Genomic DNA, 55,335 nt, shown 5'->3' with positions numbered 1-55,335 from the left:
TTCACGATGGACTGTGGGACCGTCCAGGTCGGGTTGAAAACCACGCCCGAAACCTTCTCGGCAAGCTGCGGAGTGGCCGTGCGCCCCGGCTTGCCCACCACCGTGCGATACGTGCTGATGATGTTGTCACCGACAGTCAGCCGGAGCTGGTATTCGGGCACGTTCGTGATTAGGTACTTGCGCCCAAGATCGCGCGCCAGCCAGCGCCAGCGGTCCATATTCGCCCTGATGAGCTTGCGCTTGTCGACCTCGGTATCGGGCGTCGCCGCCAGCTCCGCCTTGAGCCGGGCATAGTCGGGATGGGTCGGATTGAGCTTCGCGAGCGTGCCGGCGACGTCGCCGCTTTCCATCGCTTCGGTCAGCAGATCGCCGGTGCGGAAGAAATCGCGGTCGGGATCGACCACGAACCACTGCTCGCGCGCGTCCATCGGCGTCCGCCCGTCACGCAGATCCTCGACCAGCCAGACGAAATTCTTCGACGCCAGCTCGTTCAGCTCTTCGGAAGGTCCCGACTGCACGGCTACCTGCAGAGCCTGCAAATCGTAATCGCGGGGATCGAGACCCTCTGCACCAATGCCATCGATGACAGCGATCAGTTCATTGGCGGCCTCGACGGTCCACGGCTGCACGATGGGCCCTGGAGGCGCGAGGTCGCCCTGCACCACCTCACCCGAAACCATCCGCGGAAACGCCTCGTCGAATGTCGCATCGGAAGCGGTTTCGGACGCTTCAGCCTGCCCATCGGAAGGCTCGTCCGATGGCGCTTCCGCAGCCTCTTCCATGGCCGCGGCCTGCTCGTCCTGAGCGAAAGCCCCGCTCGAAATCAGAGCCGTGGCCGCGATCCCGCTGGCCAAAGTGCCGATCCATTTGCGCATATCTGTCTCGTTTGTCCCAATTCTCACCGCTTTGCGCGGCTTTGCCCTTATTTTCGCACTATATCCCCGCTTGCATAGCTGTATCAAGCCGCAGCGCTTACCCTGCGATGAATTGTACGCAGTCAGGCACGATCCGGCGTGACGACAGGGCGCCTTGTCCCTATGGATTGCCGCCCATGTCCGCTTCGCAAGGTCCTTTCAGTAGATTGATGCCCTTTGCCGCAGCAGCGGCGGGGGTAGGCTTTCTGTCTTTGATGGACGCGCTTATGAAAGACGCAGCCCTCGCAACCGGGACGTATACCGCGACCGTTCTGAGGTCCCTGTTCGGTGCGGCGATCATCGCACCTTTCTGGCTTCTTCAGCGCACCGGTTGGCCGACGCGGTCGGTGTTCAAGCTTCATATCGAACGCGGCATCATCTCCGCATTCATGGCACTGAGCTTCTTTTTCGCGCTGACGAAGCTTCCGCTTGCCGAGGCCATCGCGATCAGCTTCGTCGCGCCGCTCATCGCCCTCTATTTCGCGCGCGTGCTTTTGGGCGAGGAAATCCAGCCCAAGGCGATTTATGCGAGCATATTGGGCTTTGTCGGTACGCTGGTCATTGTTGGCGGGAAATTCGGGCGCGGGGACATGACGGCGGATGTATGGCTGGGCGTTGCTTCACTCGGATTTTCCGCAGTGCTCTATGCTTACAATTTCGTGGTAATCCGCCGTCAGAGCCAGGTCGCAGGCCCGGTCGAAATCGCCACCTTCCATAGCGGCATCGGAGGGCTCGTTCTTCTGCTTTTCGCGCCGTTCCTGGCTACGGTCCCGCAAACCGGTGCACTGATCATGATTGCAGGCGCAGGCGCACTCACTGCTATCGGCGCGATGGCCATCGCATGGGCCTATGCGCGGTCGGAAGCACAGGCCCTCGTACCGATCGAATATACGGGATTTTTGTGGGCAAGCCTGCTCGGCTGGCTTTTCTTCCGCGAACCGGTCACCCTCCCCACATTGGCGGGAACGGCCCTGATCGTGACAGGCTGCTGGATCGCAACGCGAAAGCCGCGAATTCAGCCCGCCGCAGCGGCAGGCTGAACGGTCAATCGCAAGCGACTCGCAACAGCCTCCAAACCCTTGACGCAAAGGGCTATGTCTAGCAGGTGCATTGCATCGAATTCGCGCCAGAACTCGCCAAGTTCCGGCACCCCCTCTCCGCACAGCCTCCACTGATGCGGGACAGCCAACAAGGATGGGATATCCCGATGACAGCAATCGGCAAAGACTCGCTCAACACCCGCTCGACCTTATCGGTGAACGGCACCGAACACGCCTATTATTCGCTCGCAAAGGCGGCTGAGCAACTGGGCGATGTGTCGAAATTGCCGAATTCGATGAAAGTGCTGCTCGAAAACATGCTACGTTTCGAGGATGACGGTTTCACGGTCGGACGCGAACACGCGCAGGCTATCGTCGACTGGCAGAAGAACCCGGTCACAGGCAATGAAATCCAGTACCGCCCGGCGCGGGTGCTATTGCAGGATTTCACCGGCGTGCCTTGCGTCGTCGACCTTGCCGCGATGCGCGACGCGATCAAGGAGCTTGGCGGTGACACTCAGAAGATCAATCCGCAGGTGCCGGTCAATCTCGTGATCGATCACTCGGTCATGGTCGACGAATTCGGCCATCCCAAGGCGATGGAAGCGAATATGGCGCTCGAATATGAGCGCAACGCCGAACGCTATGACTTCCTGAAATGGGGTTCGAAGAGCTTCGAGAATTTCTCTGCCGTGCCTCCGGGTACCGGCATCTGCCACCAGGTGAACCTTGAGCATATCGCGCAGGGCATCTGGTCGAGCAAGGATCCGAACGGCGAAATGGTCGCTTATCCGGATACCTGTGTCGGCACCGACAGCCACACCACCATGATCAACGGTCTTGGAGTACTGGGCTGGGGCGTTGGCGGGATCGAGGCCGAGGCTGCGATGCTCGGCCAGCCGATCTCGATGCTGATCCCAGAGGTAGTAGGCTTCAAGCTGACCGGCAGGATGGCCGAGGGCGTAACCGCAACCGACCTCGTGCTGACCTGCGTGCAGATGCTGCGCGAAGTCGGCGTGGTGGGCCGCTTCGTCGAATTCTACGGCGAGGGCGTCGCCAACCTGACCCTCGCCGACCGCGCCACGATCGCCAACATGGCGCCCGAATACGGCGCGACCTGCGGTTTCTTCGGCATCGACGACAAGACCATCGAATATATGCGCCTCACCGGTCGCAGCGAAGAAAACCTCGCGCTGGTCGAAGCCTATGCCAAAGAACAGGGCATGTGGTTCGACCCGGCCCACGAGCCGGTGTTCTCGAACACACTTGAACTCGATGTTTCATCCGTCGTGCCAAGCCTTGCCGGACCGAAGCGCCCGCAGGACCGCGTGATCCTTCCCGAAGTGGACGAACTGTTCAACGGCGACCTCAAAAAGGTCTACTCCAAGGATGCGCCCGCTCGCGTGAGCGTTGAGGGTGAGGACCACGATATTGGTGACGGCGACGTCGTGATCGCGGCCATCACCAGCTGCACCAACACCTCGAACCCGGACGTGCTGATCGCCGCCGGTCTCGTCGCCAAGAAGGCGGTGGAGAAAGGTCTGAAGCCAAAGCCCTGGGTTAAGACCTCGCTCGCTCCGGGATCGCAGGTGGTCACCGACTATCTCGTCAAATCGGGTCTTCAGGACGATCTCGACGCGATTGGTTTCGACCTGGTTGGTTACGGCTGCACGACCTGCATCGGAAATTCGGGGCCGCTCGCCCCGCCGATCAGCAACGCCATCAACGGCAACGATATCGTCGCGGCAAGCGTCCTGTCGGGCAACCGCAACTTCGAAGGCCGCGTATCGCAGGATGTGCGCGCAAACTTCCTCGCCTCACCGCCTCTCGTGGTCGCTTACGCGCTGAAAGGCACCGTCACCGAAGACATCACCGAAACGCCGATTGGTCAGGACCAGGACGGGAATGACGTAATGCTGGCCGATCTGTGGCCGACCAATGCCGAAATCGCAGAGCACCGCGCGGCCAATATCGACCGCTCGATGTTCGAATCCCGCTACGCCAATGTCTATGACGGTGACGAACACTGGCAGGCGATCACGGTTGAGCCGTCCGACACATATCAATGGCGCGCAGGTTCGACTTACGTCGCCAACCCTCCGTATTTTGAGGGGATGGAAATGACGCCGGCGCCGATCACCGACATCGTTGATGCCAAGCCGCTCGCCATTCTGGGCGACAGTGTTACGACCGATCACATCTCGCCAGCTGGCGCAATCAAGGAAGACAGCCCAGCGGGTTCTTACCTCAAATCGAACCAGGTCGCGAAGAAGGACTTCAACTCCTACGGCTCGCGCCGCGGGAACCATGACGTGATGATGCGCGGCACCTTCGCCAATATCCGCATCCGCAACGAGATGGTGCCCGGCGTCGAAGGCGGCGAAACAACCTATAATGGCGAGCAGATGCCGATCTACGACGCCGCCATGAAGCACAAGGCCGATGGCACCCCGCTGATCGTAGTCGGCGGCAAGGAGTATGGAACCGGCTCCAGCCGTGACTGGGCTGCGAAGGGCACGATCCTACTGGGCGTTCGCGCGGTCATCGTCGAAAGCTTCGAGCGTATCCACCGCTCGAACCTCGTCGGCATGGGCGTGTTGCCGCTGCAATTCAAAGACGGCGACACCCGCAAGACACTGGGCCTGACATCCGAAGACACCTTCTCGATCAAGGGGCTGGATGGTCTCACGCCGGGCCAGGATGTCACGATCGAAGTCACGCGCGCGGACGGTTCGACGTTCGAGTTCACCGCGCTTTGCCGGATCGATACAGCGAACGAGATGGAGTATTACCGCAATGGCGGGATCCTTCACTACGTGCTGCGCAAGCTGGCGGCCTGACGCTTTGGCGATACGCACTCTCCTCACAGCTTTCTGCGGGCTCGCGCTTACAGCGTGCGGTCCGCAGGAGGCGGTGAACGAGCTTGTGAAAGACGAGATCAACGAATCAGCCACGCGCGGCGAGGTTTCCGGCGCGGTGGTCGATCTCACAGTATCGCAGCTCCGTGCTCGTCTGGATCGCGGTGAAATCCGATTGATCGACGTCCGCACTGATGAAGAGGTATCAGAGGGGATGATACCGGGCGCCGAGCATATCGCGCTCGATTCGTTTGATCCCGCCAGCCTGGACGCTGGCGATGGCCGAGAAATCGTCCTCTATTGCCGGTCTGGCCGCAGATCGACCGTCGCTGCGACGAAGCTTGCCGAGCACCTTGATCGCCCCGTTCCGCATCTGTCCGGCGGAATTCTCGCCTGGCAGGAGGCCGGGCAAGCTGTGATATCTCCGTAAGCGTTTGACGCGTTAGGCAAGGCCGTCGACGAGGTAACTTGCATGAAAGCGTCATGATCCTATGCTCTGATATCTCAAGGGGTATCAGGTCGACAGGAGGATATTCATGGCCATTTCATTGCTCGTAAGCTCCGCTTTGCTGGCGTCGATTCAGGCACAGGCCGCACCGCAGACAGGCGGCGAGGAACCACAAGCTGTCGAGGCGACCGCCGAAGACGATGCCCTGTTAGGCGATGCAAATGACGAGCCTGCCGTGGCTGAAGCCGCTACAGACGAAGACAAGGTCATTTGCCGTCGCACCCGCATTACGGGATCACGTTTCAACAAGAAGCTTTGTGGTACGAAGGCGCAATGGGAAGCGATGTCACGGCGTGGCAAAAATGCGACCGAGGAGTTACGAAACCGAGGTCGGAGCATCGCTCAGCCAGGCAGCTGAAACGCTAGCCATCCTCGAATAGCCCGCCCTGCGGCTTTTGCGGCGGCTGCATCTCCAGGTGCTCCCAGCCCGCATCGTTCAGCACGCGGCCCCGTGCGGTGCGCGCGAGCAATCCCAGCTGGATGAGATAGGGCTCGATCACGTCCTCCACCGTGTCGCGCGGTTCGGCCAGTCCTGCGGCCAGCGTTTCGACGCCGACGGGCCCGCCCTTGTAGGTGGTGGCGATCATTGAGAGATATCGCCGGTCCATCACATCGAGGCCGAGGCTGTCGATCTCCAGCCGGGTCAGTGCATCGTCGGCGGCTGCGCGCGTCACCACCGCCTGCCCCGCCACATGGGCGAAGTCGCGCACCCGCCGCAGCAGCCGCCCCGCAACCCGCGGCGTCCCGCGCGAGCGCCGCGCGATCTCACGCGCGCCATCCTTGTCGATGTCCAGACCCAGCAGCCGCGCTCCGCGCGTCACCACCTGGTCAAGCTCCGCATGGGTGTAGAACTGCAGACGCATCGGAATACCGAACCGGTCACGCAAGGGAGTCGTCAGCAGCCCCTGCCGCGTGGTCGCTCCGATCAGGGTGAACGGCGGCAGGTCGATCCGCACGCTCCGCGCAGAGGGGCCTTCACCGATGATGATGTCGAGCGCGCGGTCCTCCATCGCCGGATAGAGCACTTCCTCGACCACGGGATTGAGCCTGTGGATCTCGTCGATGAACAGCACGTCATGCGGCTCCAGATTGGTGAGCAGCGCGGCGAGGTCGCCCGCCTTGGCGATGACGGGGCCGGAGGTCGCGCGAAAGCCCACGCCCAGTTCGGCAGCGACGATCTGCGCGAGCGTGGTCTTGCCGAGGCCGGGAGGCCCGAAGAACAGCGTGTGATCCATCGCCTCCCCGCGCGACTTAGCGCTTTCGATGAACACCCGCAGATTCTCGCGCGCCGCCTCCTGCCCGATGAACTCGGTCAGGCTCTTGGGCCGAAGCGCTGCGTCGGGATCGCCGGGCTGCCGGTCGGGGCTGTGGAGAGGGACGGGATCGGTCATGGCATGACAGCTTTTTCGGCTTCAGGCTCATCTGCGCTCAGCGACGCGTTCAACATCCCGCTGCCGAGCATATAGAGGGCGACGAAGAACGCCATTGCGGAAAACCAACCGAATGCCTGTGTTGTCCTGCTCAAGGGTCGGATTTTGAGACTTTCTGCAATCAACTCACGTTCTAATACTTCATCGCGAGTGCCGTCCGAAGCGACACGCATCCAGTAGCCAATCTGTTTTTGAATGGGGACGAACGATTTTGCGATTGCGCGCTGACCAACAACCGCGACAATCAAAGCGAAAGCGATCCCCAAGGCGAAGCTGAAACCAGCTGCGATACGGTCGCCAACTAGCACGCCATCGATTTGCGCAGCTGCCAACAGGCCACCGCCGTTGAGGGCCAAGAGAGATGCAGTCAGCCATTTGAATGAGTGAGCATGTTGCTCCCATCCAATGGCTCTTATTTCCTTTAGGCTTTCCAACTCTTCGACCGCACCGTCGCGGTTCCGTTTCGATAAAGCGACGCCCGACGTAGAGATGAGCAAGTCTTCCTCCATAGCTTATCACCTCCTAAAACGGGTTCACCGTGTACCCGCGTTGCTGGAGCAGCGCGTGGGCGGTCATGGCGGACAGTTCCAGTTCGACACCTTCGATCAAGTGTTCGGCCTGCACCCCATAGACGCTGGCGCTTTGGCCGCAGACGACGAAGCGGATGCCGTGGTCGAGCATGGCGCGCACCATGCCGGCGCTCGCATTGGCTTCCATGTCGCGCGCGTCCAGCGCCTCATCGGTGACGAGATCGAGCACCGCCTTGCCGTGGACGACCACCACCAGCTTCATGTTCTGCGCAGGCACCCCGGCGGCGGCGTGCATGTTGGTGAAGCGGGCCGCGCTTTCGAACGTGCGGTTGCGCGTGCCGACGTCCGCCCTGTCCGCAACGTCGAATGCGATGCGGAACTCGGCATTCGGATCGAGAGCATTCGCCCCGGCCACGGGCGCGTGCGGGCCGAACTCTTCAAATATGGGACCGGTCGCGAACGCGCTGAAGTCGGGCTCCTGCGCTAAGGCTGGAGCTGACGCGATCAGAGCTACAGCAGTCACGGTGTTGCGCATTTCAGTTCTCCTCCCCATCACCCGGCCGCCTTCTTCAGCGCGACGCGGATCAGGTCGCCTTCGCTCGCGTCTTCGCCCAGCTCGCTCTGGGCGCGCGCCACCGCCTGCGCTGCCACCGCCGCCTTGAAGCCGAGGTTTTCGAGCGCGCTTACCGCGTCGGCGCTCGCCGAGCCTGCCGGGACAGCCGCGATCCCGCTGCCCGCCATGCCGCCACCGGGCAGCGCGCCTGCCCAAAGAGAAGCTTTGTCCTTAAGCTCGTTGACGATCCGCCCGGCGAGCTTCGGCCCGACGCCTTGGGCCCGCGCCACGGTCGCGGCGTCTCCCGCAGCGCAGGCATCGCGCACTTCGCCGGTCGATAGAGCGGAGAGGATCGCGAGGCCCACCTTGCTCCCCACGCCCTGCACCTGTGTCAGCAGGCGGAACCAGTCGCGCTCGTCGCTTGTCGCAAAGCCGAGGAGGCGCATATCGTTCTCGCTCACCTGCAGGTCGGTATGCACCGTGCATCCCTCGCCCACCTCGCCCAAGGCAGCGAGCGTCTTGGTCGAGCAGTGAACGAGGTAGCCGACCCCCTGCACATCGACGATGGCCCAGTCCTCGCCCGTTTCATCGAGCCTGCCGGATAGCTTTGCAATCATCGCCCAGTTTTGCGGGATGCGCGCGGCAAAGGCCAGAGCGCGGGCCGGGTTATCATCACCGCAGCGGCACACAAGCGGGCGAGACATGGACCGCGCAACCGGGTGCTTTCGAAAAAACGAATGCGGTACCAAGTGCCTGACTTTCCGGGAGAACCCCGCGATTTCCGCCAGTTTCGTGTCAGTTTCCGCGGACAAGGATGTTTTTGGGTGTGACTTTCCGCAAGCGCCCAATCCAGGCGCATGGATTGCACGGGCTTCGCTCCGCGCGCGTTGTTCTCCAGTCCTGGCCAACCTCACAGTCATATCCGCAATCTTATCGCCGCCCGGCGCTGTAGGAAATTCGCGCGCGCCCGCGCTTCTCATTCTCGACAGCCCGCCGTTTTTCGCGCATGCAGCATTTCCATGAGTGTCAACACGTTCGGGCGCGTCCTGCGCTATACCACATGGGGTGAAAGCCACGGGCCGGGTCTCGGCGCGGTGATCGATGGATGCCCGCCAGGGCTTCCCCTCAATGAACGGTACATCCAGCCCTTCATGGATGCGCGCAAGCCCGGCCAGAACCGCTTCACGACGCAGCGCAAGGAAGCGGACCTTGTGAAGATCCTCTCCGGTGTGTTCTACAATGCCGATGGCGAACAGGTCACGACCGGCACGCCGATCCACCTGATGATCGAGAACACCGATCAGCGGTCGAAGGATTATTCGGAGATCGCGCAGAGTTATCGCCCGGGACACGCCGATTACACCTACGATGCGAAATACGGCATCCGCGATTATCGCGGCGGCGGCCGGTCGAGCGCCCGCGAAACCGCGGCGCGGGTCGCTGCGGGCGCGGTCGCGCGGCTGATCATCCCCGAGGTAAGAATCACCGCCTATGTGTGCGAGCTTGGCGGCGACACAATCGACCATGAGGCGATCAATCTCGACGAGATCGGCAACAATCCGTTTTTCTGCCCCGATAGCTGGGCGGCCAAGCGCTGGGAGGATCTGGTCGAGAAGGCGCGCAAGGACGGGTCATCGCTCGGCGCGGTCGTCGAATGCGTAGCCGAGGGCGTGCCCGCCGGATGGGGCGCTCCGGTTTACGGCAAGCTCGACAGCGATCTCGCCTCTGCCATGATGAGCATCAACGCGACCAAGGGCGTGGAGATCGGAGACGGCTTCGGCGCAGCCCGACTGACGGGAGAGCAGAACGCGGATGCGATGTCTCCGGGCAAGAACGGCAAGCCGGTCTATGCCAGCAACCATGCCGGCGGGACGGCAGGTGGGATTTCGACCGGACAGCCGGTCGTGTGCCGGGTCGCCTTCAAACCGACCTCATCGATCCTGACGCCGGTGGATTCCATCAACACGGCGGGCGAAGCGACAAAGGTCCGCACGAAAGGCCGCCACGATCCGTGCGTGGGCATCCGCGGGACGCCGGTTGTGGAGGCGATGATGGCGCTAGTGCTGGCCGATCACAAGATGCTGCACCGCGCGCAAGTCGGCGGGGAATAGGCACCCGATCGGCGCGCGGGAGCTGGTGCCTTCTGTTAGTCAGCGTCGACTAACGACGCTTTAGCTGCTTGATAAAGGTCTTCCACTCGCTCTGCGGCTTTTCCTCGACGGATTCTTCGCGCTCGAGCTTGCGGGCGAGCCTGTCATGCTGGACGGCGGTCTCGCGCAGGCGGCGAGCAACCACGGGGTCGGAATGCGCGGAGGCCAGTTGCCGGGCCTTCCGTGCGAGCTGTTGATAGTGAATTGAGTCGCGCAGCGGTTCCATGCCGTAAGTTTACTTTTCAACTAACGCGGCTGCAAGACGGACTCCGGTTTTTGCACAAATGGAATGCGGCCCTGTCCCGGTTTGAACCCGATTGGCAATTCGTGCGCACGAAAAAGGGGCGAGCCTCGCGGCCCGCCCCTCGATCTTGCGGCATGCTCCTTGCGGGCAGGCAGGTTTGCTTAGTTGTTCTGCAATCCTTCGACGCTCTTGCTGACGAGGATGTTCACAGCGACACGGCGGTTCTGCGCCTTGCCTTCTGCGGTGTCGTTGCTCGCCGCCGGATCGGATTCGGCCAGACCGGTCGGGGTCAGCATGCGCCACGGCTTCCAGCCGCACTGCTGCTGCAGGTAGTTCACAACCCGGCCGGCACGCTTTTCGCTGAGCTCCTGGTTGATCTCGTAGCTGCCGGTGGAATCGGTGTAGCCGACGACTAGAAGCAGTGCATTGTCGAGGCTTTCCGCTTCGCTGGCTGCGGTGCACAGCTCGGTGCGGGCCTGGTTCGACAGATTGAACTTGCCGGTGTCGAAATAGACGTTGGTGGTGCCCTTGATGTTGTACTGGTCGATCGCGCCGAAACGTCCGCGCAGAGCTTCGGTCGCGGCCTTGTTTTCACCGATCGCAACCTTGTTGTCGCCAATTGCGGCGCCTTGTTCGGCGAACTGCTGCGACGTACCGCCGCGAACGATGGCTGCGGTTCTAAGGTCCCTGCTCTTCAGATCGATTTCGGAAGCGACGAGGCCGCGTCCCCACTGAACCGTTTCCGCTTTGATCGGCAGACCATTAAGAAGCATATCCGAACTCAGGGTATCCCGGTCGAGGCCGAGGAAACCGCCCGACGATTTGATCTTGGTGGAGGGGCCGAGGATCAGCACAGTGGTTGTACCGTCCTCTCCGGTGACCTGGATCTGGTTGTCGTTGCGGGCGGTGATCAGCCCTTCGATCTCGGGGCCGTCGGTAAGTCCCGACAAATCGCCCGGAGGCGTTCCTGTCACGGTTGTCAGCACGCGCTGATCCGCAACGTCGGCGTCTACAGCACCGTCCTGGGCAGCGATGCTGACCGGTGCGGCAGCCAGCAGCATGGCTGGCAGAATCAGCGCCTTTGGCGTGTTGGAAATAATGTTCATTGCGTTACTCCTTGAAAAACCATTTTAGCCGGTCCTGTGTCTTGCGGCATCGATATTGCAGCGCTTCAGCGCGGCCGTCTTTCGATTTTCAGGCCTGAATTAGGCGTTCCGGCTGTCAGAACCTTTGTCATCTCTTGAATAGGATGTGTGGCATGGATGTCGCACTTGCTCACCATGCGACGGATGGGTGTTCATCTCTACCTTGCTCCCACATGAACAGAAAAGAGGCGACGAACCGTTGAGCGGGTAATTGGAGAGGATCGTGCGACGAGTTGAGCCGAACGCTATGCAGCGCCCTCAATATCGCGCTTTACACGGTTAACTTTCGTCAGCGGTGAGGCACGCTTTGCCGCTCTGGCTACCGATTCTCTGATGGTGTGAGCGCGAAAATTCGCTCTCCCGGCGTCCGGCCTCGCGTCCAGAATGAGCCATGGAACGAATTCGTTTCGTTCCCGTTTGACTGATTGAAAATTCCGATGTTCGCAATCGCACAATTCGGCTTTTGTGCGCTGCAGCGCATCCTAAATGGAGCGCATCCGTTTCAACCAATCCTAACCAGGGGACATAACACCATGGGCATTATCGGCTCGACCATCAAACCGTTCAAAGCGACCGCATTCAAGGCTGGCGAAGACTTCTATGACGTCACGCAGGAAGACATTGCCGGCAAGTGGGCAGTGTTCTTCTTCTACCCGGCCGACTTTACCTTCGTCTGCCCGACCGAGCTCGAAGACATGGGCGAAAAGTACGAGATGCTCCAGTCGATGGGTTTCGAGGTGTTCGGCGTTTCGACCGATACCCATTTCAGCCACAAGGCATGGCATGACACCTCCGACAAGATCGGCAAGATCAAGTTCCCGTTCCTCGGCGACCAGATGCACACGCTGGCGAACAATTTCGGCGTGCTGCGGGAAGACAGTGGTCTGGCCGACCGTGCGACCTTTGTCGTCGATCCCGATGGTGTGATCCAGATCATGGAAATCACCTGCGAAGGCGTCGGTCGCAATGCGAATGAGCTGACCCGCAAGATCAAGGCGGCCCAGTATGTGCGCGCCAACCCGGGTCAGGTCTGTCCGGCGGCATGGGAAGAAGGCAGCGACACGCTGGCTCCTTCGCTCGATCTCGTCGGCAAAATCTAAGCCATAAAGAACGGCAGCGCAGCACCCCCTCCCTCCGCTGCGCTGCCAAACGATCCCGAGCCAATCAGTTCGGGTCGCGAACGGGTCCGGCCCGCGTCCCTGCCCTCTCCCCCTCCCTCGGGCAGGACGTGAGCCGGACCCAATGCGCCCATTTTCGGGAGAACACCGCTTCTCCTGGCCAGCACATTCAAGAGACCGATCATGCTCGATGCCAACATGCAAACCCAGCTCAAGCAATATCTCGCCAATCTGCGCGAGCCGATCGAGCTTGTCGCATCGCTCGATGACAACGAGAAATCGTCGCAGACGCGCGAACTGCTGGGCGAGATCGCCGAGCTGCACGAGATGGTAAGCGCGCGGTTCGACGGCACGCATGATCGCACGCCCAGCTTCATCATCCGCCGCGCAAGCGATGCGGATAAATGGGTGCGCTTTGCGGGCCTTCCCATGGGACACGAATTTACGTCGCTGGTGCTCGCACTGCTATGGGCCGGCGGTCATCCTCCAAAGGTGGATGCCGACCTCATCGAACAGGTCCGCGCTCTGGAGGGCGATTACGAGTTCGAAATGTTCTTCTCGCTGTCGTGCCACAATTGCCCGGACGTGGTGCAGGCACTCACGCTGATGGCGCTCGAAAACACCCACATCACCGCAACCCTGATCGAAGGCGGGACCTTCCAGCAGGAAGTCGAGGATCGCGGCGTGCTCGCCGTTCCGGCGACCTTCCTGAACGGGACAAGCTTCTTCAACGGCAAGATGGAGCTCGCCGAAATCCTGTCGAAGCTCGATAGCGGCGCAGACGACAAGGCGGCGGAAAAGCTTTCCGCCAAGGATCCGTTCGAAGTGCTCATTATCGGTGGCGGTCCTGCGGGCGCCGCTTCCGCGGTTTACACCGCGCGCAAGGGCTTTCGCACCGGCATCGCGGCGGAGCGGTTCGGTGGTCAGTTGCAGGACACGCTGGGGATCGAGAACCTGCCGGGCACAAGCTATACCGAAGGCCCCAAGCTTTCCGACGACCTCAAAAAGCAGGTCGCGGCAAACGAGATCGACCTCATGGACCTCGCACGTGCGACCCAGCTGAAGCCTGCGGGCGAAGCAGGCGGAATGCACGAAGTGACGATGGCTAATGGCGCGGTGCTCAGGGCCCGCTCGCTGATCCTTTCGACCGGCGCGCGTTGGCGCAACCTCGGCGTCCCCGGTGAGGCAGAATACCGCAACAAGGGTGTCGCCTATTGCCCGCACTGCGACGGCCCGCTGTTCAAAGGCAAACGGATCGCGGTGATCGGCGGCGGGAATTCGGGCGTCGAGGCGGCAATCGACCTCGCCAAGATCGTCGGCCATGTCACCTTGATCGAATTCGATGAGAAATTGCGCGCCGATGAGGTGCTCCAGCGCAAATTGCGCTCACTCTCCAATGTCGAAATCATCATCAGCGGTCAGACCACCGAGATCACCGGCGACGGAACGCGCGTCAGCGGCCTGGTGGTAAAGGACCGGGAAAGCGGCGACGAACGCCGGATCGAGCTGGAAGGCGTGTTCGTCCAGATCGGCCTTGTCCCCAACACCGAATGGCTCGCCGATAGCGGAATCGAGCTGTCGCAATATGGCGAGATCATCGTCGACGCGTCCGGCGCGACCAACCTGCCCGGCATCTATGCGGCGGGCGATGCGACCACGGTAAAAGACAAGCAGATCGTGGTCGCGATGGGGACCGGCGCGACGGCGGGGCTCGGCGCTTTCGATTACCTGATCCGCAACGAGCCGGTCGAAGACATCGCTCAAGCGGCGTAGTTTGTTTTTCGAAGGCGCATCCGCGCCTTGGTGGGCCTTTGGCCCGTCTGCGACTCCCTCGCTAGACGCGCATCAGAGCTGCGCCCGCTACGGACGGCCGGTCGGCCTTGCGACGTCTCCCGCGTCGGACCTGTCCCAATTTCCCGTCATTGCGAGGCGACCCAGTCGCCGTGGCAATCCAGAGCCGCGTCAGGCTTGGCTCTGGATCGCTTCGCTGCGCCCCCGGTGCCAAACCATCATTGATCGTCTAATCCAATCAATCTTCGCGTTTTAATCGATTGGACTGATTAGCGGCAAAGGATCATTCTCTTGTCACGTCGCTCGGATATCTGCCGAGTCTCACGCATAAGAGGAGAGATTTTCATGGACGCTAAAACCGGTGAAATGAGTGGGTGCCCCTTCCATGGCGATAGCCAGATGCGCACGCTGCTGGGCCGTACCAACAAGGATTGGTGGCCGGAGGCAACGCAGCTCGACATTCTGACCGAGCAAGGCAAGAGCGCCAATCCTTACGGCGAGGACTTCGATTACGCCGAAGCGTTCAACGCGATCGATTACAAGGCGCTGAAGGAAGACCTTACCGCGCTGATGACCGACAGCCAGGACTGGTGGCCGGCGGATTACGGCCATTACGGTCCGTTCTTCATTCGCATGGCATGGCACGCAGCCGGCACCTATCGCACCGGCGACGGGCGCGGCGGCGCAGGCACCGGGCAGCAGCGTTTTGCGCCGCTCAATTCCTGGCCCGACAACGGCAACCTCGACAAGGCTCGCCGCCTTCTCTGGCCGATCAAGCAGAAGTACGGCAAAAATATCAGCTGGGCCGACCTGTTCATCCTCACCGGCAATGTCGCGATTGAAAGCATGGGCGGCCCGGTCTTCGGCTTCGGCGGGGGACGCAAGGATGTGTTCGAGCCGGAGAGCGTTTACTGGGGCACCGAGGAGCAGTGGGTGAACGAAGGCGTTGCCACCCGCATCCAGCCCAAGGAAGGCATGGCGCTCGAAAATCCGCTGGCTGCGATCCAGATGGGCCTCATTTACGTCAACCCGGAAGGCCCAGGCGGCAATCCCGACCCGCTCGAAAGCGCCCGCGACATGCGCGAGACCTTCGCCCGTATGGCGATGAATGACGAGGAAACCGTCGCGCTTACCGCCGGCGGTCACGCTTTCGGCAAGGCGCACGGCGCCGAGCCTGCCGACACCTTCGGCGGTTCACCCGAGAGCGAAGCGCTGGAGCTGCAGGGCTTCGGCTGGCTCAATGATGAAGACGAGATCGGCAAGGGCCACATCACGACCTCCGGCATCGAAGGGTCGTGGTCGAACAATCCGACCTCGTGGAGCCACGATTACTTCCGCATCCTGTTCAAGTATGACTTCGAACTGGTCAAGAGCCCGGCCGGCGCACAGCAGTGGACACCGATCAATCCCGATGAAGCGGACATGGCACCGGATGCACGCGATCCTTCGAAAAAGGTTCCGACCATGATGACCACCGCCGACATGGCGCTGAAGATGGATCCGGAATATCGCAAGATCTCCGAACGCTTCCTCGAAAACCCGGAGCAGTTGGATGACGCCTTCGCGCGCGCATGGTTCAAACTGTGTCACCGCGATATGGGGCCAAAGGTCCGCTATCTCGGCCCAGAGGTGCCGAACGAAGAGCTGATCTGGCAGGATCCGATTCCTGCCGGGACCGTGCCTTCGGGCGGTGCTGTTTCCGACTTCAAGGCGAAGGTTCTCGATAGCGGCCTCACCGTTTCGCAGCTCGTGAAAGCGGCATGGGCCTCGGCCTCGACCTATCGCAACTCGGACCACCGCGGCGGTGCGAACGGCGCGCATATCCGCTTCGATGCGATGAAGAATTGGGCGGCCAATGATCCCGACGAGCTGGGCACCGTCCTCTCCAAGCTCGACGAACTGCGCGGCGACATCTCGATGGCCGATGCCATCGTCCTCGGCGGCGCAGCAGCGGTCGAGAAAGCGGCGAAGGACGCTGGCTACGATGTCAGCGTCAAGGTCACCACCGGGCGCGGTGACGCACACGAAGACCAGTTCGATGCCGAAAGCTTCGAGCCGCTTGAGCCGTTCGCCGATGGATTCCGCAACTACCTCAAGACGAAGGCGAACGTCCGCACAGAGGACATGCTGATCGACAAGGCGCACCTGCTGGGCCTCTCGATCCCGGAACTGACCGTGCTGGTCGGCGGGATGCGGGCACTCGGCGCGAACAGCGGAAACACCAGCCACGGTGTCTTCACCGACCGCGTCGGCCAGCTGACACCAGATTTCTTCACCAACCTGCTCGACATGGGCACGAAGTGGGAAATCGTCGACGGCAGCGGTGACGAGGAATATGTCGGCAGCGACCGCAAGACCGGCGAGGAGAAGTACCGCGCGACGCGCACCGACCTGATCTTCGGATCAAACTCGCAGCTGCGCGCTCAGGCGGAAGTCTATGCCGAAGCCGGGAGCGAGGAGAAGTTCGTAAAAGACTTCGTCGCCGCCTGGACCAAGGTCATGGACGCTGATCGCTTCGACCTCAGCTACGCGAAGTACCACGCCTGAAGCGCCCTCCCGACTTCAGACTGACAGAGCCCCCGGCAGCGCAAGCTCGCCGGGGGCTTATTCTTTGGCGCGAGCTGACCGTGACAGCCCCCTTTCAAACAACTCTATTGCATTTAGCTGCATATGCATCTATTGTATGGGTATGAACGATTCGTACGCCATGATTGCCTCGCAGTGCCATATGCTCGCGGCGCGCTCACGTGCCAGGAAGCTTACGGCTGTCTACGAGGCCGCCTTCGCCCCCCTCGACCTCACCGGCGGGCAATTCTCGACCCTAGTCGCCGTCGCCCAATCAGATGGTCCCGCTATCCGCGACTTGGCCGAGTATCTTGTTATGGATCGCACCACGATGTCGCGAGCACTGCGACCGCTCGAGAGGCGCGGGCTGATCGAATTGCAACCGGATCCCGACGACCTGCGCAGCAAAAGCGTCGTGATAACGCCCGAGGGTAGCGCGCTGCTCGATCGGGCCATCCCCTTGTGGCGACAGGCACAGAATTCAATCGAGGAGTAATAGCAATGTCCCAACACAGTACTTCACAAACGGATATAGATGCATATGCATCTTACGTCGCAAAGCAAAGCCCGGACGAGAGGCTCGCAGAGCGCGGCGGCTGGATTCTCGGCATAGCGTTCACGCTGTACTCCGCGCTTGTCACTTACCTAGCGGCGATTGGCTTCTTCGCCAGCATCGATGTGCGCTTTTTCGCAGCCACAGTTGTCGCCACAATGGCAGCGCTAACGATTTCATATTTCACCGTCCCGTCTATCCGAGCCTTCGTGGAACGCCTCGGTCCGTATGGCCTCGCCACGTTCCACATCTGGCGGATCGGCGCTGCGCTCGGCTTTCTTTATTATGGGTCTCAGGGCTGGCTGCCTGACATTTTCGTAAGCCTCGCCGGTTGGGGCGATATGCTCGCCGGTGTGCTGGCGGCGATCGTAATCATCCTCCCGCGATCGCCCAGGCTTGTTGCCGGAATGCACATAATCGGCTTTGCCGACTTCATAGTTGCAGTCGGGACGGGTCTCACCCTGCAATTGCTTGCGGTCCCGGCGATGGCGAACATCGCGCTCCTGCCGATCGCACTCATCCCGCTGGTCGGAGTGCCGCTGTCGGGCGCATCACATATCGCGGCCTTTCACCTGATTTGGAAGCAGAGGCAAGGCCAATAGCGCGCCAGTCCATCGGAACAAATGCTGAGGCTCCGGCAATGATCTGCCGGAGCCTCAATTGCGGACGCCTGGTGAAATCCGGCCGGAGTCTTTGGCGATGCGACCCTCGCGTCATTTAGCAGTGTTAGATCTTTGATGATTCAGGATCAGGCTAGCGCCGACGTTTCAGCACGAGATAAAGAGCGCCCTCGCCGCCATGGCGGATATGGGCGCGGCGCACGGCCGCAATGCTATCTGCATGGTGGCTCGCGGCGAGCCAATCGAGCAACTTTGCACGGATCGCGCCGCGCCTGCTGCTGCGATCTGCCGGATCGACCGGACGCTCCCGTCCGGCGATCACGAGCACGAGCCGAGCATCCATCGCGCGCGCTTGGTCGAGCCCGCTGACAATCCGGTCATACGCGGTGTCGAGCGTGTGGCCGTGCAGATCGAGCGTGTAATCGGGCGCGATCTGTCCCGCCTTCAGGCGCCGGTTCCAGTGCGAATCGAGTTCGGATGGAAACACCCGGCCCGTTGAACGCTGCGATGGCGGTGAAGGATGCGATGCGACAGGCGCACGCGGTGGACGTTTCGGAGGGAGAGGTGCCGGTGCAGGCTGCACGGTCGAAGATGTGAGCGTTGCCTTCACGGCAGGCTTGGCGACAGCGGGAACTTTGCGACCGGCGAGCGGCGTGACGCTTTGCGCCAGCCGAGCCCATGCCTGCTGCTCTTCGCTGCTCAGCCCCCGCGGAAAGCTCATGGGGCCCGGCGCAGACGCTCGGCGCTCACTTTCGGCAGCAGGACCAGCGCTTCGCCGCGCCCGCTCATGCCGCCCGCGATCGTGCGGGCGTCATCACCGGCGCCCCAGAACGTGTCGAACCGGTTCGCGCCCTTGATCGCGCCGCCGGTATCCTGCGCGATCCAGAGCCCGTCCGCCACATCGCGGTCGAGATCGAGATAGACGGGCGCGCCGTAGGGCACGAATTTGGGATCCACTGCCACGGCGTTGCGCGCGCGCACCGGCACCCCGATCGAGCCAAGCGGCCCCTCGCCATCGAGCTCACGGAAGAACACCCAGCTTTCATTCTCCCGCATGATCGCTGCGCCCTCGCGCGGATTGTCACGCAGATATTGCATGATCCCCTGCATGCTGGTTTCATAGCCTGTGTCGCTACCAATAAGCCCGCGCTGACGCATAACGCGCCCGATGCCGGTATAGCCGTGCCCGTTCTGCCCGGCATAACCGATGCGGATGACCTCGCCGGTGTTGGTCACGAGGCGACCGGAACCCTGAATCTGCAGGAAGAAGAATTCCACCGGATCACTCGCATAGGCGAGCACCGGTGCGCTGCCATCGAGCGCGCCCGCCTCGATCTCGGCGCGGGTGTAGTGAGGCACGCAGCTGCCGCTGGCCGTCCGGCGGGAAAGCGGTGCGCGCCCGGTTCGCTCGCTTTGCGGAATGTCGTCGCGCCAGCAGCGCTCTAGATCGCGGGGAACGCCGTAGACCGGCACATCGGTTGGCGAGCGGCGCGTGCGGCTGCCTTCGATCTGCGGCTCGAAATAGCCGGTGGCAAACGCTCGGCCATCGCCGACGCGCACGGGGGTAAACTGGGTTGCGAAGAACTGCGCGGCGCGCACGCGCGGCCAGCTCGCCGCCGCACGGCAGGGCTCCTGCCAATCCGATGGCTGCGTCAGTCCGGACGTGTCCGCACGCCGGGTCGCAATCGGACAGGACAACAGAAACGCATCGAGGTCCGCCGCAGCGTCGACCGAGCTGATGCTGTTGAGAAGAAGCGGGGAAAGCGCGAACGCACCCATCTGGACGGCAGTGCTCCCCGAATAGGCGGGAGCGGCGGTTGCGGGCGCACTTTGCACAGGCGCGCTGGGAGCCGGTGCCGGAAGGCTCGTGACCGGCGGCGCGGCATCGGGGATCACCCGTCCGCAACCGGCCAGCACAAGCAGGAAAGCCAATGCCGAACCGATGCGCATGTTCTTTTCCTATGATTGGCGGGCAGCGCCCAGGCTGCGATCAGCCTTCGTCGGTTTCGTCGAGCACCCAGTTCGGATCGCGCGCACCGACATTGCGCGAGAAAGTCCAGACATCGCGGCTTTCGATCGCATCGTCGAGCGAACCGGCCACCACGTTGCCGTCCTTGTCGCGCGTCACGGCAGCGATGTCCGCCACGAACAGCATCGCAATGCGCGCCATGCGGCCATCCATCGATGCCGAGTGGACGCGGGTCTCCTCGACCCTGATGAGCTTGTTATCGAGCGTGTGCCCGGCTTCTTCGCGGGCGTCGATCGCCGCGCTGAAACCTGCATAAACATCGTCGTCGCACAATTCGCGAAGCGTTTCGCGGTCGCCGGTCCAGAACGCCTCAAGGATCATTTCGTAGGCGCCCTTTGCGCCCTCAATGAAATTGGTGAGGTCGAAACCGCGGTCAGCCTCGCCAATTTCGCGGATCCCGCGTTCGACTGCCGGCATTACGCCTTCCAGCTCGACCACGCGCTGCGGCGCCGCGGGAGCGACGCCTTGCGGCTGCTGAGGTTTCGGCTGGGCATTCTCACCGGCATCGAAACGCTGCGGAATCGATTCTTCCTCGTGCTCGGCGCGGCGGCCCAGCACGGAATACAACCGAAGCCCCAGAAATGCGGCGATCATGGCGAGAATGATGATTTCTAAAATCACAATATTGGGTCCGATTACCTTTGCAGCCGGTTTCCCGGCCCTGTCATCTTCAGGATATATGATCAGGCATTAACCTCGCCTTTTCACATCTCCGGGCTCTCCGAGATTCTCCCGAAAAACGTTACGTGCCTTAAATAGGCATCAATTACAATTCGCCAACGGGCAATAGGTTGCACTTCCTTGCCATTTTGGCGAGTTTCGTCCGGTTGCTTGCACGTCCTGCGCCTGCTAGGCGCGCGCCGCAACAGATTTCGAAGCGTGGGGCGGTGGTTCGACGCCGAATTCCAAAGATTACTTACCTTTTTGCGAAAGACACAGACACCATGGCCGACGAAGGCGACATCCTCACCAATCTCGACAACCAGAACGCGGGCGCGAACGGCGCCGACAACCAGCCGAGCGCCGCGATCATCACGCAATACGTGAAAGACCTGTCGGTCGAAAACCCCAACGCTCCTTCCGTCTACCAATGGAAAGAGCAGCCGAAGATCGATGTGCAGTTCAACATCGGTGCCGAAGCGCAGAGCGATGAGGTCCATGAGGTCACGCTGAAAATCAACATTTCAGCCACCGGCGCGGAAGGCACCGCGTATCTGATCGAGCTCGATTATTGCGGCCTTGTCGGCATTCGCAACGTGCCGGATGAGCAGGCGCACGCATTCCTGTTTGCAGAGGCACCGCGCATCCTCTTCCCGTTTGCGCGCCGGGTCATTGCCGATGCCGTTCGCGATGCCGGTTTTGCGCCGCTGATGGTCGATCCGATCGATTTCAACGGTCTCTACATCCAGCAGCTTCAGCAGCGCCGCCAGCAGGAAGGCGCAGAGGGCGCCGCGCCGCCTGCTGAAGGCAACGCTTAAACACGCAGACGGCGGGCCTGACGCATGAGCCTGCTTAAAAACGTCGGGACGATCGGCGGGCTGACGGCGGTCAGCCGCGTCTTCGGTTTCGTGCGCGACATCCTGATCGCGCGCGCGCTTGGCGCGACCGCCATGGGCGATGCGTGGCAGCTCGCCTTCATGCTACCCAATATATTCCGCCGGCTGTTTGCCGAAGGAGCCTTTGCGAGTGCTTTCGTGCCGCTGTTCAATCGGCGGATGACGAAAGACGGCGACATGGCGCAGGCAGAGAAATTCGCAACCTCCGTGCTCGCCGTGTTGCTGCCGATCCTGATCGTCTTTGGCGGCATCGCCCTTATCGCAATGCCATGGGTCATTGAATTCTTCGCGCCGGAGGGACTCGCCGATGAAGGCGGCAATCTGGAGATCGCGGTCTTCATGGGGCGGGTCACATTCCCGTACCTCCTCTTCATGAGCATCGCGACGCTGATTGCCGCTGTGCTAAACTCACTTTCCCGCTTTGCAGCGGCAGCCGCGGCGCCAATCCTGCTCAATATCTGTCTCATCGGGGCGCTGGCATATGGGCTGACGCTGGGCGGCGATCTCGAAGCGCGCCGCATCACCGCGCAGGCGATGGCCTGGGCGCTGTCTCTCTCCGGGCTCTTGCAGGTCGTCTGGCTTGGCTTCTTCATGCGCCGTGCGGGCTTTCGCCTGTCACTCGCTTTCCCGCGGATCACGCCGGGCGTCAAAGAGCTGGGCGTTCTGGTGGTCCCGGCGATCTTCGGCGCAGGGGTGTATCAGATCAGCCGGTTCGTCGACCTGTTCTTCCTCTCAACCCTGCCCGTCGGCAGCTACACCTACTTGCAGATGGCCGACCGCTGGAATCAGCTGCCGCTCGGCATTATCGGGATCGCGCTCGGCACCGCGATCCTGCCCGCCTTGTCACGCTATCTCGGGCGGGAGGAAAATGAGGAAGCCGCGCGCCTTCAATCGAACGCGATCGAGCTTGCCATGCTGTTGACGATCCCGTGCGCGGTGGCACTGTTTTTCACCGGCACCGCTTTCGTGCGTGTCTTCATGGCCGGCCAGGCTTTCACCCAAGAGGATGCTTCCGTCACCGGAATGGTCGTGCAGGGCCTCGTTCTGGGACTGCCCGCTTACGTCCTCGTCAAAGTGCTGACGCCCAATTTCTTCGCGCGCAAGGATACGCGCACCCCGGTGGTTACCGCGGCAATTTCGCTGGTGGTGACGATCGGGCTCAATATTCTGCTCGTCCCGCGCATCGGAGTGACCGGCCTTGCGATCGCGGGGGCTGTCGGCGCCTGGTGCAACATCCTGCTGCTGGGAGGCATCCTCCATGCGAAACGGTTCTACCGCATCGAGCCGCGTCTGATCGGGCGAGTGGCGCGCATCGCGATAGCTGCCGCGGCAATGGGCGCGGCGCTGTATTTCCTCATGCAAAGGATCGATCCCTGGTTCACCGGCAGCGTTGCTCAGAAAGCGGCCGGGATCGCAGCGATACTTGCCACCGGTGCGATAACCTATGGTGCCGGCACGGTGGTGCTCGGCGTACTCGACAAGGCGACATTTCGGCGCCTGATGCGCCGCCAAGGCTAGCGCAGCGGCGCGCTTGTGCTATGTCGCTCGGCGATGGCAAGACGATTCTTCTCGACCGGTTCGGCCCCGCTGCGTTTTGCAGTCCGCGGGCGGGCGGCTTGGCGATGGCTGGAGCGCTCATAGGCAGAGCCACAAGCACCGGCCTGTTCGCCAGGCCCATCCCATTACAAGAAAGAGTATTTCCATGAGAGTCGTCTCCGGCATCCAGCCCACGGGCAAGCCGCATCTTGGCAATTACCTCGGCGCGATCGTCAACTACGTGAAGCTGCAGGACGAAGCGCATGCCTTGGGCGGGGAGTGCTTCATCTTCCTCGCCGATCTCCATGCGATTTCACAGCCGCACGATCCTGCCGAGCTTACCACCAACACCCGCGAAATGGTGGCAACGCTTGTGGCGTGCGGCGTCGATCCGTCCAAGACGGTCCTGTTTAACCAGGCGCAGGTTCCCGCGCATGCCGAACTGCAATGGCTGCTGAACGGCACCGCGCGCATGGGCTGGCTGGGCCGGATGACGCAGTGGAAGGACAAGGCGGGCAAGAACCGCGAAGGCCAGTCGGTCGCGCTCTTCACCTATCCGGTGCTGCAGGCCGCCGACGTCCTTCTCTACCAGGCGACGCATGTGCCTGTGGGCGAGGACCAGAAACAGCACATCGAACTCACCCGCGACATCGCGCAGAAATTCAACACCGATTTCTGCGCTGAGGATGCGCCTGTCTTCACCATTCCTGAGGTTTACACGCCGCCCACCGCCGCGCGCATCATGAGCCTGCGCGACGGCACCGCCAAGATGAGCAAGTCGGACCCTTCCGAGATGAGCCGCATCAGCCTCACCGACGATCCCGACACGATCATGAAGAAGGTTAAGAAAGCCAAGACCGACCCCGAACCGCTTCCGAGCGAGGCCCAGGGGCTGGAAGGCCGCGCGGAGGCACAGAACCTCGTCGGAATATTCAGCGCGCTGACGGGACGCAGCGTCGATGAAGTGCTCGCCGACCATGGCGGCGAAGGCTTCGGCGCGTTCAAGCCTGCGCTTGGCGAAGTACTCGTGGAGACGCTCAGTCCGATCAATGCGCGCTTCATGGAGCTCAAAGGCGATCAGGAATCGCTCGATGCAATCCTCGCCCGCGGCGCCGCCCAAGCGCGCGAGCACGGCCTGCCCACGCTCGACAAGGCATATAAGGCTTTGGGTCTCGTGCGCGGCTGAATGCCTTCTGGCTGCGTTCAAACGCGGTTCAGACCAATGCTTTACAGTCGCCGCACTCAGTGACAGATTAACGTTTGAGGTCAGGTTCCGCCCTGCGGAATTAAGCGAGGGGACCGCGCGGCTTCACTGGTGGACATATTTGTTACGTGATCAATCAATAGGGTACGTTATGACAAAACCTCTCAAGACCACCGCTGCGCGGCTAGCACTGCCTCTGCTGCTTGCAGCCGGGCTGTCGGCCTGCGCGCCGTCTTTCAAGGCCGATGTATCTCGCTTCGCAACGACGCTGCCCGCGCCTGAGGGTCAGACCTTTGCTGTCGTGGCCGAGGATCCGCAGCTCGCTGGCGGCCTGGAATTCGGGCTTTATGCCGACCTCGTCGCTGCCGAAATGGCGCGGCTTGGTTACCGCGAAGCCGCTTCGCCTGAGAATGCAAACCTGCTGGTGCGCTTCGATTACGGTGTCGACAACGGGCGCGAGCGCATTCGCAGCACCGGCGGCTTTGGCGCGGCTGGATTTTACGATCCGTTCTTTGGACCATGGGGCCGGGGTTATGGCTTCCGACGCGGTTTTGCGTTCGGGTTCCATGACCCGTTCCTCGCCGGTCCGCAGGTACGTAGCTACACCGTCTATGTCAGCGACATCGATCTGAAGATCGATTCGGCTGCCACGGGCGAGCGTTTATTCGAAGGACAGGCGCAGGCTGCATCGCGATCGAACCGTCTGCAACAGCTGGTGCCGAATCTGGTCGAAGCCTTGTTCACTGATTTCCCTGGCAATTCCGGCGAAACGCTGCGGATCACGATCAAGGAAGACGAAAAGATCGTGCGCCAGGTCGATTAATCGGCTAAGTTGCAATCCTTACAACCCTTGGATGGGAACGAAGGGGCGGCGCAAGGGATCAGCGTCGCCCCTTTTTGATTCTTGCAAAGTTTCTCGGCTAGACTGGCTCGATGTCGATTATCCTCGTTTCTTCTGGCGCAATTCTTCTATCTGTCTCGCTCGGTCAGAGCGAAAGCAGTAGACCTGAACCCATCTCTCCCGAGCAGTGGATGCAGCCCAGCGACTTCGTTTGCCCCTTCTCAGGTTGTCGAGACGAAGGTGAGGTCGAATTCGAAGCCATTATCGCTGCCGATGGCCGAGTGGTTTCATGCCGGATACTGCAAAGCAGCGGAAGCGACCTGTTCGATAAGCAAACATGCCGCGTTCTCATCGGAAGAGCGCGCTTCGAACCCGCCCGTGATGCTAGAGGCAACAAGGTTGAAGGCAGCTTTCGCTCGACTGTAAAATGGAACGTGCCAGAAGTTGCCTCCGAGCCCGATAAGCCTAAAAGCTAAAGCTTCGCGTGGCCGCCGGTCGAACCGAACCCGCCTTCGCCGCGCTCGGTCGCGTCCAGCTCGGCGACCTCGTTCCACGCGGCCTGGGTAACCGGGGCGAGAACCAGCTGGGCGACGCGGTCTCCGCGGGCGATCGCGAACGCCTCCGCACCGTGATTGATCAGGAGCACCTTGAGCTCGCCGCGATAATCGCTGTCGATCGTGCCCGGCGTGTTGGGCACCGTTATGCCGTGCTTGAATGCGAGCCCCGAACGCGGGCGCACCTGGATTTCATAGCCGTGCGGGATCGCGACGGAGAGGCCGGTCGCAACAGCATGGCGAGCGCCGGGATCGATGGTGACGTCCTCGGCCGACACGATATCCATGCCTGCGGAGCCGCTCGTCGCGTAAGCCGGTAGCTCCAGCCCTTCGCCGTGCGGCAGACGCTTGACCTGAACCGGGACTGCCGCGCTTGTCTGGTCGCCTTCTGCGCCGACCTGCCGCGCGCTCATTCGGCAGCCTCGGCCTGCAACGAAGCGGCAATCCGCTCCGCCAGAGCCATGGCAACGGCGCTTTTCGGCATCTCGTCGAGGCTTTCGACCCCGTTGGCGCTGACGATATGCACGCGGTTGTCATCGCCGCCCATCACATCGCCCGACACATCGTTCGCGACGATCCAGTCGGCGGCCTTGCGCTTGCGCTTTGCCTTCGCGTTGGCGAGCACATCGTCGGTTTCGGCGGCGAAGCCGATGACGAGTTCGGGGCGACCCTTACCGCTCGCGATATTGGTGAGAATGTCCGGGTTTTCGGTCAACATCAGCGCAGGCGGTGCCGATCCGCGTTTCTTGATCTTTTCGCCGATATATTCCTTGGGCCGCCAATCGGCGACCGCAGCAACCATCACCGCGACATCGGCGGGCATGGCCTGCTTGACCGCCTTGTTCATGTCTTCGGCGCTTTCGACATCGATCCGCTCGACCCCCGCAGGCGTCTTGAGCGCGACTGGCCCGGCAATCAGCGTGACCTTTGCGCCCAGCGCCGCTGCGGCGGCAGCGATGGCAAAGCCCTGTTTACCGCTCGAACGGTTGGCAAGATAACGCACCGGATCGAGCGCTTCCCAGGTCGGACCGGCGGTCACGAGGACATGGCGTCCATCGAGCGGCCGGTAGCCCGCATCGACATCGAAGCCCGCGCCGCCAAGCGCATCGCCTTCGGCAATTTCGATTTCGCCAGTGGCAGCCGGTGCCGCGTCGGGAATGCGTTCGGGCGCAGCCTTCCGATCGTCCACTTCGTGGTTGATCGCGCTCAGATCGATCGGCGGTGCGGCGCCTGCTGCGCCTTTCTTGGCCAGCAGCGGCCCGCCGAGATCGGGATTGAATTCCGGCGTTCCCCCTTCGGTCAGGTCGGCGAGTTCTTCTTCGCTCAACTCTTCTTCGGCCAGATCTTCCTCGCCGAATTCGCTTTCGATCTGTTCGTCGATTTCGGCATATTCCGCCTCGAGATCGTCATGCGAGCGCTTGGCGGTGGAGCGCGGGATTATCCGGGCTAGCAAGCCGCCGAGGCCGGATGGCGCGCTGTCTTCCTCTTCCGCCTCTTCAGGTTCGAGCGCTTCGACTTCGTACTCTTCATCACCCGCTTCGACTTGATGATCGTTGGCAGGGATTGGCGCAGGCTCTTCCTCGACCTCGATACCGAAATGCGCGGCGATCTCGCGCCAGATCGCTTCGGGTTCCGGCAGGCGGCCGTAGCCGAATTCACCGCAGGCCATCGGGCCTTCGTCGGGATGCAGCACGTTGACCCCGGCCTTCTGCAGCAGGTCGAGATTACGCTGCGTCGCCTCGTGCTCCCACATCCGTACATTCATCGCCGGGACCGCCATGACAGGCTTGTCGGTTGCGAGGATCAGCGTGGTCGCAAGATCGTCCGCGATGCCGGCCGCCATTTTCGCCATCAGGTCAGCGGTTGCCGGACACACGACAACCAGATCGGCCTCGCGGCTCAGCTGGATATGTCCCATCTCCGCTTCGTTCTTGAGGTCGAAGAGGCTGGTGTAGACCTGGTTTTCGCTGAGCGCCGCAAGCGACATCGGGGTGACGAATTGCTGCCCGCCTTTGGTCACAACGCAGGTAACATCGCCCCCACCCTTGCGAATAAGGCGGACGAGTTCGCACGATTTGTAGGCAGCGATCCCGCCGCCCACGACCAAAAGCACTTTGGGAGGCGCCTCGCTCACTGCGCAGCACCCGCAAGATTGATGTCTGAAAGGCCGATCGAGCCGGTCATGTGCGTGTATTTCTCCAAAGACGCAGGGCCACCGCCCGAACGATTACGCGAAGCAGCCTAGCTGTGCATCCATGATCAGCCAAGACCATACGCTAACTCGCACAGTGCCATGGGACACAATGGTTAATTTTTCTTGAGCTCAACTGTATTTCCGCGGGCAAGCGGACAGTGGTTCAGCCGATCCAGCCCATGCTCATCCCGCCCCAGACCGCGCCGGCCCCAACGGCGATAGCGAGCAGGTAGCCAAACCACGATCGGCCGCGGCGTTCGCTGCGGTCCGTCATCAGTTTGATATCGGGCAGTGGCGGGGGCTCGGGCGCGCCACCTTTGGGAGGGAATTTTTCCTCCAGCCTACGGATAAGGCCCGGAAGGCGCAGCAGCGTTTCGGTATCTTCCTTGATCCGGTCGGCCACGGCGGCTTCCGGCCCCAATTCGTCGCGAATCCAGCTGCGGACATAGGGCGCAGCCGTGTCCCACATATTGATGTCGGGATTGAGCTGCGTGGCGATCCCTTCGACCATTACCATGGTTTTCTGCAGCAGCAGCAGGTGCGGCTGGGTCTGCATGTCGAAATCGCGGGTGATGGCGAACAACCCGTCGAGCATTTGCCCGACGCTCAGCTCCTTCACCGGCTTGCCCCGCATCGGTTCGCCCACCGCGCGCAGAGCTGTCGCGAATTCGCCGACCGAGTGGTAGCTCGGCACATATTGCGCCTCGAAATGAATTTCGGCGACGCGTTTGTAATTGCCTGTCGTCAGGCCGTAGAGAATTTCCGCGAGCCATTGCCGCGCGCGCCGATCGATCCGGCCCATGATCCCGAAATCGATGGCGACAATGGTGCCGTCATCCTCCACGAACAGGTTCCCCTGATGCATGTCGGCGTGGAAGAAACCGGCGCTGATCGCCTGTGTCAGGAAGCTGATCACGAGCTTTTCCGCGAGCGCATTCAGATCGTGCCCACGCGCGATAAGTTCATCGCGCTTCGATATCTTGACTCCATCGACCCACTCGACCGTCAGCACCCGGCCATTGGTGCGGTCCCAATCGATCGCCGGGATGCGGTATCCGCCGACCCCCGACATCTCTTCGGCAAGCTCCGATGCGGACGCTGCCTCGCGCCTCAGATCGAGTTCGGAATTGGTCCAGCGCTTGAAATTCGCGATAGTCAGCCGAGGGCGGAGGCGCGCCGCTTCGCCGCCCATTTCCTCGACATGCGCCGCGGCCCATTCGTAGGTCTGGATATCGCGCGCGAATTTCTCGCGAATGCCCGGACGCAGCACCTTGATAGCCACCGTGTGTCCGTCGGTGGTGATGCCCTTGTGCACCTGCGCGATTGAAGCCGCGCCCACCGGCACCGGGTCGATTTCGGCAAAGAGCGTCTCGATCGGCTGATCGAAACTCGCCTCGATCGAAGCCTTGATCTCGCCGAAAGGTACCGGCGGCAGGCTGTCCTGCAGGCTGAGCAGATTTTCCGCCGCCTCTTCGCCGACCAGATCGGGCCGCGTGGCGAGCGATTGGCCGAGCTTGATCGCGGCAGGTCCGATTGCGCGGAATGCCTCGCCATAATCGCGGGTGCCGTTCTTGCTCGTAAAGGTCGCCCACCGCGCAAGCTTCACCAGGCGCCGTAGCTGGGAGGGCGCATTCGGATCCTCCTCGATCCCCACGAGCGCGCGGCGGCGCGCCAGCGTAACGCCCCAACGGGCAAGGCGAGAAAGGTGAGTGACGGGAGAGGTCATGGATGTAGTGCGCCTGAAGCCGCGAGCGGTTCCAGCCTTGCTATCCTTATATCTTCCAGCCGGAATGGATCGCGACCGCTCCGCCTAGGATCGGCTCGACGCGGGTGTTGGTGAAGCCGGCGTCCCGGATCATGCTTTCGAATTCGGGCATCGTCGGAAATTTTCGGATCGATTCAACCAGGTAGCGGTACGAATCGGCGTCACCCGCAATCGCCTGGCCCATGCGCGGCAGCAACTTGTCCGAATAGACGTCGTACACTTCCCTGAAGCCCGACCATTCGGTGGTCGAAAATTCCATGCAGTAAAACCGCCCGCCGGGCCGCAGCACGCGGTGCGCTTCGGAAAGGGCCTTGTCCTTGTAGGTCACATTGCGGATGCCGAAAACGATCGTGTAGGCATCGAAGCTGTTCGAGGCGAAGCTGACGTCTTCGGCGTTCTGGCAGGTGAACACCAGGCTGCCGGTTTCATCGCTTTCGGTGCGCTCCATCGCGCGCTCCGCGCCGACATCCAGCATGTCCTGATTTATATCGGCGACGGTGATATCCGCGCCGCGGTCCGCCATGCGAAACGCGATGTCGCCGGTGCCGCCGGCCATGTCGAGGATCTGTTCGCCCGGCTGCGGCTTCACTCTTTTGACGAAGCGATCCTTCCACCCGCGGTGCATCCCGATCGACATCGCATCGTTCATGATGTCGTATTTGCGCGCGACGCTGCTGAACACTTCGCCCACGCGCCGGGTCTTTTCCTGCGGAGTGACGTTTTCGTAACCGAAGGAGACGGTGTCTTCTGATGTTTCGCTCATGCGGAGTGCCCTAGATGGAATTGCCGGTTCGGCAAAGGGTGTTAGAGCGCATCACGCGAAGTTGTCGCATTGCCTCGCGCAGAAGGATGACGTTGCGACTGATTATGGAACGAGAATGCCCGAGCTACCTGAAGTCGAAACCACAGTCCGTGGGCTTGCCCGGTTCCTCGATGGAGAGCGGATTACCCGCGTCCAGCTGAACCGCCCGGATTTGCGCCGCCCCTTCCCGCCCGATCTGGTGCAGGTGATGACGGGCGCCCGCGTCACGCACCTGTCACGGCGCGCGAAATACGGATTGATGCATCTCGACCGCGGCTCGGCGATGATCTTTCATCTCGGCATGAGCGGGCGCTGGCGCATCGATCCGGAGAAGCCCGACACCCACGACCATCTGCTGCTCGAAACCGAGGGGCACCGTTTTGCCCTGTGCGATCCCCGCCGGTTCGGCTCGGTCGACTTGATCGCCGAGGGAGATCTCGACGCATGGCCGCAATTCGCGGCCCTCGGGCCCGAGCCGCTCGGCCCCAACCTCACGCCCGAGCATTTGAAGGCCGCGCTGAAAGGCAAGGTGCAGAGCATCAAGCTGTGCCTGCTCGACCAGCGCGTGGTCGCAGGCTTGGGCAATATATATGTCTGCGAGGCGCTCTGGCGCGCGGGCATTCATCCGCGCAAGGCAGGCGGAAAGGTCACGAAACCGCAGCTCGCCAGGCTGGTGCCCGCAATAAAGGATGTGTTGGAGACCTCGATCCGGGATGGCGGATCATCGCTGCGCGACTACGCGCAGCCCGATGGAGAGCTGGGCTATTTCGCGACGCGCTTCGATGTGTATGGCCGCACGGGCGAACCATGCCGCCGCGAAGATGGCGGGACGATCCGCCGCATCGCACAGGGCGGGCGCAGCACATGGTACTGCGCCAAGTGTCAGAGGTGAGCGAATCCTTGACCTTCTCGGCCCACCGCCCTATGTCGCGCGCTTTCCGGCAGTTGGGGCGAATCCCCGGCGCCGATTTTCGAGCATTACCGATTTAGACATTCGGTCGCCCCGAGGCGGCCATCACAGAACGCGAGACAGACAAGAACATGGCCAATTCGCCGCAAGCCCGTAAGCGCATCCGCCGCAACGCACGCCGGACGGAAATCAACACCGCCCGCATGAGCCGCATTCGCGGTTTCGTGAAGAAGGTCGAAGCCGCTTGCGAAGCAGGCGACAAGAAAGCCGCTGCCGAAGCGCTCAAGGCCGCTCAGCCGGAAATGGCCCGCGGTGTCGCGCGCGGCGTGATGCACAAGAACACCGTTGCGCGGAAGATGTCGCGCCTTTCGAAGCGCGTCGCCGCGCTCTGATTCGCTTTTGGCGAACGGCGATTCGCCGATCGCGATACGTAAAATTACGTTAGGTCAGGTCATGAGGCCGCGCCGAATTGGCGCGGCCTTTTTCGTTTGCGACAAATGTGACAGCGGCTCGTTTCCCTAAGCCACGGAATCCCTGCGATTCGCGTTGTGGAAAAGGTGATTCTGTTTAGATATCAACAGCTTCAACGCAGCTCTGCGGGATAGCAGTGAGTCAACCGGAATATTTCAGTTTTTTTAAAATTCAGCGCTTGCACTGCGGGCCGATGCGCTATTTATTCATAACTCATCCGGGTCGGGACAGCTCGGGTCTTAACAATCTGGTCGATAGGGGGGACCCTGAAAACTGCGGTTTTCGGGGACGGGTAAACCATACCTATCGCTTGGTGATAATACACTCCGGATGCGGCTCCGGAGGCGGGACAGTATTGGGGAAGCGAAAGTGCATAATACCGATAAGGCGCGGGCCACGCGTCGGAAAGCAGACGACGATTTGATGGAAGATGCCGAAGCCGTAAACCTCGCTGCCGATTGGGCCGATATCAGCCAAGGGCTTCGCAAGGACCTGGGTCACCAATTGCACAGCCAGTGGATCAAGCCGATCCAGGTCGGCGTCATCGACAAGGAAACGGGCGTCCTCGATCTTTTCCTGCCGACCGAATTTTCGGCCAACTGGGTGAAGGATCGCTTTCACGATCGCCTGCAACTGGCGTGGAAGATCGCCCGCAGCGAAGTGCGCACCATCAACATTCAGGTTCATCCCGGCCGCCGGCAATTGCCGGAACTCCGGCTCGACAACAGCCGCCGCCCTGCCAACGATGGTGCGAGCGCGATCGCCGTCGCAGCGGGCACGATCGGCGATGCCGGTTTCACCAGCTCGGTCGGCCTCGATCCGTCACTGACTTTCGCAGCTTTCGTCACGGGTGAAGCTAATGTGCTCGCCTGCAACGCAGCGCAGCGCATGGCCGCAACCGAACAGCCACAATTCTCGCCGCTCTATCTCAAGGCCGCGACCGGCCAGGGCAAGACGCACCTACTGCACGCGATCGGCCATGCCTTCCTTCAGGCGCACCCGCGCGCGCGGATATTCTACTGCTCGGCAGAGCGCTTCATGGTCGAATTCGTCCAGGCGCTCAAAGCCAACCAGATGATGGAATTCAAGGCGCGCCTGCGCAGCTTCGATCTGCTGCTGGTCGACGATATCCAGTTCATCATCGGCAAGGCGAGCGCTCAGGAAGAGCTGCTTTACACGATCGACGCGCTGCTCGCCGAAGGCAAGCGGCTGGTCTTCGCCGCCGACCGCGCGCCTCAGGCACTGGACGGTGTCGAACCGCGCCTGCTCAGCCGCCTGTCGATGGGCCTCGTCGCGGACATCCAGGCCGCCGATATCGAGCTTCGCAAGAAAATCCTCGAATCCAAGCTGTCGCGCTTTGCCCCGCTTTCGGTGCCGGACGATGTGCTCGATTTCCTCGCCCGCACGATCACGCGCAATGTGCGCGAGCTGTGCGGCGGGCTGAACAAGCTGATCGCCTATGCGCAGCTGACGGGTCAGGAGGTTTCGCTGAACCTCGCCGAGGAACAACTCACCGATATCCTGTCGGCAAACCGCCGCCGGATCACGATCGACGAGATCCAGCGCACCGTCTGCCAGTTCTACCGGATCGACCGCAGCGAAATGTCGTCGAAGCGCCGCGCCCGCGCAGTCGTGCGGCCCCGCCAGGTTGCGATGTATCTATCCAAAGTGCTGACACCGCGTTCTTACCCGGAGATTGGCCGGAAATTCGGTGGCCGCGACCATTCGACGGTTATCCACGCCGTCCGCCTGATCGAGGATCTGCGTCAGCGTGACGCCGATATGGACGGTGATGTGCGGAGCCTTTTGCGCCAGCTCGAAAGTTAGACTTGGTTGGCGAACCCGCATCCGCGGGTTCGTCCTCGCTAGACGTGCAGCAAGCTGCACACGCTGCGGACGGCCTTGCAGGTGGCCTCCGGCCAGCTGCGTCTTCGACTACGCTTCCGGCCTTGCGGTTCCTGCGGAACCGATCAGGTCCATTCAGCCTCGACGCCATAGGTGTCGCAAGCGCGACCGCGCGTCCGCAACGACGCGACCTTCAGGTCGCAGGAGTGAGGAAAGCCGAGCGAACGGATGTTCGCGCTGGCGCGAACAATCATTCGACAGCTTGTGCACAGCCTGTAAACAGGCTTTCCATGAGCCTGCCCACACCTTTACCCACGGGCCGATTGGACCGGTTTGCCCGTCATATCGTGCTTCCCGAGATCGGCGGCGCGGGCCAGGTTGCGCTGACCGAGAAGCATGTGGCTGTCATCGGACTTGGCGGCATCGGCTCCCCTGCCCTGCAATATCTTGCTGCGAGCGGGATCGGGCGCTTCACGCTGGTCGACGACGACACGGTCGATGTAAGCAATCTGCAGCGCCAGACGATTTTCACGAACCGCGATATCGGCCACGGGAAAGCCACGAGCGCCCGCCGTTGGCTCGCCAATTTCGACGACGCGCTGGATGTGTCGATCTCGGATACGCGCATCTCACCAGCCAATGCCGGTGAGCTGATTGCTGGTGCGGACCTGGTGCTTGACGGCACCGACAATTTCGCGACCCGCCTCGCCGTGTCGGACGCCTGCGTCGCCGAGCGCACACCGCTGCTTTCTGCTGCCGTGGGCCGTTTTCAGGGCCAAGTCGGCGCGTTTGCGGGACATCTCGCCGACCAGCCCTGCTACCGCTGCTTCGTCGGCGATGCCTTCGACGCAGAGGATTGCGACACCTGCGCAGAAGACGGAATGCTCGGCGCGATGGCAGGATGGGCGGGAAGCTTCGCGGCATTGCAGGCGGTGCGCGCTCTGCTCAGCGGCGTAAGCGCATTCGGCGATCCGCAATATGGCAAGCTGCACATTCTCGACGGGCTGAAGCCGGGCCTCAGGACGCTCAATCTTTCGAAGGATCCTGAATGCAAGGGCTGCGGGTAAAACTGGCAGTGCCGAGCCGGTAGGTCGGCTCGGCGCATGTCCGCCTCAAGTCATCCGGCAACAGCGCGATAATCGGAACCTTGCGGGTATCTCAACCATTATTCCTTTGAAACAAAAGGAGATTTATCATGGCACTTCCCGTCGCCGCACTATCACTCGTAACGCTTGGCGCTGCCGCAGCCTTCGGTGGCACCCAATATTTGAAGGCGAAAAAGGCCAAGAAGACCGGCGAAGCAGGCCCCTTCGCAAACGACGAAACCGATCCGGTAGGTATCAAGATGGACTCGCCTTACGAAGACGATGCCGAACTTCCCGGCACCCGCCAGGAGCGAAAGAACCCGACCAAAGCACCGAAATCGCCGTCCAGAACTACTCGCAAGTCCAAGAGTACGGCTTCGGTCGACACACCGCACGTGTCAGAGAACGCCTGAGCGAAGACTTTACTGACCTAAGACTTCAGCGGCCCAGTCGGGAACAAGCGTTCCGGCTGGGCCGTGCCGTGCTTGGTGAAACATGTGCGTGCCCTCGCTCGGCTCCAGATTGAGCTCGAGTGTACGCGCACCTGCCAGACGGGCCTCCTGCACAAAACCTGCAGCGGGATAGACCGCACCGCTCGTGCCAATGCTGACGAACAGATCGGCATTCGAAAGCGCTGCGTAAATGCGCTCCATCTGGTACGGCATCTCACCGAACCACACGACGTCGGGGCGCAGGCTTGGTGCCTGGCAAATGGGGCATGGCGGCCGGTCGATCATCGGCCCCTCCCATGCACTGCGCATGCCGCAAGCGCCGCACAGTGCGCTCTTCAATTCGCCATGCATATGAAGCACGCGGCTTGATCCGCCCCGCTCGTGCAGGTCGTCCACGTTCTGAGTCACCAAAAGCAGGTCACCTTCGAACTCTCGCTCCAACCGGCCGAGCGCCTTGTGCGCAGGGTTTGGCTCGACCCGTGCCAGCGCCTCACGCCGCATGTCGTAAAAGCCGAGCACCAGATCGGGGTCGCGCGCGAACCCTTCAGGCGTGGCGACATCTTCGACCTTGTGCTGTTCCCACAGCCCTCCTGCCGAGCGGAACGTATCGATCCCGCTTTCGGCGGAAATTCCGGCCCCTGTGAGGATGACGATGCGTTCGATCTCTGCCATGATCCTATAAGAAACACGGCAACCGGTTGGGGATCAATGGCACAGTTTGGCGTTATCGGGCACAAGGGCCGCATGGGCCGCGCGATTATCGAGGCGATCGGGGAAGCAGGCCATGAATTTCGCGTCGGCGTCGATCTCGGCGGCGACCCCGCGCCGCTGCTGGGTCAGTGCGAGGTGGTGGTGGATTTCTCCTCTCCCGAAGCGCTCGAGCAGAACCTCAATTCGGCGAAGACTGCGGGCATTCCGATCCTGATCGGGACCACCGGCCTCGGCGAAGAGCACTTCATCATGCTGGCCGAGGCAGCCGAAAAGATCCCGGTCCTGCAGACGGGCAACACGTCGCTCGGCGTGACCTTGCTCGCGCATCTGGTGAAGGAAGCCGCATCACGGCTCGGGTCCGACTGGGATATCGAGGTGCTCGAGATGCACCACCGCATGAAAGTCGATGCCCCTTCCGGCACGGCAAAGCTGCTGGGCGAGGCGGCGGCGGACGCACGCGGTATCGACTTGTCGGACAATATGGAGAGCGGACGCCACGGACAGACCGGCGAACGGCGCGAAGGTGCGATCGGTTTTGCAACCTTGCGCGGCGGCACGGTGGCGGGCGAACACAGCGTCATCTTTGCCGGAGCTGAGGAGCGCTTGACACTGTCGCACACCGCCGAAAACCGCATGATCTTCGCCCGCGGCGCGGTGCGCGGGGCGAGCTGGCTGATCGGCAGGCAAGCGGGCCGTTATTCCATGAATGATGTGCTCGGTCTGGCCTGAGCGCCTTCGATTCCATGACCAAGGACCAGATTTTCGAATTCTTCCGCCGCCTGGCCGAAGACAATCCCGAGCCCGAAACCGAGCTGGAATACGGCAATGCCTATCAGCTGGTAGTGGCCGTGGCGTTATCCGCGCAGGCGACCGATGTCGGGGTGAACAAGGCGACTCGCGCGCTCTTCGCCAAGGTGGAAACGCCGCAGCAGATGCTCGATGTGGGGCTCGAGGGGCTGATCGGGCACATCAAGACGATTGGCCTGTTCAACTCCAAGGCGAAGAACGTGATCGCGCTCTCGCAATTGCTGATCGACGATTATGGCGGCGAGGTGCCGGACACGCGCGAGGACCTCGTGAGGCTGCCCGGCGTGGGCCGCAAGACCGCAAATGTCGTGCTCAATTGCTGGTTCAAGCAGGAGACGTTTGCGGTGGACACGCACATCCTGCGGGTCGGCAACCGCACGGGTCTGGCGAAAGGTAAGACGCCCGAGGCGGTCGAGGCGAAGCTGGAAAAGCGCGTGCCACAGCCCTTCCGCCTCCACGCGCATCACTGGCTGATCTTGCATGGCCGCTACATCTGCAAGGCGCGCACGCCGGAATGCTGGCGCTGCCCGGTGGTCGACCTGTGCAGCTTCCGCAAAAAGGTGCTGGAGAAGCCGAAGGGTCGCTAGGCTGGTATAAGGCGCTGTTCAGCTTGCCGGGCGCTTAGTGCCGGGACAGCGAGAGGAGACGTGTGATGATCCGATATCCATTCGTAATCGCAGGCGCAGCGGCGATCGCGGCCTGCGCCCCGGTCGAGCAGGATGGCCGCGCCGATCCCGCGCTTGCCGGACCACCTGTCAAAGTGCTCGGTGAGGCGGAAAACTGCATTCAGCGCTCGCAGATCCGGAACACGCGGGTGCGCAGCGATCAGGTGATCGATTTCGAAATGCGCGGCGGACGCGTGTTCAGAAGCGTGCTTCCGCGAAGCTGTCCAAGGCTCGGTTTCGAAGAGGCGTTCACCTACACGACTTCGATCAACCAGATCTGCAACACCGAGATTATCTACGTGCTCGAACAGATCGGCGGAGGCGCGCCCCGGCGCGGAGCAGGATGCGGGCTCGGCGAATTCGTGCCGGTTGAGTATGTCGAGGACGGTGAAGAGGAGTAACTGCTCCTAAACATCATCCGCGCTGATCATCTCGGCCCGGTCGATCTCGCCTGTCAGGCTTGCGACAGTAGTAGCGACCGCCGCGTCGCCGCTCACGTTGGTGGTCGTTCGCATCATGTCCATGATCCGGTCGATGCCTGCCACCAGCGCAATGGTTTCCAGCGGCACGCCGACCGCGCTGAATACCAGCACCATCATGATCAGGCCCGATCCCGGAATGCCCGCCGCGCCGATCGCGCCGAGTGTGCCGAGAACCGAAATCGTGATGTAATCGGCCATATCGAGCTGCACGCCGAAGGCTTGCGCGCCGAACAGGGTCGCGAGCCCCAGATACATCGCGGTCCCGTTCATGTTGATCGTCGCGCCGAGCGCGATGACAAAGCTTGCGACCGAATTGCTGATGCCGAGATTGCGCTCTGCGCAGCGCAAGGTCACCGGCAGCGTCGCGTTCGAACTTGCGGTGGAATAGCTGACCGCGATCGCATCGACGATGCCGCGAAAGAAATCGATCACCGGGAGCTTGGCGATGAACTTGATCATCCCGGCATAGATCAGGCCGATGATGAGCAGGCAGCCGAGGTAGTTGAGGAACACCAGTATGCCCAGTGCCTGCAGCGCCTCGACCCCGAGCGTGCCCGCGACCCACGCCATCAGCGCGAAGACGCCGAACGGGGTAAGCTCCATCACCACCATCGTCACTTTCTGCATGACGACGCTGCCGCTTTCGAAGATCTTGAGGACGGGCTCACCGTCTTCCTTCGCCATGAGGATGCCGATCCCGATCAGGAGCGAGAAGACGATCAGCGGCAGGACGTTGACATCGGCCATCACCTGAACCGGGCTGGAGGGCACGATTTCGAGGATCATCTGCTGAACCGTGACCGCCTCTTCCTGGCGGCTTTGTGCGCGGTCCAGCGCACCTTGATCGAGCGACATCGAAGCGCCGTCGATCCCCGATCCGGGCTGCACGAATGTTCCAATGCCAAGGCCGAGCCAGACCGCCATCTGCCCCGTCACCACGAAGATCAACAGCGCCCGCCAGCCGACACTGCCGAGCTTTCTGAGATCGCCGATACTGGCAACGCCTGCGACCAGGCTGAAGAAGATGAGCGGGACCACCAGCATCTTGATAAAGGCGATGAAGATATCGCCGATGATCTTGATGCTTTCCGCACCCGGCCCCCAGACATAGCCGACGATGATGCCGAGGATGAGCGCGCCGATCACTCGCTGCCACAGCGGAATGGCGAACCATCCTGCGACCAGCCCGCGCTTTGCCGGGCTGGGGCTGCCTCCGCCGCGGGTCGAGGTTTGCGAGGCTGTATCGCTCATGTCATGTCCCTTGAAGCGCGGCCAATGCCACGCGCGTATATATTCTGGCCAACGTGTCGAGGTCATGAACTGCGACCGCTTCATCACGTTTGTGCATCGTAGCGTTGGTGAGGCCAAACTCAATCACCGGGCACACTGCGCGCAGAAATCGCGCATCGGATGTGCCTCCCGTGGTGGAGGCTTCTGGTACGAGACCTGTTTCGGCCTCGACCGCCGCAGCGATCATCGAAGAGAAGTCGCCGGGTTCGGTAAGGAAGGGTTCGCCGCTGATCACCGGGCGCGCTTTGCCGCCATGCTTTTCGGCGATCTCGGTCACCTTGCGTGAAAGCGATGCGCCGGAATGCTTGTCATTGAACCGGATAGAGATCCGCGCCTTGGCCGTTGCCGGGATCACGTTGTGCGCGCGGTTTGGCACATCGACCTCGGTGATTTCGAGATTGCTCGGCTGGAACCAGTCGGTGCCTTCATCGAGATGCAGATTATTGAGATCGGACAGCATCGCAACCATCGCAGGCAGCGGGTTGTCGGCAAGGTGCGGGTACGCGACATGGCCCTGCGTCCCCTCGACCTCCAGCCAGATATTGACCGAGCCGCGCCGCCCGATCTTCATCATGTCGCCCAGCCGGTCGACGCTTGTCGGTTCGCCGACCAGGCACAGATCGGGCTCGACTTCCTGCTCGCGCATGTAATCGATCAGAGCGCGCGTACCGTGGAGCGCCGGGCCTTCCTCGTCCCCGGTGATGATGAAGCTGATCGTGCCCGCTTCCGCTGGAACCTCGGCGACCGCCGCGACCATCGCCGCAATCGCGCCCTTCATATCGACTGCGCCGCGCCCATACAGCAGCTCGCCGCGCTCCTCCGGTTCGAAGGGCGCGCTGGTCCAGCCTTCACCGGGCGGCACCACATCGACGTGCCCCGCGAATGCGAAGTGTTTCGAGCCTTCGGAGCCGCGGCGGATCGCGAACAGGTTCTCGACCGGGGCTTCCTCGCTCCCTTCCGGCCCATCCCCGCGCGTGAAGCGATGCACCGCAAAGCCGAGCGGCACGAGCATCGCTTCCAATTCATCGAACACCGCGCCTGTGGCCGGGGTTACGCTGGGGGCCGCCATCAGGCGTTTGGCAATCGCTAGAACTTCAGACATTGATGGCTGCCTAGCAGGAGAAACTCGTCATGCCCAAGCTCGATCTCGATGCAATCGCGCAAACCAATGCGACAGGGTATCCGCCGCCATACGATGCGGACGTGGTCGGGCGGCATTATCGCAGGCTCGCACCCGCTGCCGGCCTCACGCAAATGGGCGCGAGCCATGTGGTTCTCGAGCCAGGAGCCTATTCATCGCAGCGCCACTGGCACAGCCATCAGGACGAGCTCGTCGTCATGCTCTCGGGCAAGGCTGTCCTCATCGAAGACGAAGGGGAAACTCCGGTCCTCCCGGGCGACGTGCTTGCATGGGCGGCAGGCGCGAAGAACGGCCACCGGCTGCACAATCGCAGCGATAAGCAGTGCGTCTATGTCGCGATCAGCGCTGGCGACCGCGCACTCGACAGAGGCGAATATCCCGACATCGACATGGAGTTCCGCGCGGATGGGTATTTCCGCAAGGATGGCACCCGCTACGATACCGAGCGATTGCCCTAATTTCGCTCTGGCTCCGGGAGCGGACCGGGCGCAAAGGCGCTTTCGAGCAATTCCGCGATACGGATGCCTGCCTGCTGGACGCGGCGTCTTGCGATGGGGACACCGCGAACGATATCTTCCTGACTGAGCGCGGTCTTCGATGGTAGCTCTGCTGCGCACACATCCTCCCGGTCGAATGCAGTTGGATAAACGAAGCTGCGGGCGATCTCCCAGCTTTCGCGCCCCCAATCCGCCGCATCGCCGCCGCCCAGGTCAGCGCGTTCGGCCCGCGAATAGCGCCGCACCACCGGATCGGCAGGATCGCTGATCGCGCGCTCTGCCAGCGGCCCGTCCCAGATCCAGTGGAGATTGAGGCTCGGCACGATACCGTAATCGGCTTCGCGATCGTTGCCACCGCGATCTCCCTTGTCGCCCGAGTGAAGCGGCATGTGCACGTCGCCTGCAAAATGCACCATGAAGGCAAGCGCCTGCAGCCGCACATGGTCGGGCAGGCTTTCGTCCGCAAGGATGCGGTGATTGCGTTCCACCTGCGCGGTCACGCAGTTGCCTCCAGGGCAGTTGGCGCGCGGGTTGTACGCTTCGCAGATCGGCGCGGTGCGATAATGCCATGCCGCGGTGTGGCCCCAACGCCAGCGCGTGCGGCGCACGCAATCGGGCCAGACGCTGGCATCCTCAATTGACAACAGCTCGCATTCGGGCGTGCCGAGCAATTCCTGCGAGCGGATGAGGCGACGTATCTTCGCGCGCGTCTCCGGCGAGACATTCTCCTCGGCGATTTCGGCGGTCTTGCGATGAGCGTAGAAGCCCCAGGCGTGAGCGGGCGCAGGAAGAGCGAGTATGAGCGCGCAAAGGCCCGCGAGCGTTATTGCGCTCCAACGCTCTCGTATTGCTCGATGACCCATTGTTCGTCCTCCGCCGCGGAAATCCACTCCTGTGTCCAGGCGTGTTCCCACATCGCTTCCATATAGCTTTGCGCAAAGCCGGGTACACCAATCCCGTAGGTGATGAACCGGGAAACGACCGGGGCGAAGAAAATATCCGCTGCGCCATAAGTGCCGAACAGGAACGGGCCTGCGCTGCCATGGCGTGCACGCGCTTCGGCCCACAGCTGGAGAATGCGCACAATGTCTGCCCGGGTCTGATCGGAAACCTCTTTCAGTTCCACTCGGCGGCGCACATTCATCGGCATTTCGGTGCGGAGCGATGCGTAGGAGGAATGCATTTCAGCGACCATCGCGCGGGCCATTCCGCGCGGCGCGTCATCCTTGGGCCAGAAGCGGTCGCGGCCAACCTTGTCGGCCAGGTATTCGAGGATCGCGAGGCTATCCCAGATCACGGTCTCATCGTCCCAAAGGATCGGAACCTTGCCGTGCGACGGAGCCATATCGCCCATTTGTTGCTTGGTCTTCTCCCAGTGCTCACCCAGGATCGGAACGGTGATTTCTTCGAAATGCAGGCCCGATTGTTTTGCCGCAAGCCATCCGCGCATCGACCAGCTCGAATAATTCTTGTTGCCGATAATGAGCTTCATGTGCCTGCTCCCGCGTTGGTGGTAGGTCCTGTTTGCCTGCCGTAGATATTCAGTCTTTCGCTGTCGAGGCTGAACAAGTTACTATTGCTGGCAATATAGCATGGAGAATTCGCAATGAACCTGCCGCCCTTTCACCTCGCCTTTCCTGTCGATGATCTGGCCGCAGCGCGCGCGTTTTACGGGGAGCTTCTGGGCTGCACCGAAGGGCGCAGCAGCGAAGAATGGATCGATTTCGATTTCCATGGGCATCAGATTGTCGCGCACCTTTCAACCGGTGCAGGCGATCGCGCGAGCAACCCCGTCGATGGCCACGATGTGCCGGTCCCGCATTTCGGGCTCGTCCTTTCAATGGAGGACTGGCAGGCTCTCGCAGACAAGCTGATCGCTGCCGGAACCGAATTCGTGATCGAACCGACTGTGCGGTTCGAAGGCAAGCCCGGCGAGCAGGCCACGATGTTCCTGCGAGACCCGGCAGGCAACGCGCTCGAATTCAAGGCATTCGCGGATATGGGACAGCTGTTTGCGACTTAGCCGCCAGAGCGAACCAGCGCGAATCCCACTGGGCTCACCCCGAGATTGCTTGTCTGCGCCGGCATCGCTGCGTTACAATCGCAGCATAGGAAAGGGGATCACATCGTGTTCAAGCATTTGTCCGTCCTTGCCGTTCCGCTCCTGATCACCGCCTGCGCAACCGACCGCGACGCGAACACGCTGTCTGGGGACGCAGCCAAGGGCAGAGCCTTCGCAGCGGCGAATTGCGCGAGCTGTCACGCTCTCGATGATGGTGTGTCGCCGCATCCTGATGCACCCAGCCTTCGCCGCGCGGCGAACCGCCTGCCGGAATGGATGGTGGAAGGGTCCTTCGAACGCGGAGTTCAGGTCGGTCATACAGGCGAGATGCCCGTGTTCGTTTTCGAGGATGGCGATATCGCCAATCTCCTTGCCTATATGGAGACGCTCAGGGATACAGACTGAGCGGTGTCGGCCGGGACGCTGGCTCGTCTGAGGATGGAAACGGCGAGGGTGCTCACTCATCGAAATTGATACAGCTTTGAGGGGAGCTCATAATTGCACTTGCCACAGGTGATCACCCACTACCATTCGCAGACCGATCTCCCCTTTCAGAATCTGAGCGAGCTCGGAGGCGATGAGCTGGTCCAGGTTCTCGAAAGGCTAAACCGGCGCAAAGCGGACAATCCGAGTTTCAGGCGAGTGTTCGGAAAGCGGTATATGGACCTTCGGAGAAAAACCGAGGCGAAGCTCCGCGATCTCTTTATAGCGCGCGGCGGCAAACCCGAAAGACAGTCGCCTCACTACTTCGTGCTCGGAGAGTGCGCCTGGTTTTCCGGGCTTTATCCTGACCCAGCAACGGTAACCTTGGATTGGCGGTCGCTGCCTCGCGATCAGGCTTGCTTCACCTATCCCGACAGCTTTGTGTCGATGCGCCTGGGAGCCGAATTCGGACTGCCAGCCGAACCCGCTCAGCCCTACCATGAAAAGGCGTTTTTCCTCGACGAACTCTTTGATGTGGTCGCGGAACATGGGCTGCCAGATGGTGCAACGGATGACGACTATGAGGGCTATCACAAACGAAAGTTCGAAAAGTACATCGAAGTTCAGGTCTGGAGTGATCGTCCGGTGGCCGCCTTTCTAGGCGCTTAGATTGACGGAACGGGGCCAGGTTTGCCTCGACCTAACCGGACAGGTTGCCTATCGACAGCGAAGCCCAAACAGTACGCTTTTTTACTCCGCGAACCATCCCTCACCCAAAGCATCCGCAACCAGGGCCGCTCTTAGCGCGTCGATGCCCATCCCCTTCTCCGCGCTGGTAAGGTGCAGTTCGGGATAGGCGGCGGGGTGCTTGCGCGCTTCCTCGGCGACTTCGCCGGCGACGCGTTCGAGGTGGCTCGCCTTGATCTTGTCGGTCTTGGTCAGGACGATGCGATACCCGACCGCTGCTTCATCCAGCATCTTCATCATCTCGCGGTCGACATCTTTCAGCCCGTGGCGGCTATCGACCAGCACGAGATTGCGCGCCAGCACCTGGCGACCGCGCAGATAGCTGCGCACAAGCTTCTTCCACTTGTCGACCACGGAAACGGGCGCCTTGGCAAAGCCATATCCGGGCATGTCGACAAGCCGGATCTGCACCGGCTCCCCGATCTCGAAAAAGTTGAGTTCCTGCGTGCGGCCCGGCGTCACCGATGCGCGCGCGATGGATTTGCGCATCGTTAGCGCGTTGAGCAGCGACGATTTGCCGACATTGCTTCGCCCGCAAAATGCGATTTCGGGTACGATCGGCTCGGGCAGGAATTTGAGCTGCGGGGCGGAGAGCAGGAAATCGACCCGCCCGGAAAACAACCGCGCAGCCTGCTTTTCGCGGTGCTGCTGCGCGCGCTCTTCCAGTTCCGCGTCCGATGGCTGCTGCCCGGTCACGCCTTGCTCTTTTCTTCCTTGGCTTTCTTCTTCGCCAGCTCCGCCTTGTCCTTCGCCGCCTGCGCTTTCAGCTGCGGATGCTTGGAATAGAGATAGCTTTGCTGCGCCACGGTCAGGATGTTGGACGTTACCCAGTAAAGCAGCAGGCCGGCAGCGAACGGCGCCATCACGAACATCAGAACCCACGGCATCAGGTTGAAAATCTGCTGCTGCATCGGATCCATGACGGACGGGTTGAGCTTGAAAGTCAGCCACATGGTCAGGCCGAGCAGAACCGCCAGCACGCCGATGCCAAGGAAGCCGGGCACTTCGAATGGCAGCAATCCGCCGAGGTTCAGGATCGTCCAGGGATCAGGTGCGGACAGATCCTTGATCCAGAAATCGATGAAGGGTTCATGCCGCATTTCGATCGAAAGGATCAGGACTTTGTAGAGCGCAAAGAAGATCGGAATCTGCAGAAGCATCGGAAGGCAGCCGGCGACCGGGTTCACCTTCTCCTCCTTGTACAGCTTCATGATCTCCTGCTGCTGCTTCTGCTTGTCGTCCTTGTAGCGTTCCTGGACGGCTTTCATCTTGGGCTGGATCGCCTTCATCGAAGCCATCGAGGCGAAGCCCTTTTGCGCGATCGGGAACATCAACGCGCGCACGATTACCGTCAGCAGGATGATCGCGACGCCGAAATTGCCGACGAGATCGTTGAGCGCACGCAGGAGCCAGAGGAGCGGCTTTTCGAACCATTCGAACCAGCCCCACGAAATCGCCTTGCCGAAATAGGTGATGCCGGTGTCTTCGTATTCGTCGAGGATGACGCTGTTCTTAGCTCCGGCGAACAGCCGGGTTGTCTGCGACAGCGTGCCGCCTGCAGGAACGGTCTGCGCATCGTAGATCAGATCGCTGCGGAACAATTGGTCGCCGAGCGAGCGGAAGCCGACATTGTCGACCTCGCCGTCGCCCGGGATCAACGCAGAGTGCCAATAACGGTCGGTGAAGCCGAGCCACGAGGCGGCGCCCGAGGGCGTATCGCGCCCGATCTCGGCAAGTTCCTCATAGCTGTTGGGATCATGCAGCGTACCGCCGAACACCCCCACGGGGCCGGAATGGACGATGAATTCATCGGGCGAGGCGCTGCGAGCGTCCCGCTTGATCAGCGCGAATGGCTGAATGATGGCGGCGCTCCCGGACGTGTTCTGGACCGTCTGCTGCGCCGTGATCATGTAGTTTTCGTCGATCGACAGCGCGATCTCGTACACCGCGCCGCTTGCATCGGTGCGCGTCAGCGTAACGGGGGTTTGCGGTGTCAGCCGCTCGCCATCGGCCTGCCACAGCTCGTTCGAAGAAACGCGCTGACCGCCGACGACGAAGCCGAACTCGGCGAAATACTGATTGTCGGTCCGCTCGGGCGCGAACAGGCGAACCGGTCCGCTGTCCCTGTCGACGCTCTGCCGGTAATCCTTGAGCACGAGATCATCGATCCGCGCCCCGCGAAGGTTGATCGATCCGGCCACTTTCGGCGTATCGATAACGACGCGGTTCGGATCGGCGAGCGCGGCGGAAAGATCAATCGGACCGCTCGGCATTTCGGCGCCATCGGCGAGATCAGCTGCAACCGTCGTCGTGCCCGGCGCGGAACCGGCGCTCGTCTGCGCGGCAGGCTCGACTGCTTCGGTCGGCGCGGAAAGAGATGCCGCCGGATAGAATGTCCGCATCGCGAAATCCCAGCCGAGAATGAGCAGGCCGGATAACGCGACGGCGAGCAGGAGATTGCGCTGATTGTCCAAGATGAAATCCCGTTAAGTCGTCGAATGCTGTGTTATATAGACACTACAGTGCGGAATGCTATGGTGCGGTCACGGCACTGGGTCGTGTCCATGTCCGCCCCATGGATGGCAGCGCCCTAGCCGCTTTAGCGCCAGCCATCCACCCTTGAGCGCGCCATATTTGCGCAGAGCCTGGATCGCGTACTGGCTGCACGATGGCGAGAAGCGGCAGGTCGGCGGCAGGATCAGTGACGGGCCAAGCTGCCACGCGCGGGCGATAGCGATCAGGATGTATTTCATTTTGCTGCGCCCTTCCTGTTCCCGCGCCGTGGCCGCGAAGAGCGACGCGGATCGGATTTGCCATCGCGCGCGCGGGCAAGAGCGCGGTCGAGCTCCTCCGCCATCGTGTCGAAATTACGCTCCACACCGCCCGACCGCCCGATGAGGACGTGATCGTGGTGCGGCAGCCCGCGCTCGGGAAGAGCGGCGCGCAGAAGCTCGCGAAAGCGCCTCTTCATGCGGTTGCGCACCACCGCATTGCCGATCTTCTTGGTAACGGTGACACCATAGCGGATCCCCTGCCCACCATTGGGCCGGGTCAGCAACACGAAGCCGGGCCGCGCGTTCCGAAGCCCCCTGTTAGCGGCGAGGAAGTCCGATCGTTTGGTGAGGACCTGGATCATTGATCAGATTTTAGCCGAAGCGTTTCGGCTCCCCGAGTCTTTGTTTTTCGCAGCGCATCCGCGCCGCGATATCCTCGCTCATGCGACCTAATGGTCGCGTCGCTGCGGGCGGCCTTGCAGGTGGCCTTTGGCCAGCTGCGTCTTCGACTTCGCTTCCGGCCTTGCGACCCTGCGGGCCGAGCCGCGCCAATAAACCCTCTACCGAGAAACGCGAACGGGCTCCCGGATGGGAGCCCGCAAGGGCGACTGCCCGTCGCCGCTACTGCTGCGTAGCCAAGCGGGCCGGATGGCCCGCGCCCGGCGCCTGAGGGCGCCAGAGAATTACGCGCAGAGTTTCTTGCGGCCGCGCTTACGGCGGGCGCGCAGCACTTTGCGACCACCCGTGGTCGCCTTGCGCGCGAAGAAACCGTGCCGACGGGCACGCACGAGATTGCTAGGCTGAAAAGTCCGCTTCATATCGTCCTCGATAAACTGGTTCGACAAGCTGGCGCCGCGAAGATTTGCCGCCCGCTGCTCATCGATGAATAGCGACCACCGCAAAAGGGCAGTCCGTCAGGCGCGCGCCACTATGGGATAGAGGGGCGCGAGTCAAGCCGTGACGCGCGATATTCAGGGCTGGGCCGGCCCGCTGCGACGGGCGCGCGACGTGCTGTCTGCTTCGGCACTGCGATCATCAAAGCGCTTCTATTTCCTCGACAATCCCGGTCCGACGCTGCAATACCGCCGAAATAAAGGTCGCAAATCACACGAGGATTTACTTTGGTAGCGCTGGTTAGGACTGTGGCCTATCTCGGTCTCGACGCGCGCCAGGTCGAGGTGCAGTGCCAAGTCGCCTCGGGATTGCCGCGATTCTCGATCGTCGGCCTGCCGGACAAGGCGGTCAGCGAAAGCCGCGAGCGCGTTCAGGCCGCTCTTTCGGCGATGGGCCTCGCGCTGCCGCCAAAGCGGATCACGATCAATCTGTCGCCTGCCGACCTGCCCAAGGATGGATCGCATTACGACCTGCCGATCGCTTTGGCCTTGCTTGCGGCCATGGGCGTGACCGATGCCGAGCAATTGGGCGATTGGATCGCGGTCGGGGAGCTTTCGCTCGACGGCAGGATTGTCGCCAGCCCCGGAGTGCTCATCGCCGCACTTCACGCCAGCGAAGTGGAGGCCGGGCTTATTTGCCCTGCGGATCAGGGATCGGAGGCAAGATGGGCAAGCGGCGTTCCGGTGCTCGCGCCGCGCGATCTGTCGGCGCTACTCGGTCATCTCAAGGGCTCGCAGGTTCTGGATGAGCCCGTCCGCGGTGACGTTACCGACGCGCCGCCGGTCACCGATCTAAAACAGGTGAAGGGACAGGAAACCGCCAAGCGCGCGCTCGAAATAGCCGCTGCTGGCGGGCACAATCTCCTGATGATGGGCCCGCCGGGATCGGGAAAGAGCCTGCTGGCGAGCTGCATGCCCGGCATCCTGCCTGAGCTATCCCCGTCGGAAGCCCTCGAAGTTTCGATGGTGCAGTCGGTCGCCGGGTTGCTCGATGCCGGACGGATCAGCCGCGCGCGCCCTTTTAGGGCGCCGCATCACTCGGCCAGCATGGCCGCGCTCACCGGCGGCGGGCTGAAAGTACGTCCGGGCGAAGTGAGCCTCGCGCATCTGGGCGTCCTGTTCCTCGACGAATTGCCTGAGTTTCAGCGCCCCGTCCTGGATTCGCTGCGCCAGCCGCTCGAGACAGGCCAGGTCGATGTTGCGCGGGCGAATGCACATGTGACCTTCCCTGCTCGGGTGCAGCTGATCGCGGCGATGAACCCGTGCCGCTGCGGCCATGCGGGCGAGCCGGGACACACCTGCGCGCGCGGCCCGCGCTGCGCCAGCGAGTACCAGGCCCGGCTCTCCGGCCCGCTGCTCGATCGGATCGATCTGCATGTGGAGGTTGCTGCGGTCAGCGCCATGGACCTTGGCCTGCCGCCCGCTGCCGAAGGCTCCGAACAGGTGGCGCGGCGGGTCGCGGTGGCGCGCGCGATGAGCGCCGAACGCGGCATCCGGTCCAATGCCGAGCTCGACGGCGAAAAGCTGGAGCGGTTCGCCGCCCCCGATGATGCGGGGAAGCATCTGCTCATGCAGGCCGCCGAGAAACTCCGCCTGTCCGCACGTAGCTACACGCGCATGCTGCGGGTCGCGCGCACGATTGCCGATCTGGCCGGCGAAGACGCCGTCGGGCGCACGCACATTGCCGAGGCCTTATCCTATCGCCAGATGGTCGGCCGCACATAAACAAACGCGAAAGATTCATCGCAGCGCAAGGTCGAAGCGTGTTACCGCTTGGCCCTGCGCTAATTCAGAATCGGCCACCGCAACGCATGGCAACATCCCCTCCACCCGAAGCATCCGAGGCTCCGCCGCGGCAAGGCTTGCTGAGCGCGCTGCAGGAGCGCAACATCGATCGGCGGGTGTTCGGTATCGCCGCAGCGCTGCTGATCGAGGCACTCATCATCGCACTGTTGCTCACTCTGGGGACGGGGATAATCGGCGAGCGCGATCAGGGGGAAACGCTGACCACCTTCTCCGCCATCGAACCGAGCGCGGACCAGGACACGACAGTGGAAGAAGCGCCGCTCCCCGATGCGCCGCCAGCTCCGGCCATACCTGAGCAGCCCGCGCCCGAAGTGCCGCCCCCGCCAGTTGAAGAGCAGCCCGTGCAGCCGGTCGAACAGCCGCCCGCCGTCGTTTTGCCAGTGCCTGTGCCCGCTCCCGCTCCGCCGGCACAGCCGCCCGCGCCGCGTCCAGCGCCGCCTGCCCGGCCGACGCGCTCATATGGCCCTCCCAGCACCGGCTCCTCGAGCTCGGTCGACAGCGAACGGGTCGGCACCGCCCCCAATGGCGAGCCGCTTTATGCGGCGCGCTGGTACCGCGAACCGACCGACAGCGAGCTTGCGGGCTATCTTTCGACTGCCACAGGACCGGGCGCGGCGTTGATCGTGTGCCGTACGGTGCCAAATTTCTATGTCGAGGACTGCGAATTGCTCGGCGAATCTCCGGCCGGTTCGCAGATTGGCCGCGCCGTTCTGGCAGCAGCGTGGCAATTCCGGGTTCGTCCCGCAACCATCGGGGGCCGTTCGCAAGTCGGATCGTGGGTTCGGATCAGGATCGACTACGTCGCGCGGCCATAATGCCAATCCCGTGTCAGGCGGCAAACCGGCGGATGACCTCGAAGAATTGCTCGCCGTAGTTCTCGTGCTTCTTTGCGCCGATACCCTGGATCCGGCCCATCGCCTCGAGCGAGTCCGGACGCTCGCTGGCCATGGCGCGCAGCACGCTATCGTGGAAGATGATGTAGGCCGGGATGCCCTGCTCACTCGCAAGGGCCTTGCGCTTTTCGCGCAGCGCATCGAACAGCGGATCGCCGATTGGATTGGCTTCCTGCCCCGCGCGGCGCCCTCGCACACTTCTCTGCTTCTTAGGCGGCTCGCCGATCAGTATCGCCCGCCCTCCCCGCAGCACCGGCAGCGCCATTTCGCCGAGTGCCATGCCGCCGTGCTCGGTCGTGGTCAGCATTTCGTGTGCCATCAGGTGACGCATGACTGGGCGCAGGAGCGGCGCCTCTTCTTGTTCGAGGATACCGAACACAGATAGCCGGTCATGCCCGCGCTGGCTCACGCGGTCATCGCCGCGCCCGAGCAGGACCTTCTCGATATGGCCGATGCCGAAGCTCTGGCCGGTGCGATAGACCGCGCTCAACAGCTTGCGCGCGATCTCCGTAACCTCGATCACCTTAGGTGGGTTTTCGCAATTGTCGCAATTCCCGCATGTTGCCGCCGGTTCTTCGCCGAAATGCCTGAGCAGGATCGCACGCCTGCATCCAGCGGCTTCGACCAAAGCGGCGAGCGCATTCAATCGCGCACGCTCACTCGCAAGGCGATCAGGCTCGATATCGCCGAGCCACTGGCGCGCCTTTGCGAAATCGTTCGCGCTCCAGAACAGCTGCGCTTCTGCAGGATCGCCGTCGCGCCCGGCGCGGCCCGTTTCCTGATAATACGCCTCGATCGACTTGGGCAGCCCGGCATGGACCACGAAACGCACGTCGGGCTTGTCGATGCCCATGCCGAAGGCGATCGTCGCTACCATCACCATGTCGTCCGACCGCACGAATTCGGCCTGCACCGCCGCGCGCTTTTCCGGGGGCAGGCCTGCATGGTAGGCGCCTACCGGGCGGCCCGTTGCAGCAATGCGGGCGGCGAGATCTTCGGTCGCCTTGCGGCTGTTGGCATAGACGATACCCGCGCCCGGATTGCGGCTGACAAACTCCGTGATCTGCTTCGCGCCATTCTCCTTCGCAGAGATCGCATAGCGGATGTTGGGCCGGTCGAATTCCGCCACGATCAACCCGTCTTCGGGTATGCCGAGCTGACGCAGGATGTCCTTTCGCGTCGTCTCGTCGGCGGTCGCCGTGAGGGCAAGCTTAGGGACATGCGGGAACTGATCGAACAGCGATTTCAGCTGGCGGTAATCGGGCCGGAAATCGTGGCCCCACTCGGACACGCAGTGCGCCTCGTCGATCGCGAATAGCGAAATATTGGCTCCGCCAAGCAGGCTCCGAAAGGAAGCCGTGTTGGCGCGCTCTGGCGCGACGTACAACAGGTCGAGTTCGCCGTTCAGCAAAAGCTGCGCGGTTGCGGCATTGTCATGGTCTGCCGAGGTCATCGAAGCCGCTCGTATGCCGACCGCACCGGCAGCGCGGATCTGGTCGTGCATCAATGCGATGAGCGGCGAGATGACGATTGCGGTCCCCGGGCGGGCCAATGCGGGCAGTTGATAGCAAAGCGATTTGCCCGCGCCCGTCGGCATGAGCGCGCAGGTATCCTCGCCGCGCATGACACGCGAGACCACTGCTTCCTGACGGCCTCGAAAGCCGCCGAAGCCGAACGTCGTCCGCAGAATTTCTTCCAGATCGGTGCTTACGCCCGCATCCATCGCCAGTCCGGTCCCGCTGCCTGCTTTTGAGAGGTTCAGTCCGGGTTAGCGTGTTCGCTGGATTCCCACCAAGGCGCATAGGTGGAGTTATGCACGAGCTTGCGGTTCTGATCGGGTGCGCCGTCGTCCCACCACACCGGGCCGCGCTCGCCAAGAGAGACCTTTGCGCGGTGCACGTCCGCCCTCGCTGCCTTCTCCGCCGTCTCATCGCCAGCGCGTTTCGCCGCCCCGACCGCACGCCGGGCGTCCATCAGGGCATCGACGAGGGCTTGGCGCTCCTCATTCGAGAGGTCTGGATTGCTAGCCCGCCAGAGCCGTCCCCTGACGATGATGTAGCGCCCGTCGGGTGTGCGCACCGGGCCGTCAGCTTCAGCCAGCGGCGGCTTTCTTCGCGGATTCGAGATCGACCACATCGCCCGTTGCGAGAGTACCGGCTGGCGACGCAATCGAACCATCGGCGCGCTTGCCAAGGTCTTCGCGCTTCACGAGCCACAGATCCTGATGCGAAAGGATTCGGCCATCATGGCCAAGGATCGAGACCGGGCCGATCGGCAAGCGATCGCGTTCGTCGACCAGAACCGGGTTTTCGGTCATCTCGGTGCCGTATTTCTGACCCCATTGGCGCAAAGCGAGCATTGCGGGCAGCAGGTCGAAGCCTTTTTCGGTCAGCCGGTATTCGATCTTGCGGCGATCGTCCTCGCACGGTTCGCGTTTCAGGATGCCGTGCTCGACCAGTTTGGCGAGGCGATTCGAGAGAATATTGCGCGCAATTCCGAGCTCGCTCAGGAATTCCTCGAAGTGCTTGAGCCCGTTGAAGCTCGCCCGAAGGATCATGAAAGACCAGCGTTCGCCCATGACTTCAAGCGCTTGCGGCAATCCGCATTCAATCAGTTCGCGCAGTGGTTCTCTTATGTCGCCCATATCAGTCCTCTTGTTGCAACCTATCTAACGCGATTCGTCGCAATCTCAAAATTGTGCCGGATTCCGCGCCTTCGATGGTGCTGACAGAAAATATAAGTTTTTAGTTGCAACCTGAAACCTAATCACATAGGTAGTGATTCGCAACTGGTTTCGATCTGAAACCTGATTCGCAAAAAATCAGGCTCAAACAAGGGCTGCCCCTAGAAGGAATACGACGATGACCCTCTCCCTGACCCGTTCCAGCCGTCTTTCGATCTTCGTGCTGGCTCTCGCTTACACCGGACTCACCTTCGGCACTGCAATCGCTCCTGCACCGGCCGCCGCACAAAGCGGTGCCTATTACACCGCCGAACTGGCCCAGCCGGTCGATGACAATCGCCCGGTTGCAGGCGGCGTCGCCTGGGCATGCAAGGATACCAAGTGCATCGCCAACAAAGGCTCATCGCGCCCGCTGCGCATCTGCCGCGGCCTCGCCCGTGAATTCGGCGAGATCACCAGCTTCACCGCCAAGGGCGAAGAAATGACCGGCGAAAAGCTGGCGAAGTGCAACGGCAACTAAGCCGATAAGAACCATTCCCCCGGACGCGATCTATCCCTCGCGTCTCACCGCTCCGCATCTCTCCACAGCGGACGACACTGAAAGCCCCCGATGCAGCGATCCCCAATCCGCTGCCTCGGGGGATTTTTTTTAGAGAAGGCCCGCGCTGTTCAGCTGCGCTTCCAGCGCATCCGCATCTGTAAAGATATGGGCCTCCCAGCCGCGGGATCGTGCCGCTTCGACATTCGCGGGATTGTCGTCGGTAAAGAACAGATCCCCGCCAGCACGCCCGCTGCGCGTCTCGGTGATCTGGTAGATTCTGGGATCGGGTTTGGCGATCTTCTCTGCGCCTGAAACAATGATGTCTTCGAACACCGTGAAGATCGGATGGACTGAGCGGAACTGATCGAACAGCTCGACACCGAAATTGGTCAGACAGAACAGCGGAATACCGCATGTCTGCAGGCGGTAGACGAGCGCATGGACGCCCTCTACCTCTTCGGCAGCGGTTTCGTTAAAGCGCGCAGCATAGGCCGCGATGAGCAGCGCCTGATCCGGGAATTGTGCAATCCGCGCGGGGAGCATTTCAGCCAGGGGAACGCCTCTGTCGTGCTGGAAATGCCAATCCTCGGTGACGACATTGGCGAGAAACCAGTCGAGCTCGCTCTCATCGTCGATCAGCTTTTCGAAGAGATTGCGAAGCTGCCAGTGGAACAGCACACGGCCGACATCGAACACCACGGCTTTGCTGGAATCGGTCACCTCTATGTCCCCTGCAGAAACGGCTGCGGCCCGCTCTCCAATCGGAGGCGGGCCGCTGCGTTTGCGCGGTCATCCCTTAAAGGAGACCGGCCAATCCATTCCGGTTCAGCCCTGGCGGGCTTTGAAGCGGCGGTTGGTCTTGTTGATCACATAGGTGCGACCGCGGCGGCGAATGACGCGGCAATCGCGGTGACGGTTCTTCAGCGACTTGAGGCTGTTACGGACTTTCATGATTTCTTCCCGGAAATAAAACAGGCACCGGAGTTAAGCTCCGATGCCGGAAATTCAAGCCGCGCGCCTAAGCGGCGAATCGCGCAAAGTCAATCATCTTCGCGGATTTCCGTGAGTTTTCGCTCCCATGCGAGAGCATGGGCGATGATAGTGTCGAGATCGGCGAATTCCGGCTTCCAGGGAAGCGTCTCCCGAATGCGAGAGGGGTCGGACACGAGCGAGTCGGGGTCTCCTGCGCGCCTGCCTTCGATCTTGCGCTCTATCGTGCGATTGGTCACGCGGTCGACTGCATCGAGCACCTCGAGAACAGAAAACCCGCGCCCGTAGCCGCAATTCATCGTCAGCGATCGGTCGGGCTGTTCGACAAGCGCCTGCAGCGCCAGAACATGCGCAGCGGCAAGGTCGCTCACATGAATGTAATCGCGCACCCCCGTGCCATCCGGCGTGTCGTAATCGGTGCCGAACACGCTGACATGGCTTCTCTTGCCCAAGGCCGCTTCGACCGCGACCTTGATCAGGTGGGTCGCGCCTGCAGTGGATTGCCCGGAGCGCGCCAGCGGGTCCGCACCTGCGACGTTGAAATATCTCAGCGCGCAGTAATTGAGCGCGTGCGCCGCCGACGTGTCGGACAGCATCTGCTCCGTCATGAGTTTCGACCAGCCATAGGGGTTGATCGGTTTCCCAGCCGCTTCCTCCGGGACAGGCG

The 55,335-nt window shown here is 62.0% G+C and carries 60 protein-coding genes (1 of these 60 cut by a window edge); 30 read left to right on the top strand and 30 right to left on the bottom strand.

The window, feature by feature from the left end:
- On the bottom strand, positions 1 to 875 hold the 5' portion of the coding sequence (locus IB285_RS00500; protein WP_190786342.1) for a L,D-transpeptidase family protein. Its footprint begins 547 nt before the window's first position; the window shows 875 of its 1,422 coding nt (coding positions 1-875); it begins with the start codon at positions 873 to 875; its stop codon lies beyond the left edge, outside the window.
- A 176-nt stretch (positions 876 to 1,051) separates the two neighbouring features.
- Here IB285_RS00500 and IB285_RS00495 point away from each other — a divergent pair, with 176 nt between their 5' ends.
- The 4 genes from IB285_RS00495 (at position 1,052) to IB285_RS00480 (ending at position 5,678) form a co-directional block, all read left to right on the top strand.
- Positions 1,052 to 1,954 carry a DMT family transporter gene (locus IB285_RS00495; RefSeq protein WP_456237367.1) on the top strand — a complete coding sequence of 301 codons (903 nt, stop codon included), beginning with the start codon at positions 1,052 to 1,054 and terminating at the stop codon, positions 1,952 to 1,954.
- Positions 1,955 to 2,121: 167 nt separating this feature from the next.
- Positions 2,122 to 4,794 (top strand): aconitate hydratase AcnA, encoded by a 2,673-nt coding sequence (gene acnA / locus IB285_RS00490; RefSeq protein WP_190786340.1) that lies wholly within the window; start codon positions 2,122 to 2,124, stop codon positions 4,792 to 4,794.
- Positions 4,751 to 5,242: a rhodanese-like domain-containing protein gene (locus IB285_RS00485; RefSeq protein WP_190786339.1), complete on the top strand. Its 492-nt coding sequence runs from the start codon at positions 4,751 to 4,753 to the stop codon at positions 5,240 to 5,242. Before acnA ends, IB285_RS00485 begins: the two co-directional genes overlap by 44 nt.
- Before the next feature lie 106 nt (positions 5,243 to 5,348).
- Positions 5,349 to 5,678, top strand: a complete 330-nt coding sequence (locus tag IB285_RS00480; RefSeq protein ID WP_190786338.1) for a hypothetical protein — start codon at positions 5,349 to 5,351, stop codon at positions 5,676 to 5,678.
- 4 nt (positions 5,679 to 5,682) lie between these two features.
- Here IB285_RS00480 and ruvB read toward each other — a convergent pair whose 3' ends face one another.
- From ruvB to ruvA, 4 genes are read right to left on the bottom strand one after another with little or no spacing between them, the layout of a single operon-like run.
- Positions 5,683 to 6,711, bottom strand: coding sequence for a Holliday junction branch migration DNA helicase RuvB (ruvB, locus tag IB285_RS00475; protein ID WP_190786337.1), 1,029 nt, complete (start codon positions 6,709 to 6,711; stop codon positions 5,683 to 5,685).
- The gene (locus IB285_RS00470; protein ID WP_190786336.1) at positions 6,708 to 7,259 is read right to left on the bottom strand and encodes a hypothetical protein; all 552 of its coding nucleotides are present in this window, start codon (positions 7,257 to 7,259) and stop codon (positions 6,708 to 6,710) included. Before IB285_RS00470 ends, ruvB begins: the two co-directional genes overlap by 4 nt.
- 13 nt (positions 7,260 to 7,272) lie before the next feature.
- Complete coding sequence (locus IB285_RS00465) at positions 7,273 to 7,815, bottom strand: DsrE family protein (RefSeq protein WP_190786335.1); 543 nt, start codon at positions 7,813 to 7,815, stop codon at positions 7,273 to 7,275.
- 17 nt (positions 7,816 to 7,832) lie between these two features.
- On the bottom strand, positions 7,833 to 8,450 hold the full coding sequence (gene ruvA, locus IB285_RS00460) for a Holliday junction branch migration protein RuvA (protein WP_190788914.1): 618 nt from the start codon (positions 8,448 to 8,450) through the stop codon (positions 7,833 to 7,835).
- Positions 8,451 to 8,852: 402 nt separating this feature from the next.
- Here ruvA and aroC point away from each other — a divergent pair, with 402 nt between their 5' ends.
- Complete coding sequence (gene aroC / locus IB285_RS00455; protein ID WP_190786334.1) at positions 8,853 to 9,944, top strand: chorismate synthase; 1,092 nt, start codon at positions 8,853 to 8,855, stop codon at positions 9,942 to 9,944.
- A gap of 49 nt (positions 9,945 to 9,993) precedes the next feature.
- Here aroC and IB285_RS00450 read toward each other — a convergent pair whose 3' ends face one another.
- Positions 9,994 to 10,209: a hypothetical protein gene (locus IB285_RS00450; RefSeq protein ID WP_190786333.1), complete on the bottom strand. Its 216-nt coding sequence runs from the start codon at positions 10,207 to 10,209 to the stop codon at positions 9,994 to 9,996.
- A gap of 179 nt (positions 10,210 to 10,388) precedes the next feature.
- A complete protein-coding gene (locus IB285_RS00445; protein ID WP_190786332.1) occupies positions 10,389 to 11,333 on the bottom strand; it encodes an OmpA family protein in 945 nt (314 codons plus the stop codon).
- A gap of 572 nt (positions 11,334 to 11,905) precedes the next feature.
- Between IB285_RS00445 and ahpC the strand changes: the two genes are divergently transcribed.
- From ahpC to IB285_RS00420, 5 genes are all read left to right on the top strand, one after another.
- Positions 11,906 to 12,472, top strand: coding sequence for an alkyl hydroperoxide reductase subunit C (gene ahpC, locus IB285_RS00440; protein WP_190786331.1), 567 nt, complete (start codon positions 11,906 to 11,908; stop codon positions 12,470 to 12,472).
- Between the two features lie 201 nt (positions 12,473 to 12,673).
- Positions 12,674 to 14,263, top strand: coding sequence for an alkyl hydroperoxide reductase subunit F (ahpF, locus tag IB285_RS00435; RefSeq protein WP_190786330.1), 1,590 nt, complete (start codon positions 12,674 to 12,676; stop codon positions 14,261 to 14,263).
- A gap of 363 nt (positions 14,264 to 14,626) precedes the next feature.
- Positions 14,627 to 16,828: a catalase/peroxidase HPI gene (katG, locus tag IB285_RS00430; protein WP_190786329.1), complete on the top strand. Its 2,202-nt coding sequence runs from the start codon at positions 14,627 to 14,629 to the stop codon at positions 16,826 to 16,828.
- A gap of 142 nt (positions 16,829 to 16,970) precedes the next feature.
- Positions 16,971 to 17,342, top strand: a complete 372-nt coding sequence (locus IB285_RS00425) for a MarR family winged helix-turn-helix transcriptional regulator (RefSeq protein WP_190786328.1) — start codon at positions 16,971 to 16,973, stop codon at positions 17,340 to 17,342.
- 5 nt (positions 17,343 to 17,347) lie between these two features.
- Entirely contained in the window at positions 17,348 to 18,001 is a 654-nt protein-coding gene (locus tag IB285_RS00420) for a permease (RefSeq protein ID WP_190786327.1), read from the top strand.
- A gap of 151 nt (positions 18,002 to 18,152) precedes the next feature.
- On the opposite strand, the gene IB285_RS00415 is transcribed toward IB285_RS00420, so the two are convergent.
- The 3 genes from IB285_RS00415 to IB285_RS00405 are packed head-to-tail and all read right to left on the bottom strand — an operon-like array spanning position 18,153 to position 20,669.
- Entirely contained in the window at positions 18,153 to 18,740 is a 588-nt protein-coding gene (locus tag IB285_RS00415; RefSeq protein WP_190786326.1) for a Smr/MutS family protein, read from the bottom strand.
- A complete protein-coding gene (gene mltA / locus IB285_RS00410) occupies positions 18,737 to 19,969 on the bottom strand; it encodes a murein transglycosylase A (RefSeq protein WP_190786325.1) in 1,233 nt (410 codons plus the stop codon). The genes IB285_RS00415 and mltA overlap by 4 nt, the downstream gene beginning before the upstream one ends.
- 40 nt (positions 19,970 to 20,009) lie before the next feature.
- On the bottom strand, positions 20,010 to 20,669 hold the full coding sequence (locus tag IB285_RS00405) for a Tim44/TimA family putative adaptor protein (protein ID WP_190786324.1): 660 nt from the start codon (positions 20,667 to 20,669) through the stop codon (positions 20,010 to 20,012).
- A gap of 323 nt (positions 20,670 to 20,992) precedes the next feature.
- Between IB285_RS00405 and secB the strand changes: the two genes are divergently transcribed.
- The 5 genes from secB to IB285_RS00380 all read left to right on the top strand — a co-directional run bounded on the left by secB (position 20,993) and on the right by IB285_RS00380 (position 25,661).
- Positions 20,993 to 21,526, top strand: a complete 534-nt coding sequence (secB, locus tag IB285_RS00400) for a protein-export chaperone SecB (protein ID WP_190786323.1) — start codon at positions 20,993 to 20,995, stop codon at positions 21,524 to 21,526.
- A gap of 24 nt (positions 21,527 to 21,550) precedes the next feature.
- Positions 21,551 to 23,122, top strand: coding sequence for a murein biosynthesis integral membrane protein MurJ (murJ, locus tag IB285_RS00395; RefSeq protein WP_190786322.1), 1,572 nt, complete (start codon positions 21,551 to 21,553; stop codon positions 23,120 to 23,122).
- Between the two features lie 184 nt (positions 23,123 to 23,306).
- Positions 23,307 to 24,326 (top strand): tryptophan--tRNA ligase, encoded by a 1,020-nt coding sequence (trpS, locus tag IB285_RS00390; RefSeq protein WP_190786321.1) that lies wholly within the window; start codon positions 23,307 to 23,309, stop codon positions 24,324 to 24,326.
- Between the two features lie 169 nt (positions 24,327 to 24,495).
- Complete coding sequence (locus IB285_RS00385) at positions 24,496 to 25,167, top strand: DUF4136 domain-containing protein (protein ID WP_190786320.1); 672 nt, start codon at positions 24,496 to 24,498, stop codon at positions 25,165 to 25,167.
- 110 nt (positions 25,168 to 25,277) lie between these two features.
- The gene (locus tag IB285_RS00380; protein WP_190786319.1) at positions 25,278 to 25,661 is read left to right on the top strand and encodes an energy transducer TonB; all 384 of its coding nucleotides are present in this window, start codon (positions 25,278 to 25,280) and stop codon (positions 25,659 to 25,661) included.
- Here IB285_RS00380 and dut read toward each other — a convergent pair.
- The 4 genes from dut to IB285_RS00360 all read right to left on the bottom strand — a co-directional run bounded on the left by dut (position 25,658) and on the right by IB285_RS00360 (position 30,461).
- Positions 25,658 to 26,152 carry a dUTP diphosphatase gene (gene dut / locus IB285_RS00375; protein WP_190786318.1) on the bottom strand — a complete coding sequence of 165 codons (495 nt, stop codon included), beginning with the start codon at positions 26,150 to 26,152 and terminating at the stop codon, positions 25,658 to 25,660. The genes IB285_RS00380 and dut overlap by 4 nt on opposite strands.
- On the bottom strand, positions 26,149 to 27,873 hold the full coding sequence (locus IB285_RS00370; protein ID WP_190786317.1) for a bifunctional phosphopantothenoylcysteine decarboxylase/phosphopantothenate synthase: 1,725 nt from the start codon (positions 27,871 to 27,873) through the stop codon (positions 26,149 to 26,151). Before IB285_RS00370 ends, dut begins: the two co-directional genes overlap by 4 nt.
- 223 nt (positions 27,874 to 28,096) lie before the next feature.
- Positions 28,097 to 29,659 (bottom strand): 2-polyprenylphenol 6-hydroxylase, encoded by a 1,563-nt coding sequence (gene ubiB / locus IB285_RS00365; protein WP_190786316.1) that lies wholly within the window; start codon positions 29,657 to 29,659, stop codon positions 28,097 to 28,099.
- A gap of 46 nt (positions 29,660 to 29,705) precedes the next feature.
- Entirely contained in the window at positions 29,706 to 30,461 is a 756-nt protein-coding gene (locus IB285_RS00360; RefSeq protein ID WP_190786315.1) for a class I SAM-dependent methyltransferase, read from the bottom strand.
- Positions 30,462 to 30,576: 115 nt separating this feature from the next.
- On the opposite strand from IB285_RS00360, the gene mutM reads away from it, so the two are divergent.
- The 5 genes from mutM (at position 30,577) to IB285_RS00335 (ending at position 35,224) form a co-directional block, all read left to right on the top strand.
- Positions 30,577 to 31,392 (top strand): bifunctional DNA-formamidopyrimidine glycosylase/DNA-(apurinic or apyrimidinic site) lyase, encoded by an 816-nt coding sequence (mutM, locus tag IB285_RS00355; RefSeq protein WP_190786314.1) that lies wholly within the window; start codon positions 30,577 to 30,579, stop codon positions 31,390 to 31,392.
- Positions 31,393 to 31,541: 149 nt separating this feature from the next.
- Positions 31,542 to 31,802, top strand: a complete 261-nt coding sequence (gene rpsT, locus IB285_RS00350; protein WP_190786313.1) for a 30S ribosomal protein S20 — start codon at positions 31,542 to 31,544, stop codon at positions 31,800 to 31,802.
- 502 nt (positions 31,803 to 32,304) lie between these two features.
- A complete protein-coding gene (gene dnaA / locus IB285_RS00345; RefSeq protein WP_190788913.1) occupies positions 32,305 to 33,708 on the top strand; it encodes a chromosomal replication initiator protein DnaA in 1,404 nt (467 codons plus the stop codon).
- A gap of 308 nt (positions 33,709 to 34,016) precedes the next feature.
- A complete protein-coding gene (locus tag IB285_RS00340) occupies positions 34,017 to 34,793 on the top strand; it encodes a HesA/MoeB/ThiF family protein (RefSeq protein WP_190786312.1) in 777 nt (258 codons plus the stop codon).
- A 128-nt stretch (positions 34,794 to 34,921) separates the two neighbouring features.
- Positions 34,922 to 35,224 (top strand): hypothetical protein, encoded by a 303-nt coding sequence (locus tag IB285_RS00335; RefSeq protein WP_190786311.1) that lies wholly within the window; start codon positions 34,922 to 34,924, stop codon positions 35,222 to 35,224.
- 9 nt (positions 35,225 to 35,233) lie between these two features.
- Here the strand turns inward: IB285_RS00335 and IB285_RS00330 are convergent, their stop codons facing one another.
- The gene (locus tag IB285_RS00330; RefSeq protein WP_190786310.1) at positions 35,234 to 35,935 is read right to left on the bottom strand and encodes an NAD-dependent deacylase; all 702 of its coding nucleotides are present in this window, start codon (positions 35,933 to 35,935) and stop codon (positions 35,234 to 35,236) included.
- Between the two features lie 36 nt (positions 35,936 to 35,971).
- Between IB285_RS00330 and dapB the strand changes: the two genes are divergently transcribed.
- From dapB to IB285_RS00315, 3 genes are all read left to right on the top strand, one after another.
- Complete coding sequence (gene dapB / locus IB285_RS00325; protein WP_190786309.1) at positions 35,972 to 36,703, top strand: 4-hydroxy-tetrahydrodipicolinate reductase; 732 nt, start codon at positions 35,972 to 35,974, stop codon at positions 36,701 to 36,703.
- 14 nt (positions 36,704 to 36,717) lie between these two features.
- The gene (gene nth / locus IB285_RS00320; protein ID WP_190786308.1) at positions 36,718 to 37,368 is read left to right on the top strand and encodes an endonuclease III; all 651 of its coding nucleotides are present in this window, start codon (positions 36,718 to 36,720) and stop codon (positions 37,366 to 37,368) included.
- Positions 37,369 to 37,433: 65 nt separating this feature from the next.
- Complete coding sequence (locus IB285_RS00315) at positions 37,434 to 37,847, top strand: hypothetical protein (protein WP_190786307.1); 414 nt, start codon at positions 37,434 to 37,436, stop codon at positions 37,845 to 37,847.
- Between the two features lie 6 nt (positions 37,848 to 37,853).
- On the opposite strand, the gene IB285_RS00310 is transcribed toward IB285_RS00315, so the two are convergent.
- Together IB285_RS00310 and dapE are read right to left on the bottom strand one after the other, a co-directional pair.
- A complete protein-coding gene (locus tag IB285_RS00310; RefSeq protein WP_190788912.1) occupies positions 37,854 to 39,113 on the bottom strand; it encodes a dicarboxylate/amino acid:cation symporter in 1,260 nt (419 codons plus the stop codon).
- Between the two features lie 67 nt (positions 39,114 to 39,180).
- Positions 39,181 to 40,320 carry a succinyl-diaminopimelate desuccinylase gene (gene dapE / locus IB285_RS00305; protein WP_190786306.1) on the bottom strand — a complete coding sequence of 380 codons (1,140 nt, stop codon included), beginning with the start codon at positions 40,318 to 40,320 and terminating at the stop codon, positions 39,181 to 39,183.
- 29 nt (positions 40,321 to 40,349) lie between these two features.
- On the opposite strand from dapE, the gene IB285_RS00300 reads away from it, so the two are divergent.
- Positions 40,350 to 40,817: a cupin domain-containing protein gene (locus IB285_RS00300; RefSeq protein WP_190786305.1), complete on the top strand. Its 468-nt coding sequence runs from the start codon at positions 40,350 to 40,352 to the stop codon at positions 40,815 to 40,817.
- Here IB285_RS00300 and IB285_RS00295 read toward each other — a convergent pair.
- Together IB285_RS00295 and IB285_RS00290 are read right to left on the bottom strand one after the other, a co-directional pair.
- Entirely contained in the window at positions 40,814 to 41,719 is a 906-nt protein-coding gene (locus tag IB285_RS00295) for a S1/P1 nuclease (protein ID WP_190786304.1), read from the bottom strand. The two genes, IB285_RS00300 and IB285_RS00295, sit on opposite strands and share 4 nt — an antisense overlap.
- A complete protein-coding gene (locus tag IB285_RS00290) occupies positions 41,680 to 42,348 on the bottom strand; it encodes a glutathione S-transferase family protein (RefSeq protein WP_190786303.1) in 669 nt (222 codons plus the stop codon). The genes IB285_RS00295 and IB285_RS00290 overlap by 40 nt, the downstream gene beginning before the upstream one ends.
- 114 nt (positions 42,349 to 42,462) lie before the next feature.
- Here IB285_RS00290 and IB285_RS00285 point away from each other — a divergent pair, with 114 nt between their 5' ends.
- From IB285_RS00285 to IB285_RS00275, 3 genes are all read left to right on the top strand, one after another.
- A complete protein-coding gene (locus IB285_RS00285) occupies positions 42,463 to 42,879 on the top strand; it encodes a VOC family protein (RefSeq protein WP_190786302.1) in 417 nt (138 codons plus the stop codon).
- 105 nt (positions 42,880 to 42,984) lie between these two features.
- Complete coding sequence (locus IB285_RS00280; RefSeq protein WP_190786301.1) at positions 42,985 to 43,323, top strand: c-type cytochrome; 339 nt, start codon at positions 42,985 to 42,987, stop codon at positions 43,321 to 43,323.
- 108 nt (positions 43,324 to 43,431) lie between these two features.
- Positions 43,432 to 44,010, top strand: coding sequence for a hypothetical protein (locus tag IB285_RS00275; protein ID WP_234033015.1), 579 nt, complete (start codon positions 43,432 to 43,434; stop codon positions 44,008 to 44,010).
- Positions 44,011 to 44,091: 81 nt separating this feature from the next.
- Here the strand turns inward: IB285_RS00275 and yihA are convergent, their stop codons facing one another.
- From yihA to rpmH, 5 genes are all read right to left on the bottom strand, one after another.
- On the bottom strand, positions 44,092 to 44,784 hold the full coding sequence (yihA, locus tag IB285_RS00270; protein ID WP_407925594.1) for a ribosome biogenesis GTP-binding protein YihA/YsxC: 693 nt from the start codon (positions 44,782 to 44,784) through the stop codon (positions 44,092 to 44,094).
- On the bottom strand, positions 44,781 to 46,562 hold the full coding sequence (gene yidC, locus IB285_RS00265) for a membrane protein insertase YidC (protein ID WP_190786299.1): 1,782 nt from the start codon (positions 46,560 to 46,562) through the stop codon (positions 44,781 to 44,783). Before yidC ends, yihA begins: the two co-directional genes overlap by 4 nt.
- 69 nt (positions 46,563 to 46,631) lie before the next feature.
- A complete protein-coding gene (gene yidD, locus IB285_RS00260; protein WP_190786298.1) occupies positions 46,632 to 46,841 on the bottom strand; it encodes a membrane protein insertion efficiency factor YidD in 210 nt (69 codons plus the stop codon).
- On the bottom strand, positions 46,838 to 47,224 hold the full coding sequence (gene rnpA, locus IB285_RS00255) for a ribonuclease P protein component (RefSeq protein ID WP_190786297.1): 387 nt from the start codon (positions 47,222 to 47,224) through the stop codon (positions 46,838 to 46,840). Before rnpA ends, yidD begins: the two co-directional genes overlap by 4 nt.
- A gap of 321 nt (positions 47,225 to 47,545) precedes the next feature.
- A complete protein-coding gene (gene rpmH, locus IB285_RS00250) occupies positions 47,546 to 47,680 on the bottom strand; it encodes a 50S ribosomal protein L34 (protein ID WP_086438043.1) in 135 nt (44 codons plus the stop codon).
- A gap of 303 nt (positions 47,681 to 47,983) precedes the next feature.
- Here rpmH and IB285_RS00245 point away from each other — a divergent pair, with 303 nt between their 5' ends.
- Together IB285_RS00245 and IB285_RS00240 are read left to right on the top strand one after the other, a co-directional pair.
- Positions 47,984 to 49,480, top strand: a complete 1,497-nt coding sequence (locus IB285_RS00245; protein ID WP_190786296.1) for a YifB family Mg chelatase-like AAA ATPase — start codon at positions 47,984 to 47,986, stop codon at positions 49,478 to 49,480.
- Positions 49,481 to 49,566: 86 nt separating this feature from the next.
- Positions 49,567 to 50,376, top strand: a complete 810-nt coding sequence (locus tag IB285_RS00240; RefSeq protein WP_190786295.1) for a hypothetical protein — start codon at positions 49,567 to 49,569, stop codon at positions 50,374 to 50,376.
- Between the two features lie 13 nt (positions 50,377 to 50,389).
- Here the strand turns inward: IB285_RS00240 and recQ are convergent, their stop codons facing one another.
- The 3 genes from recQ to IB285_RS00225 are packed head-to-tail and all read right to left on the bottom strand — an operon-like array spanning position 50,390 to position 53,098.
- Positions 50,390 to 52,177: a DNA helicase RecQ gene (recQ, locus tag IB285_RS00235; protein WP_190786294.1), complete on the bottom strand. Its 1,788-nt coding sequence runs from the start codon at positions 52,175 to 52,177 to the stop codon at positions 50,390 to 50,392.
- Positions 52,178 to 52,212: 35 nt separating this feature from the next.
- On the bottom strand, positions 52,213 to 52,590 hold the full coding sequence (locus IB285_RS00230) for a hypothetical protein (protein WP_234033014.1): 378 nt from the start codon (positions 52,588 to 52,590) through the stop codon (positions 52,213 to 52,215).
- Positions 52,547 to 53,098, bottom strand: a complete 552-nt coding sequence (locus IB285_RS00225; protein ID WP_190786292.1) for a winged helix-turn-helix transcriptional regulator — start codon at positions 53,096 to 53,098, stop codon at positions 52,547 to 52,549. Before IB285_RS00225 ends, IB285_RS00230 begins: the two co-directional genes overlap by 44 nt.
- Positions 53,099 to 53,315: 217 nt before the next feature.
- Between IB285_RS00225 and IB285_RS00220 the strand changes: the two genes are divergently transcribed.
- Positions 53,316 to 53,657 carry a CC_3452 family protein gene (locus IB285_RS00220; protein WP_190786291.1) on the top strand — a complete coding sequence of 114 codons (342 nt, stop codon included), beginning with the start codon at positions 53,316 to 53,318 and terminating at the stop codon, positions 53,655 to 53,657.
- 129 nt (positions 53,658 to 53,786) lie between these two features.
- Here IB285_RS00220 and IB285_RS00215 read toward each other — a convergent pair whose 3' ends face one another.
- The 3 genes from IB285_RS00215 to IB285_RS00205 all read right to left on the bottom strand — a co-directional run.
- The gene (locus IB285_RS00215) at positions 53,787 to 54,398 is read right to left on the bottom strand and encodes an HAD hydrolase-like protein (RefSeq protein WP_190786290.1); all 612 of its coding nucleotides are present in this window, start codon (positions 54,396 to 54,398) and stop codon (positions 53,787 to 53,789) included.
- 105 nt (positions 54,399 to 54,503) lie between these two features.
- On the bottom strand, positions 54,504 to 54,629 hold the full coding sequence (gene ykgO / locus IB285_RS00210; protein ID WP_011415100.1) for a type B 50S ribosomal protein L36: 126 nt from the start codon (positions 54,627 to 54,629) through the stop codon (positions 54,504 to 54,506).
- Between the two features lie 89 nt (positions 54,630 to 54,718).
- On the bottom strand, positions 54,719 to 55,335 hold a 617-nt coding region (locus IB285_RS00205; RefSeq protein WP_190786289.1), incomplete at its 5' end, for an NAD-dependent epimerase/dehydratase family protein.

It is taken from the genome of Erythrobacter rubeus (assembly GCF_014705715.1).
Lineage (GTDB): Bacteria > Pseudomonadota > Alphaproteobacteria > Sphingomonadales > Sphingomonadaceae > Erythrobacter > Erythrobacter rubeus.
The sequence above is the reverse complement of the archived record's forward strand: the minus strand, read 5'-3'. Positions and strand labels throughout refer to the sequence as shown.

Coding starts and splice junctions, on each gene's coding strand:
- murJ (WP_190786322.1), top strand. CDS start 21,551: ATGAGCCTGCTTAAAAACGTCGGGACGATCGGCGGGCTGACGGCGGTC.
- ykgO (WP_011415100.1), bottom strand. CDS start 54,629: ATGAAAGTCCGTAACAGCCTCAAGTCGCTGAAGAACCGTCACCGCGAT.
- IB285_RS00220 (WP_190786291.1), top strand. CDS start 53,316: ATGACCCTCTCCCTGACCCGTTCCAGCCGTCTTTCGATCTTCGTGCTG.
- IB285_RS00480 (WP_190786338.1), top strand. CDS start 5,349: ATGGCCATTTCATTGCTCGTAAGCTCCGCTTTGCTGGCGTCGATTCAG.
- ubiB (WP_190786316.1), bottom strand. CDS start 29,659: ATGACCTCTCCCGTCACTCACCTTTCTCGCCTTGCCCGTTGGGGCGTT.
- IB285_RS00420 (WP_190786327.1), top strand. CDS start 17,348: ATGTCCCAACACAGTACTTCACAAACGGATATAGATGCATATGCATCT.
- acnA (WP_190786340.1), top strand. CDS start 2,122: ATGACAGCAATCGGCAAAGACTCGCTCAACACCCGCTCGACCTTATCG.
- ahpF (WP_190786330.1), top strand. CDS start 12,674: ATGCTCGATGCCAACATGCAAACCCAGCTCAAGCAATATCTCGCCAAT.
- dapB (WP_190786309.1), top strand. CDS start 35,972: ATGGCACAGTTTGGCGTTATCGGGCACAAGGGCCGCATGGGCCGCGCG.
- ruvB (WP_190786337.1), bottom strand. CDS start 6,711: ATGACCGATCCCGTCCCTCTCCACAGCCCCGACCGGCAGCCCGGCGAT.
- yidD (WP_190786298.1), bottom strand. CDS start 46,841: ATGAAATACATCCTGATCGCTATCGCCCGCGCGTGGCAGCTTGGCCCG.
- rnpA (WP_190786297.1), bottom strand. CDS start 47,224: ATGATCCAGGTCCTCACCAAACGATCGGACTTCCTCGCCGCTAACAGG.
- IB285_RS00335 (WP_190786311.1), top strand. CDS start 34,922: ATGGCACTTCCCGTCGCCGCACTATCACTCGTAACGCTTGGCGCTGCC.
- recQ (WP_190786294.1), bottom strand. CDS start 52,177: ATGGATGCGGGCGTAAGCACCGATCTGGAAGAAATTCTGCGGACGACG.
- IB285_RS00315 (WP_190786307.1), top strand. CDS start 37,434: ATGATCCGATATCCATTCGTAATCGCAGGCGCAGCGGCGATCGCGGCC.
- IB285_RS00330 (WP_190786310.1), bottom strand. CDS start 35,935: ATGGCAGAGATCGAACGCATCGTCATCCTCACAGGGGCCGGAATTTCC.
- aroC (WP_190786334.1), top strand. CDS start 8,853: ATGAGTGTCAACACGTTCGGGCGCGTCCTGCGCTATACCACATGGGGT.
- dut (WP_190786318.1), bottom strand. CDS start 26,152: ATGAGCGCGCGGCAGGTCGGCGCAGAAGGCGACCAGACAAGCGCGGCA.
- IB285_RS00445 (WP_190786332.1), bottom strand. CDS start 11,333: ATGAACATTATTTCCAACACGCCAAAGGCGCTGATTCTGCCAGCCATG.
- IB285_RS00385 (WP_190786320.1), top strand. CDS start 24,496: ATGACAAAACCTCTCAAGACCACCGCTGCGCGGCTAGCACTGCCTCTG.
- IB285_RS00230 (WP_234033014.1), bottom strand. CDS start 52,590: ATGTGGTCGATCTCGAATCCGCGAAGAAAGCCGCCGCTGGCTGAAGCT.
- IB285_RS00285 (WP_190786302.1), top strand. CDS start 42,463: ATGAACCTGCCGCCCTTTCACCTCGCCTTTCCTGTCGATGATCTGGCC.
- IB285_RS00425 (WP_190786328.1), top strand. CDS start 16,971: ATGAACGATTCGTACGCCATGATTGCCTCGCAGTGCCATATGCTCGCG.
- mutM (WP_190786314.1), top strand. CDS start 30,577: ATGCCCGAGCTACCTGAAGTCGAAACCACAGTCCGTGGGCTTGCCCGG.
- trpS (WP_190786321.1), top strand. CDS start 23,307: ATGAGAGTCGTCTCCGGCATCCAGCCCACGGGCAAGCCGCATCTTGGC.
- IB285_RS00485 (WP_190786339.1), top strand. CDS start 4,751: ATGGCGGGATCCTTCACTACGTGCTGCGCAAGCTGGCGGCCTGACGCT.
- mltA (WP_190786325.1), bottom strand. CDS start 19,969: ATGCGCATCGGTTCGGCATTGGCTTTCCTGCTTGTGCTGGCCGGTTGC.
- ahpC (WP_190786331.1), top strand. CDS start 11,906: ATGGGCATTATCGGCTCGACCATCAAACCGTTCAAAGCGACCGCATTC.
- dnaA (WP_190788913.1), top strand. CDS start 32,305: ATGGAAGATGCCGAAGCCGTAAACCTCGCTGCCGATTGGGCCGATATC.
- IB285_RS00470 (WP_190786336.1), bottom strand. CDS start 7,259: ATGGAGGAAGACTTGCTCATCTCTACGTCGGGCGTCGCTTTATCGAAA.
- nth (WP_190786308.1), top strand. CDS start 36,718: ATGACCAAGGACCAGATTTTCGAATTCTTCCGCCGCCTGGCCGAAGAC.
- IB285_RS00495 (WP_456237367.1), top strand. CDS start 1,052: ATGTCCGCTTCGCAAGGTCCTTTCAGTAGATTGATGCCCTTTGCCGCA.
- IB285_RS00465 (WP_190786335.1), bottom strand. CDS start 7,815: ATGCGCAACACCGTGACTGCTGTAGCTCTGATCGCGTCAGCTCCAGCC.
- IB285_RS00240 (WP_190786295.1), top strand. CDS start 49,567: ATGGCAACATCCCCTCCACCCGAAGCATCCGAGGCTCCGCCGCGGCAA.
- IB285_RS00415 (WP_190786326.1), bottom strand. CDS start 18,740: ATGAGCTTTCCGCGGGGGCTGAGCAGCGAAGAGCAGCAGGCATGGGCT.
- secB (WP_190786323.1), top strand. CDS start 20,993: ATGGCCGACGAAGGCGACATCCTCACCAATCTCGACAACCAGAACGCG.
- rpmH (WP_086438043.1), bottom strand. CDS start 47,680: ATGAAGCGGACTTTTCAGCCTAGCAATCTCGTGCGTGCCCGTCGGCAC.
- IB285_RS00340 (WP_190786312.1), top strand. CDS start 34,017: ATGAGCCTGCCCACACCTTTACCCACGGGCCGATTGGACCGGTTTGCC.
- IB285_RS00295 (WP_190786304.1), bottom strand. CDS start 41,719: ATGGGTCATCGAGCAATACGAGAGCGTTGGAGCGCAATAACGCTCGCG.
- rpsT (WP_190786313.1), top strand. CDS start 31,542: ATGGCCAATTCGCCGCAAGCCCGTAAGCGCATCCGCCGCAACGCACGC.
- ruvA (WP_190788914.1), bottom strand. CDS start 8,450: ATGATTGCAAAGCTATCCGGCAGGCTCGATGAAACGGGCGAGGACTGG.
- IB285_RS00360 (WP_190786315.1), bottom strand. CDS start 30,461: ATGAGCGAAACATCAGAAGACACCGTCTCCTTCGGTTACGAAAACGTC.
- dapE (WP_190786306.1), bottom strand. CDS start 40,320: ATGTCTGAAGTTCTAGCGATTGCCAAACGCCTGATGGCGGCCCCCAGC.
- IB285_RS00300 (WP_190786305.1), top strand. CDS start 40,350: ATGCCCAAGCTCGATCTCGATGCAATCGCGCAAACCAATGCGACAGGG.
- IB285_RS00380 (WP_190786319.1), top strand. CDS start 25,278: ATGTCGATTATCCTCGTTTCTTCTGGCGCAATTCTTCTATCTGTCTCG.
- IB285_RS00290 (WP_190786303.1), bottom strand. CDS start 42,348: ATGAAGCTCATTATCGGCAACAAGAATTATTCGAGCTGGTCGATGCGC.
- IB285_RS00225 (WP_190786292.1), bottom strand. CDS start 53,098: ATGGGCGACATAAGAGAACCACTGCGCGAACTGATTGAATGCGGATTG.
- katG (WP_190786329.1), top strand. CDS start 14,627: ATGGACGCTAAAACCGGTGAAATGAGTGGGTGCCCCTTCCATGGCGAT.
- IB285_RS00450 (WP_190786333.1), bottom strand. CDS start 10,209: ATGGAACCGCTGCGCGACTCAATTCACTATCAACAGCTCGCACGGAAG.